The sequence below is a fragment of the Alloiococcus otitis ATCC 51267 genome, from assembly GCF_000315445.1.
GTDB lineage: Bacteria > Bacillota > Bacilli > Lactobacillales > Carnobacteriaceae_A > Alloiococcus > Alloiococcus otitis.
Genome location: NZ_JH992960.1, coordinates 1 through 57,671 on the forward strand (window position 1 = coordinate 1; position 57,671 = coordinate 57,671).

The window sequence follows — 57,671 nt, forward strand, 5'->3', positions numbered from 1 at the left end:
GGCGTAAGCGATGGTCAACAGGTTGATATTCCTGTACTTCTTTCTTTCGTTTGACTGACGGAAGGACGCAGGAGGCAAAGAGTAGCGCGCTGCTGGACTAGCGCGTCCAAGCTAGGAGCTAGGTGAGGAGTGAAAGGCTTCGCACCGACGGTGACTAGTGATGGGGAGGGAAGAAGAGTACCGAAGGATCGGCGTCACACTGCCAAGAAAAATTTCTAGGGAGAAAGAAAGGACCCGTACCGCAAACCGACACAGGTCGTCGAGATGAGTATTCTAAGGTGAGCGAGTGAACTCTCGTTAAGGAACTCGGCAAAATGGCCCCGTAACTTCGGGAGAAGGGGCGCTGACGCAAGTCAGCCGCAGTGAATAGGCCCAGGCGACTGTTTACCAAAAACACAGGTCTCTGCTAATTCGAAAGAAGACGTATAGGGGCTGACACCTGCCCGGTGCTGGAAGGTTAAGTGGACGTGTTAGCCCAAGCGAAGCACTGAAATGAAGCCCCAGTAAACGGCGGCCGTAACTATAACGGTCCTAAGGTAGCGAAATTCCTTGTCGGGTAAGTTCCGACCCGCACGAAAGGTGCAACGATCTGGGCACTGTCTCAACGAGAGACTCGGTGAAATTATAGTACCTGTGAAGATGCAGGTTACCCGCGACAGGACGGAAAGACCCCATGGAGCTTTACTGTAGCTTGATATTGAGTGTTTGTACCGTTTGTACAGGATAGGTAGGAGCCAAGGAACTCTGGACGCTAGTCTAGAGGGAGGCATTGGTGGGATACTACCCTAACGGTATGACCCCTCTAACTCGCCACCCTAACCGGGTGGGAAGACAGTGTCAGGTGGGCAGTTTGACTGGGGCGGTCGCCTCCCAAAGTGTAACGGAGGCGCCCAAAGGTTCCCTCAGAATGGTTGGAAATCATTCGCAGAGTGTAAAGGCAGAAGGGAGCTTGACTGCGAGACAGACAAGTCGAGCAGGGACGAAAGTCGGGCTTAGTGATCCGGTGGTTCCGCATGGAAGGGCCATCGCTCAACGGATAAAAGCTACCCTGGGGATAACAGGCTTATCTCCCCCAAGAGTTCACATCGACGGGGAGGTTTGGCACCTCGATGTCGGCTCATCGCATCCTGGGGCTGAAGTCGGTCCCAAGGGTTGGGCTGTTCGCCCATTAAAGCGGTACGCGAGCTGGGTTCAGAACGTCGTGAGACAGTTCGGTCCCTATCCGTCGCGGGCGTTGGAGATTTGAAGAGAGCTATCCTTAGTACGAGAGGACCGGGATGGACGCACCGCTGGTGCACCAGTTGTCATGCCCATGGCAGAGCTGGGTAGCTATGTGCGGGAAGGATAAGCGCTGAAAGCATCTAAGCGTGAAGCCCCCTTTAAGATGAGATCTCCCATTCCAAGAAGGAAGTAAGACCCCTGAGAGATGATCAGGTCGATAGGCTTGAAGTGGAAGTGTAGCGATACATGGAGCGGACAAGTACTAATCGGTCGAGGACTTAACCACGCAAGTGAGTAAGTGAGATTTCGGTGGCGTTGACGGTTCAACTAGTCAGTTTTGAGAGAACAAGGCCGGATGTGTGGTGATGATGGCCAGAAGGACCCACCTGTTCCCATGCCGAACACAGTCGTTAAGCTTCTGAGCGCCGAGGATAATGCAGGGTTTCCCTGTGTGAAAGCCGGACGTTGCCACGCTTTCCTTTTCTTTTATCATTAACATTTTGATGATTCCGCAATAGCTCAGTGGTAGAGCGCGCGACTGTTAATCGCGTTGTCGTAGGTTCGAATCCTACTTGCGGAGCTTTTTCTTTCCAGGGAATAGTCCTAACAGGTTAAATCGGATAAAAGTAAAGGATTTGTAAAATATATTTATATAAACTTCTTGAATTGACTTTGGAATTTGGTATAATAAATTTTGTTGAACTTTCTAAATATGCCGCTTTAGCTCAGTAGGTAGAGCGCATCCATGGTAAGGATGAGGTCGCCAGTTCAATCCTGGCAAGTGGCTGTCTGACAACCTATAAGAAGTGGTTGTATAACCCACAAGCGTTGGTATAATAGCGTTTGTGGGTTTTCTTTTTCTAAAGAAAGAACTAGAAAGCAGTAGAATGAAATATTTTTTGCAATGATTTTGCAGTAATAAATTACTCCTCCTAAAACCACCAATTATTTATTTTTGTTTGAAATCTACAATTTAGATCAAAGATGTAAAATTATTGTAAATATTCAAAAAAGCAATTGATTTTTTTAGACAATCATCTATAATTTTCTTATCCATAAAATTTTGTTATTTAGAAAATGTGTACTACTCAGTTCTCATTGGTATTTAGTCATATTAAAGAAGGAGAGTATCATGAAAAATAAAGTTAAAAATTTGCAGGTGCTGTTTTAGTCGCTCTATTACTCGGTGGAAATTCGATTACAGTTTTTGCAGCTCCACAGGTGTTTGGTAATAAATATAGTGGAGCATCTACTGAAGAGGTTTTGCAAATTAGATATGATGGGGCTGCATGGAATTACAAACAGTCACCTTATAAGAGTACTTCATTTAGATATACTCGAAATGGTAAAGTATTATTACAAAGAACTGCTTTTAATGGAAAAGTAACTGGTTCAGTGTGGGATGACATTCGGTGGGGTAGCAAATTTACAACAAAATTTTCTTGGTGGCGTGGACCTCGAAAATAATATGGTGGAATGATGTTGCTACTAGGGGAGCCATACAAAATTTAATGTTGGTGACATGAAGAGGTGATTTATGAAAGGCTCTCTTTTTCGCTATGGCGACTTAATAGAAGCTGGCTTAGTCTTTTTTACCTGCCTGATAGTGACGGTCATTTTTGCTTTTCTGGATCAAAATTTTCAAGGTGAAGCAAGCTATCTGGCTGAATTTGTCTTCAGTATTTTAGAACACCAAGAAACAGTTGCCTTAGCCCTAACCCTCTTAGCCCTTATCTTCATTTACCAATTTATTAAACGGCGGCAGCTTGAAGTCCGCCTCCGCTTCTTAGTTGGGGCGAGAATAAATATGATCCGTTTGGGCTATCTTTGCCTCTTGCTGGCTTCCTTATTCACGGCCTTCTTTCTAACTATCTGCCTAGGACTCCTATTAAGTCTTAGCCTTCAGCTTACTATCGAAGTCTTTTTATTCCTATTAGTATACTGCCTTGTCAGCATGATTTGGGTGAGAATCGATTGAAAACTTTAATATTTTTTATCAAGGATGTTTTTTTGAAGCGCTGGCTCCCCCTTCTGGGTTTCCTTATTGTCCTCTTTATGGCCAACTTGCTCTTATTTACAGGAGTCCGGTCACTTATATCCACCTACCAAGGCTTTCGTGAAAATGCATTTTTGCTTCAAGATGGTATTTTTATTAGCAATATAGACCCTGAGAAAAATGCCCAGGTGGATTATGACCAGATTGATCTTGACCAAACTCAAAAGGTCTATGACTACTTAGAAGACCATACCCATTACGGGATTGAAATGTTTGGTTATACCACTGACCTAGCCAACCAGGATGAGATGGATGTCTTGGTCAATTATGTCAACCAGTTAGGCTTTCAATTAAGACCACTTCCAATCGCTGAGGGAGAAAGTTTAAATTTTGAGGATGGAAATCCTAAAGGGGTCTTGGTTGGTGCTGGTCTGGCCCAGGATTACCCGATTGGTTGTCATTTTGACTTTGACAACCCTGTGACTGGTCAGAGGGAAGAAGTATTTACCGTAGGGATCTTAGAGACCAATGCTTACCGGTCAAACCTTTACGCTTTAAATTCTAAAAATTACTTCAACTATACAGTTTTTTATCCCCTAACCCCTAACTTTATCCAGTCATCAACAAAAGACCTTCAGGTGAACGCCCTCAATGACCTCATCCTAACCCAGTCATCCAGAAAAGAGGCTGACCAGGTGAAAGATTTGATAAAGGCAACAACCGGGCTTAGTTATAATTTTTTTAGTCAAGCTCGTAATACCGCCTACTTCCAGGACTATTATAGCCAATCGATTGCCTTTATTTTGGGCTTAACTTTACTCGTGATGATTCTTGCCATCTTTTTGGCCATCTGGATTAATTCGGTTAGTATCCGCCTAGCGATAAGGGATATGACCCTCCATATGCTGGTAGGCTTGACCTACCATAGACTCCGCCTCATCCTCTACCAGTTCTATGGTATCTTGTTAGCCATCGTCATGCTAGTTCTAACCTTATTCACTTCTTACAATCGCTATACGACGATCTTCCGCAAAGATGCTATCTTTGCCAGTTTAGGCTTTCTCCGCCTGGTTGATATAGACTGGGCTGCCTTAGGAATTGTATTGCTGGTTAACCTCCTCTGCCTGCCCGTGATTGTGGAAGTCATGATGGCTAAAATCAAGCGGAAGTCAATCTCTTTGGGGGTGTTCGAATGACACAGTTAATTGAACTTAGCCTAAAGCAAAAGCGTTTTAAGAAAAATAAACGAGTCATTTTAAAGGATTTTCAACTTTCTGTTTCAGCTGGGGACAGTATAGCGGTCATGGGAGAATCTGGTATTGGCAAAACTTCCCTCCTGAATATACTAGGCCTGATCGACCAGGATTATGAAGGGAGTTATAAACTCTTCGGTCGGTCAGCCAAGGCCTATTCTGCCAAAGACCAGGCTCAGATGCGAAACAACCGTATTGGCTTTATCCTCCAAGAAAATGCCCTCATTCCCTCGCTTTCAATCAAGGATAACATCTGTCTGCCTTGGCTTTACTGTCCGAAAGACAAGCAGGACCAGGTATTTTTTGACGAGTTGATCAGGCGTTTGAAGCTTGATGACCTTCTCAGTCAAAAACCTGGCGAATGTTCGGGAGGTCAGCGGGCCCGGGCCGTTATTGGACGAGCGGTCTTGATGAAGCCGGACCTCATCTTGGCAGATGAGCCAACTGCCTCCTTAGATGAGGAAAACAGACAAGAAGTTTTAGCCATCTTAAAGGATTTAAACAGGGACTTTAAGGCAAGCCTCATTACCGTTACCCATGATCACGCAGTCGCACAAAACCACCGTAAAATTTTAAGGATGGTGTAAAATGGGATTTATCGTCATGGTTTTTTCATTTCTTTTTGGAATGGCTTTTGTCGCTTTCAGTATTCATTTTTACAGGGAAAACCAGAATAACTTCTACTTGCTTTTGACCTTGCTGGGAATTTTGCTTATTCTTTTTGCTGTTTACCTAGCTGTCTAAGTCTTTGTCTGCAAATTATTGACCTAGTTTTAAGCATAACATGCCAACCATTCAATCCATCTCATTTGATAGATCCTAGACCTTTTTAGGGAGGTTTAGGGTCTTTCTTTTTGTCATTTTTCCCCAACAGAGCCAGTAGACCAAGCAAATGAGAAATCCTTATCATTTAGCCTGTTAACTTTTTAAAATATATTTTATAGACACTTGTTATAATCAAAAAGGACTTGGGAGGAGCGATTGGAAAAAGTCCCCCAAGAATGGACCTAGGATGTAACCAGGAGCTAAGCTTTAACTATAGCCTAGCCCCTAATTGACTGAAGGCATGTAGAAGTAAAGGAGAATGATGATGTTTCAAGGAAGAAGTTTATTAAAAGAAGTTGACTTTACACCAGCAGAAATTGAATACCTGATTGACTTTGCCATCCACTTGAAAGACTTGAAAAAACGACATATTCCCCATGAATACCTAAAAGGGCAAAATATTGCCTTACTGTTCGAAAAATCTTCAACCCGGACCCGGTCAGCCTTTACGGTTGCTTGTAATGATTTAGGAGCCAATCCAGAATTCTTGGGTGCCAACGATATTCAATTAGGCAAGAAAGAATCCGTTGAAGACTCAGCCAAGGTCTTTGGTTCCATGTTTGATGGGATTGAATTCCGCGGTTTTAAACAAGAAGACGTGGAGAGCTTGGCTAAATACTCTGGTGTGCCCGTTTGGAATGGCTTGACCGATGAATGGCACCCAACCCAGATGATTGCTGACTTTATGACCATTAAAGAAGAGTTTGGTGAATTGAAGGGCAAAAAATTAGTTTACTGTGGTGATGGTCGGAACAACATGGCCAACTCCCTAGTGGTAACTGGGTCTATGCTTGGTGTGGATGTCACCATTGCTTCTCCAGAGGAACTCTTCCCCAAACAATCTGTGATTGATTATGCTGAAAAATTTGCGGCAGAGTCGGGCTCCACAGTGACCGTTACTGCCGACATTAAAGCAGCAGTGAAAGATGCAGATGTCCTCTATACGGATGTTTGGGTCTCAATGGGGGAAGAGGACCAATTTGAAGAACGGATTAACCTGCTCCAACCTTACCAGGTTAACAAAGACCTCACTGATCTGATTGAAGGGGACTACATCTTCATGCACTGCTTGCCAGCTTTCCACGATCAAGATACCCGGATTGGTCGCCAGATAGCTGATCAACATGGGATTAAAGAAATGGAAGTTACCGATGAAGTCTTCCGCGACAGCAAACATGCGAGACAGTTTACAGAAGCGGAAAACCGGATGCACTCTATCAAGGCGATTATGGCAGCTACCAACGGCAACCTGTTTATTCCTAAAGTATAAGTTTAGCTTTCATGAGAACTCGGCTTAGCTTCTTGCAAGCTACAGCAAGTAACTAGACTGAATACTTTATATTAGCGAAGGAGAGATGACTTATGGCAAGGAAAAAAATTGTCGTTGCTCTCGGTGGCAATGCCATCTTGACCGATGACCCCAGTGCACAAGGGCAAAAAGCAGCCCTCCAGTCGACAGCTCAACAGCTCGTTGCTTTAGTCCAAAGAGGGGACGACCTTGTGATTACCCATGGCAATGGTCCCCAGGTTGGCAACCTCCTCTTGCAAAACTTAGCAGCAGATAGTGCCGACAATCCAGCCTTTGAACTGGATAGTTTGGTAGCTATGACCCAAGGCTCAATCGGTTACTGGTTGCAAAATGCCATGCGGAATGAACTCAATCAATTGAGGCTGGACAAAGTGGTCTCCACGCTGGTCACCCAGGTATTGGTGGACAGAGATGACCCGGCCTTTCAAGACCCTAGTAAACCCATTGGCCCTTACTACACTGAAGACCAGGCGCAAGCAAAAATGGCCCAAAGCTCAGCTATCTTTAAAGAAGATGCTGGCCGGGGCTGGCGTAAGGTTGTCGCTTCACCGACTCCCCTAGCCATTAATGAAATTGAAACGATTCGAAAGCTAGTTGACGACCAACACATTGTGATTGCCTCTGGGGGAGGTGGGATTCCAGTTGTCCAAGGTCACGACCGAACCTTCCACGGTGTTGAAGCGGTTGTCGACAAGGATGAGGCCTCCCAAAGTTTGGCTAGCGCCCTTGAAGCTGACCTTTTCCTGGTTTTAACCGGGGTCGACCATGTCTATATTAACTTTAACAAGGAAGACCAGGAAAGATTAGACCAGGTCAGCTATGCTGAACTGGAAAAACACATGGCTGATGGCCAATTTGCTGCAGGTAGCATGCAACCCAAGGTCCAAGCCTGCATGGACTTTGTCAAAGCAAATCCCAATAGTCAGGCAGTGATCACTTCCTTAGACAACTTGGAAAACTTCCTCAATGGTGGAAGTGGGACCCTAATCCAGTATGAAGCCAAAGAGTTTTTAGAAGCCTAATATGAAAACTTGGCATGGTCCATTAATTAGTTTTGGCCAGACCAACTATTGCCTAAAATGAGATTGAAAAGACCGCAAGCTCTCCTGCTTGCGGTCTTTTCTCTTGGTCCAAGCTTGCCTAGAAGTCATAAGGATAAAAAGTGCTTGAATTCCAGTTGAGGTCATGTCATCATAGTAAAGAGTGATAGGAATAAGATTTATTTGGAAAGTGGTGGCATGTTGAAGCATTCAAAGGATAATACTCAAGGTAACCGGTCAAGACTGTATATCCTTGGAGGGTTCTTCGTCCTTGTCATTTTGGCCATTGTCTTTCACTACATTTGGAATGCTAACCAGGATGACCAAAGTCAAGACCAGCTGGCCGAGACAGAAGTAAGCCAAGCAGACCAGGAAGTTAGGGACCAAGAAGCTAGTGACAAAGGAACCACCCCTGAAGCTAGCAACCAAGAGAGAGACCAGGTAAGGGATGAAAAAACAGAGCTTCGAATATCCCTGGTAGGGGATGTCATGGTCCATGGACCGCAGTTAGAGGCGGCCTATGATGAAGTAAGTGGCCAATACGATTTTGACCCGACCTTTGCCCCCGTTGCCCCCCTGATTGAAGAGTCTGACCTAGCCCTGGCCAACTTGGAAACGACCTTGCCGGGAGAAGAATTTGGTTACACAGGCTACCCCCTCTTCGCAAGTCCAGATTCCCTGGTAGATGCCTTGCAAGAGTCCGGTTTTGATGGTTTGTTCACCGTCAATAACCACTGCCTAGATACAGGTGTCCAAGGCCTAGAGCGGACAGCCCAAGTCGTTGAAGACAAGGGGATGGATGCCATTGGGACCTTCCAGGATCCGGACCAAGCCCGGGTCCTCCACAAGGATATTGAAGGCATTAAAGTGGCCATCCTAGCCTATACCGAAATGGTCAACCCTTCCCAATTTACGACGGAATCGCCTGAAGACATGACTCCTTACCTGAATTTGCTAAGTGAAGACCAAATTTTAGCTGACCTAGACGAAGTAGAAGAGGATACGGACTTTACCTTGGCCTATGTCCACTGGGGCGAGGAGTACACTGATCAACCGACTGCTAACCAAGTTCATTATGCCCAGTTTTTAGCCCAAGCTGGAGTTGATGCGGTCATCGGCAGTCACCCCCATGTCATCCAAGAAACAGAGGTCATTGAAGGAGACCAAGAGGAGACCTTTGTCCTCTATTCCATGGGCAACTTTGCTTCCAACCAGAGAGTGGAAGCCCTGGGTCAGGATTATGCAGCTACCGAGGATGGGGTTATTGTTAGCTTAAACTTGGTCAAAGACCCCGAGACAGGGAAAGTAGACTTGGCTAGTGTAGACTACGATCCGACTTGGGTCTGGCGCTATGAGGAGGGTGACCAGTATGCCTACCGGGTCTTGCCGATTGAGTCAACCTTAGAAGAAGACTTACCGCAGGATGTGGTCAGCCGGATGGAAGCTTCCTACCGAAGAAGCTTGGAAAGGTTGGAGCCCAAAGCCGACCAAAACAAGGAATCTGAAAGCCAGGTTAACCCAGATGACCCAGAAGCCGGTCAAGATACAGAAGACCAGTCTAGCCCAGACGATCAAGAAAGTGACCAAGAAATGGACCAAGTTGCCTAAAGCAAACCAGGCCTAGTGGAAAGACTAGGCCTGGTTTTACTTATACTTGCACTATCCTTTAACTGTTTCAGGAAAAGATAACATGCTCCATATTATCTTATTGTTTGACTTCTTGAGCCACAAATTGGTCTAAGACCTGGTTGATGGTTTGGCCACCGACTTCATTTAATTCATAGTGGACCCGGGTGTGGGGTTTATTGATGTTAATGACCCGGCTGAGGTCAATAGGGGTCCCGATGATGACGGTATCACAGTCTGTTTGATTAATGGTTTCTTCTAAGTCTTTGAGTTGCTGGTGGCCATAGCCCATGGCAGGGAGTAGCTGGCCAATGTCTGGGTATTTTTCAAAGGTGTCTTTTAACGACCCTGCCAGGTAGGGGCGGGGGTCGATAATTTGGCTTGCTTCAAAACGCTGGGCTGCCACGGTACCGGCCCCAAATTTCATTTCCCCGTGGGTTAGGGTTGGACCGTCTTCAACGATGAGGACTTTTTTATCCTTGATTAAGTCGGGGTCATCTACACTGATAGTGGACTCGGCCTTAATAATCTGGGCCTGGGGGTTAACTGTTTTAATATTGTCTTCCACCGTTTGGATATCTTCAGACTTGGCAGAATCCACCTTATTAATGACAGCCAGATCAGCCATTTCCAAGCTCACTTGGCCAGGGTAGTAGCTAATCTCATGGCCAGGTCGGTGGGGGTCAGCAATGGTAATGGCCAGGTCAGCATCAATAAAGGAGAAGTCATTGTTACCACCGTCCCACAAGATAAGGTCACAGCCGTCTGGGTCGTTTTCGGCAGCGTCCAGGATAGCTTGGTAATCTACACCGGAGTAGATGATATTCCCCCGGTCAATATGGGGTTCGTATTCTTCCATTTCCTCAATGGTGCAATCATACTTGTCCAAGTCAGCTAGGTCAGCATAACGTTGGACTTTTTGAGCCACCAGGTCACCGTAAGGCATGGGGTGGCGAATAGCGACCACTTTTAAGCCTAAGTCTAGCAAGTGCTCAATGACCTTGCGGGAGCTTTGACTTTTACCAGACCCGGTTCGGACAGCGCAGACAGAAATCACTGGTTTCTTACTTTTAAGGCTGGTGTGCTTAGGTCCCATCAACTTAAAATCGGCTCCTGCACTATTAACCTTTGCAGACAAGGCCATGACATCATGGTAGTTGACGTCACTGTAAGCAAAGACACATTCATCTACATCGAATTCCTTGATTAAGTCAGGCAATTTCTCCTGGGTATAAATGGGAATGCCGTCAGGGTAGAGGTCTCCAGCTAGTTCTTTTGGGTATTTTCGGTCGTCAATGTCGGGGATTTGGCTGGCGGTAAAAGCCACCACCTGGTAGTTGGGATTGTCGCGGTAAAAAACGTTGAAATTATGAAAATCTCGTCCAGCTGCACCAATAATGATAATCTTTTGTTTTTCCATTTTTACACAACCTTTTCTAGTCAAAATAATGCTTTTTACAAGGCCCTAGGGTATAAAAAAATCCCACCCCTAATTGCTTAGAGGTGGGACTAAAGTCTCACGGTACCACTCTAATGGGTCTCCAAGATCCATCAATGCTTTGGCCTTGTTCAACCCACTCTGTCTTTAACCGCTAGATAGCGGGGTTAGTTGCCTAACCAGTCTCCAAAGTACGGTTCAGTTAACTAGACAACTGCAAGCTTCCACTCTGTCTTGCATCGCTGTGAAGTCCGGTAAACCTACTCTCTTTTTCATCGACTATTTTTATTAAAAATTCAGTATGATTTAATTAGCTAGCTTGTCAGTTATCTTAACACCGGTTTAAGATGAAGTCAAGGCCTACACTCAATCTTTTTCTTGCCCTTGACTAGAAAGGAGGACTGCTTTAAGCCTGGTCTTCCAACCAACGTGTTGCAATGTGAGACAGCATAGCGGAAGCTTTTGGCAGGATTTCTTCCCCGAAAACGACTTTTGGGTGGTGGACAGGGTAGAGTTTGCCATCTTCGGCATCCGGGTTAGGTGTCAAGATATTGAAGAAAAAGGCTGGAACTTGGTCAGCATAGTAGGCAAAGTCTTCTGAAGCGTGGACCTGGCCACCCTTGTGGATGTCAAACTCCCCTTGAGAAATTTCTTTGAGGTAAGAGATGGCTGTTCGAGAGAAGTCACCATCATTGACTAGGACTGGGCAGTCGGAGAGGAGTTCAAATTCAGCACTTCCCCGGTAAGCTTCGGCAATTTTTTGGACAATTTCGGGTAGCCGTTTTTTGATATAGTCCTTACTTTCGTTGGAAAAGCCTCGGACAGTCCCTTCTATGACAGCCTCACCCGGAATCACATTAATAGCTCCCTTGGCAATGAATTTCCCCATGGTCAAGGTTGCACTGCGGTCAAAGGGGAGCTCCCGGCTCAATATTTCTTGGGCTCCGTTGACGATTTGAGCCCCAATCATGACTGGGTCCACACCTAGATAAGGGGTTGCACCGTGGGCTCCCTCCCCTTTAATCCGGATGCGGAAGTTGTTGGCAAAGGTCATCCAAGGACCTTCCTCAACAACTAGGATCCCTTGCTCATCAATGTTTGGGGCAACGTGGAGGCCTAGTGCCACATCAACTTTTGGGTTTTCTAAGATACCGGCATCTACCATAGCCTTGCCCCCGATCAAGAGTTCTTCAGCTGGTTGGAAGATGAACTTGACATGTCCCTTCAGCTGGTCTTCGTTTTCCTTCAAGAGACGGGCAGCAGTTAGCAAGACAGTGGTGTGCATGTCGTGACCACAGGCATGCATGTAATCATTTTTGGAGGCAAATTCTACCCCTGACTCTTCTTTGATCGGCAGGGCATCCATATCGGCCCGCAATAGGATGGTCTTACCGGTGTCTGGGCCAATCAAGGCGGTTACCCCATTTTCTCCAATATCTTCTGGCTCCAGTCCATATTCTTTTAATTTTTTCTTGATAAATTTAGCCGTCTCCTGGGTTTCAAAACCGGTCTCTGGGTTCTGGTGGAGGTGACGTCTGGTGGCAAGCATTTCGTCAAAATGGCTTTGGGCTTCTTTTAAGTAATTCATGGCTAATTCCTTTCTATTTTTGGATTTGCATTTTAAAGGGCTTACAATTTCTTGGACGACTTTCAGCCTTCTTTAGCTTGGTCAGTAGTCAATCTTAAGTAGACTCCAATGTCAGTAAACTTTGGCCACTCAAACAAGTATGGCTTAGCTCTCAAGCAATAAGGGAAGGTTAGCAGCCTCTTAGGCTAGAAGACCTCCTTTTCTTGTAGATCCTCGATTTCCTTAATCTCAACCAAGGGGCTAAGGCATCTTTATTTATAGTTTAAAATTATTAGCATTATTTGTCAACGCTTTCATATACAAATTAAAAACCAGCCTAGATTTTGATGGCTAGGCCGGTTTGCTAGTCTGGGTCAATTAGGAGGTTCTCAAAATTCTGTTATCTTTTTGCTTTGGCTTAGCCTGGCTTGTTTTTTCCTGGAAGGGTTTTGAGCAAGCGGAGGCCGTTTAGAATGACCAGGAGGGTAGAGCCTTCATGGACTAGAACACTGAGGGTCATGGTAAGGGGACCCAGTAAGCTGGTGGTAATCAAGATAGCGACTACTGCTAGAGCCAAGTCAATATTTTGCCAGATGACCCTGTCCATTTTTTGGCTGACCTGGTGGGCCAGTCCCAGGGTGGAAAGGTCCTGGTTCATTAGGACCAGGTCAGAAACATCAATGGCTATATCGGTTCCTTGGCCCATTGCAATTCCGACTTCTGCCTGATTGAGGGCTGGGGCATCATTGATCCCGTCTCCAACCATGGCAAGTCGGCCAAATTTTTCTTGTTGTTCCTTGATAAGAGCTGCCTTGTCCCCAGGCATTACCCCAGCATAGTAATTGTCTATCCCCAAGCTTCGGCTAATGGCTTGACTGGTCTCCTGGCTGTCACCACTGATTAAAGTGGTATGGACTCCAGCTTGTTTAAAGTAGTCGATCACTTCCTTGCTGGATGGTCTGATCCTATCCATGAGGGCAAACAAGCCAATGACCTTGTCGTTTAGACTAAGGTAGACCACCGTTTTACCCTCTTGAGACCAGACTTCCTTTAACTGGCTAATTTTGGACTCAGCCATTGGGAAGGAGTCAGGCCGGCCGATTCGGTAGTTGTCTCCCAAATAGTTAGCAGATAGGCCGCGACCGACTTCCTGGTCAACCTGGATATTTAAACTTTCTTGGTCTGGAAAGTAGTTCACAATAGCCTGGGCTAGGGGGTGGTTGCTTTCCTTTTCCATGGCAGTAAAAATTTGGATCAATTTAGCTTGGTTTAAGTCGGGATTCAAATAGTAGTCGGTTAATTCAAGTTCTCCCTGGGTTAAGGTCCCGGTCTTATCGAAAGCGATGGCATCGATGTCAGCAAGTTGGGACAGGTAGTGACTTCCTTTGGATAGGAGGCCTGACTTGGCTAGGTTTGAAGTTGCTGACAGGGAGGCAGATACAGTGGCAGCAGCCAAGGCACAAGGGGAGGCGGCTACCAACAAGACGAGACCTCGATAAAGACTCTCAGGCCAGGTTAAGTTAAACAGGACGGGGCCTAGCAGGGCCAAGAGGAGGGTAATGGCAAGGACAGAGTTGACATAGATTGGTTCAAAATAGTCGATGGTTCGGGCCCGTTTGGTGATATGGTCTTGGTTTTGGCTAACCAGGTCTAGAATTTGGGCGAAGACGCTATCGTCACTAACCTGGCTGACTTCCATGGTAAAAGTGGCCTGATTGTTGATGGTTGAAGCGTAAACCGAATCACCCGGTCCTTTTTCCTGGGCTAGGCTCTCACCATTGATGGCCGATTCATCAATAGCTGTTTGGCCTTTGACGACAAAGCCATCAAGGGGAACCTGGTCTCCCTTTTGGACCTGGACCAAGTCCTTGACCTGGACCTGGTCGACTGGAACCAAGTCGATTTCACCTAGGCCATCTAAACGTCTAGCCAATTTGGGGGTCAGCTCAACTAATTTGCTAATTTCTTTTTTACTTTTGCCTTCAGCATAGTCTTCTAAAAAATGGGCTCCTGCAAAGATCAAGATAAGGAGGGCCGCCTCCAGCTCTTCTCCCAGGAGGATGGCCCCCAAGCCAGCTAACCCCATTAGGATGTGGGAGTTGGGTTTAAATTTTTGGGCTTGGATTGAATCATGGTAGGTTTGACTGATGCCTTCTCCGATAACCTGAAATCCTGCACTTAGGCAAGCCAAGCTATAAAGGAGGGCTTGCAGGCTAGGGTGATTGGTCAGGAATAGGCCGAAAATAGCTAGACCTAAGCCAATAAAATAAAAAATGACGGCTAGGGAGCTGTGTGGGTGGTGATGGTGGGTTGAGTGTGTCTTGCTGGCAGTATGGGTAGCCATGTCTATTCTCCTCATCTAGTAGTAGCGTTTATTTCTTTATATGAACATATTATCATATATAAATATTACCAGCAAGAGGAATAAGAAAATCCCCCCAGCTTTTTAAAATGCTAGAAAAGTGGGGGAAACTATTGGCCTTGTCATGATTTGAAGTTTGGGGTCTGGTGAAATTTAAAGGGCAGTCAAGACAAGAGAATTAGCCTATCAATCGTGTAAGGCATGCTCGATAGCCTTAGACAAGAGGTCCAAGACATGTTGGTCGTCGGGGGAATAATAGAGGCTGGTAGCCTCTCGTCTTTTCTTGACTAGGTTCAGACTCTTTAAATTCCGCAGTTGGTGGGAGACGGTGGATTGCTTAAGGTCAAGGGTGTCTGCTATTTCATTTACCGAGCACTCATGGTGGGCGAGGAGGTAGAGGATTCGAATCCGGGTTGGGTCGCTCAAGGCTTTAAAAGTCTGAGCTACTGTCTCTAAACTTTGGGAGCTTAATTCACTGAAAGCTTGGTCTTGGCTTAAATGGTCAGTCATCAGTTTATCCTTTCCTGTCTAAGTTTATTTACTAATTAGGCTAAATCATAATCATTACTAGTATAGCATATTTCTTTCCTTAGTAATATGTCTAGACTTCAATCCTAGCCAAGAGGGTCCGGCTAAAACCAATAGGATCTCTTATGGGATAGAATTAAACGATAAAGCCTTTTAGTCGTTATTTTAAAACAATTGTTAGCCTATCCTTGTCTTGTTTTCCTAAATAGGCCAAATTATAATAGGGGTACTGGAGGGATTAATATGGAATTAATTAGATTGATAGGGATCCTTATTATTGTAATTGGATTCGTTCTAAAATTAGATACCATTGCTGTAGTCCTCATAGCAGGCCTGGCCACTGCCTTGGTATCTGGCATCACCTTTACTGAGTTCTTAACCTTATTAGGAGAAGCCTTTGTTTCCAACCGCCTGGTGTCCATCTTCTTCTTAACCTTACCCATGATTGGATTGGTTGAACGCTACGGCTTACGCCAGCAGGCAACCAAGCTTATATCGGGTATTAAGGGGCTAACACCGGGTCGCTTCTTGTCGATTTATATGTTTGCTCGGGAACTAGCTGGATTCTTTTCGGTCCGGGTTTATGGCCACCCTCAATTTATTCGGCCCTTGGTAGAACCCATGTCCCAGTCTTCCGTCCGGGCTAAGTACGGGGAGCCGACTCCGAATCTTAAGGAGAAAATTAAGGCTCGGTCAGCTGCCATGGAAAACCTGGGGAACTTTTTTGCCCAAAACACCTTCGTTGCCGGCTCCGGTGTCCTCTTGATTGCAGGGACTATGGAGTCTTTGGGCTACCAAGTCTCAGCCGTCAGTGTGGCCCAAGCTTCAATTCCGGTAGCCTTGATTGCTTTAGTCTTTGTTTTGCTTTCTAACTATTTACTGGACCGCAAAATTGACCGAGCTTACAAGGGGAAAGAGCCACAAGTGCCAAAAGAAAGTGAAAGAGAGGCTTAACCATGGAAGCAGTATCTGAATACTTAATTGAATTTTTCTTTGTTTTAACCGGCTTGCTCATGGCCTATACTGGTGTGCGGGTGGCCATGGACCAAAACCACCCAGCCCGGTTTGGGACTGGCCTCTTTTGGTTAATTCTGGCTGCCACTTTTGCCTTGGGCCAAGTCATCCCCTATGAAGTAACGGGGGTTTTAATCTTGATTATGGGGGGATTGACCCTCTTCAACCAGGTTAAAATTGGTCCAATTACCACTGCTTCCGAGGAAGAGTCAAAGGGCCACAGCGACCGTTTGGGCAACCGGATTTTTATCCCAGTTGTCTCTTTAGCTCTTATAGCTATTTTACTAGCCCAATTTACCCCCTTGGATGGCCAGGCTGGGATTGGGATTGCTTCTATACTAGCTATTTTGATTGGTGTTTTGGTAACCCGGTCCAAGTTTAAGACAAGTCTGGATGAAGGGGACCGGATGAACCGGCAAGTTGGAACAGTGGGTATCCTGCCCCAACTCCTGGCTGCCTTGGGTGTCATTTTTACGACAGCTGGGGTAGGGGAGGTTATTTCTTCCCTGATTTCTGGAATTGTACCAGCGGGTAGCCCCTTGTTGGGAGTTACCGCTTATGTCTTGGGTATGGTGGTTTTTTCCATGATTATGGGCAATACCTTTGCAGCCTTTACCGTTATCACAGCAGGGGTTGGGATCCCCTTTGTCATTGCCCAGGGAGCAGACCCAGTCATTACTGGGGCTTTGGCTATGACAGCTGGCTACTGTGGGACCTTAATGACTCCGATGGCAGCCAATTTCAATGCCTTGCCTGTAGCCCTTTTGGAGATGGACAATCCCAATAGTGTCATCAAGGAGCAAGTTCCTTATGCCTTGGTTATGATTGTGGTCCATATCCTCCTCATGTACTTCTGGGCTTTTTAGTTAGATAATGAATAGGAAAGGAAGGTCTTACCATGAAAATTTTAGTCACAGCCTTTGACCCCTTTGGTGGTGAAGAGATTAACCCAGCCTTGGAAGCCGTCAAAGACTTACCAGATGAGATTTCAGAAGCTCAAGTTATTAAATTAGAAATACCGACAGTTTTCCACAAGTCAGCCGACAAGGTCAAGCAAGCCATCATAGACCACGACCCTGATGTGATTTTAGCCATTGGTCAAGCAGGGGGCCGGTATGGGGTAACCCCAGAGCGGGTAGCTATCAATGTTGATGATGGACGGATTGAAGACAATGAAGGCAACCAGCCCATTGACAGCCCCATCCAAGCTGATGGCCAGCCCGCTTACTTCTCCAGCCTGCCAATCAAGGCGATGGTGGAAGCCATTAAGGCGGAAGGTCTGCCGTCATCTGTTTCCAATTCAGCCGGAACCTTTGTCTGCAACCATATTATGTACCAGATCCTCTACATGATTGACAAGGATTTTCCGGGTAAAATCGGTGGCTTTGTCCATGTTCCTTTTACCAGCCAACAAGTTGTCGACAAGGCCAACCAGCCTGCTATGAGTTTGGCTGATATCAGCCGGGCCTTGCAAGCAGCTATCCGGGCTATTGTAGACCAGGATGGCAAAGGCGATATCAAAAAAGTTGGCGGGGCTATCCACTGATTTAAGTTAAATTAGAATACAAGCAAGACAAAAAGGCAAGCTTCAAACTTGCCTTTTTGTTTGTTCATTTATTGGTAAACATAGTGGTTGGGTTCGATTTCCACCAAGTGACCATCTTCTGGATAGTCCTCCGATTCTTGCAAGTCCATGGCCACTCTTTGTTGGTCTTGGCTCTGATCTTCTGGGTCAGGGATGGGAATGGAGGCCAAGAGTCGCTTGGTGTAAGGCAGGATGGGATTGTCAAAAAGGGTGGTGGTGGGAGCGAGTTCTACAATCCGGCCCTTGTGCATGACAGCAATCCGGTCTGACAGGTACTTAACTGTCGCCAGGTCGTGGGCGATAAAGAGGTAGGTCAAGTCCAATTGCTCTTTTAGGTCATTCAAGAGGTTCATAACATCCATTTGAATGGAGGCATCAAGGGCTGATAGGGGTTCATCAAGAAGGATGAATTCAGGGTCTACCGCCAAGGCCCGGGCGATACCGATCCGCTGTCTTTGACCACCAGAGAATTCATGGGGGTAGCGTTCGGCATAATCAGCTGGCAGGTTAACCATGGATAGGAGGTCAACAACCCGGTCATACCGGTCTTTCTTATTTTGAGCCAGTCCGTGGATATCTAAGGCTTCACCGATAATATCGACAATCTTCATCCTTGGGTTGAGGGAGGCATAGGGGTCTTGGAAGACCATTTGCATGTTTTTGCGGACTGCCTTGAGTTCCTTTTTGGACAAGTTGTTCATGGAAAAGCCAGCAAATTTAACCTGGCCAGCTTCTGGTTGGTGCAAGCGCAAGATGGACCGACCCGTTGTCGACTTACCTGACCCCGACTCGCCCACCAAACCTAAGGTCTCTCCCTTGTAAATATCAAAGGTCAATTGGTTAACGGGCTTGACTTTCTCATAGCGGTTGACGGGAAATTCCTTGTAAAGTTTTTTAACTTCGATTAATTTTTCCTTGTCCCCATTGAGGATTTTTTGGATCCGGGCCAGGTCTTTAGGAGTCTTTTCAGTTTTGAGGTTGGGGACAGCTTCTAAAAGACGTTTGGTATAGCTATCTTTCGGATTTTTAAAGACGTCTAGGGTTTGGCCTCGTTCAACGATATGGCCATCTTTTAAAACCACTACCCGGTCACATATATCCGCAACGACACCAAAGTCGTGAGTAATCAGGAGGATGGCCATGTTCCGGTTCTTTTGCAGTCTTTTAAGTAAGTTGAGCACCTGGGCCTGGATAGTCACGTCCAAGGCAGTTGTGGGTTCATCGGCAATAATTAATTTAGGGTTGCAGGCTAGGGCAATGGCGATCATGACCCGTTGCCGCATACCTCCCGAGAATTCATTGGGGTATTGGTTAAAACGGTAGTCTACCCGGTCAATTCCCACCTCTTCCATAATACTCTTACCCCGTTGGTTGGCTTCTTTAGTGGATAATTTTTCATGGTATTTCAAGGTTTCCGTGATTTGCTTGCCCACGGTCATGGTAGGGTTGAGGGAGGTCATGGGGTCTTGGAAGATCATGGAAATTTCCTTGCCCCGTATCTTTTGCATGTCCTTTTCATTCTTGGAGAGCAAGTTTTGGCCATTGAAGTAAACAATAGACCCATCATTTACTTCCGCATTGGGGGCTAATAGTTGCAATATAGCCTTTGATGTAACGCTTTTCCCGCTTCCAGATTCGCCGACCAGGCCTAGGGTTTGGCCTTCTTCAAGGGCGAAGGAGACCTGGTGGACCACTTCTTGGGTCTGGGTTCCTGTAGTGAAGGAAACGGACAGGTCTTTGACATCTAGTAAAGCTGACATCCAATACTCCTTTCTATTGGGGTCATAATACTGGACTAAAATGATACTAAAAATAATTTTAAAGAAATAAAACTGCTCTGACACATAACTCATTTTGCATGGCCAGATTTTTGTGTTACATTTTTAATAAGCTAAAAATTTCTTATCAATTATTAATTATACATTAAACGAGAGGTGATACAAGTGCAAGGAAGTGCAAAGTCGACCTGGCTAGCTGACTTGGCTTATGATTTCAAGTTGATCTTGCAGGAGAGAACTTGGCTGGTAATCCTTATCATCCTTGGCCCCATTTTTCACTTGTTTGCTTTTATCAAGTACTTAGGAGTCAAAAAAGATGTCAAGCGTCAAGAGATGACCGAAGATTACAGCCAGGAAGAACTAAATAAATTGAGAGCGGAAATAGAAGAAGAGGAGCAAGCAAAGGAAGACTATCTTGCCTTTACTCGAAGCCAAGAGGATCGGCAAAAGCGGGTGGACCAGATTATTCAAAATATGGTCAAAAGACGGTCCAGCCAACAAAGCCGGCAGAGCCTAACCCTCTACGCCGAAGTTTGCCAAGATATTTTATCTAGCCCTTGGGGATTTATCTTTGCCCTGGTCTTGGCCTTGCCTATGACCTTGGTCCTCTTAGTCTTGTCTAGCCCAACCCTAAGCTTTATTGTGCGACGGATTCTCTTGATGCTTTTGGTTATAGTAGGTGTTGTTTTCATCGTCTTCACCCTCTTATACCTGTCACCATCTGACCCGGCCGTCAATATCTTGGGCGAGCAGGCGACAGATGCTGAGATTGCCAATTTTAGACAGGTTTACGGTTTAGAAGATCCTTACTTAGTTCAGTTGTTCCGGGCCATTGCTGGGGTCTTTACATTTGACTTCGGGAATACCCTGCAAGGGAATATCAGCGTCATGGCTGATATTGTGTCGCGCTTTCCAGTGACCTTGACCATGACCTTTTTTGCCCTCCTATTAGCCATTATTATCGCCCTACCAGCTGGAATTTATGCTGGCGTTAACCCCAACACCAAATTCGACTACATTTTTATGTTTTTCGCCTTGATAGGGATTTCCATGCCCACCTTCTGGCTAGGCCTTCTCTTTATTTTGGCCTTTCCAGTTGAGTTGGGCTGGCTGCCGGCGACTTACAACCCCATTGACAATCTCTCATTGATTATGCCCATTATCGTCTTGAGTGTGACTTTGATGGCGGAGGTCTCCCGGATGGCCCGGTCCTCTACCTTAGAATCGATCAATGAGGACTATATCATGACGGCTCAATCCAAGGGTCTGCCGAGACTGCGGGTAATCTTGCGCCACGTGGTGCCCAACGCCCTGATCCCTGTAATCACCATTGTTGGCCTCCAATTCTCCGCCATGTTGGGTGGGTCAGCGGTCACCGAGCAGGTCTTCTCTGTACCAGGTATTGGCTCTTACATCGTAGACAAGCAGTTCCTACCAGATGTGCCAGCTGTCTTGGGTGGTGTAGTCTATATTGCAGTCGCCTTGTCGATTGTGAACCTTCTGGTAGACCTCTTGTATAGTTTTATTGACCCACGTATCCGGACTAAAATTCAAAACGGACAAATCAAATAGGAGGTGGCAAAGAAGATGTCTCATTACCGACAGAAGAAAATTATCAATCAAATGACCTTTAACAACCCCATCTTGATTGTCATGACCCTGATCTTAGCCCTCATGAGTATTTTTGGCTCATTCGGCTTGGGTTTATGGCTTTACACCGGCTTAACCCTGGTCTTAACTGGGGTTCATATCATCCTTTTAAGAAGGTTTGAAAGGGAAAAAGGAGACAGTCCCAAAAGCATGAAAGGATTGGCCTGGGTCTTAATAGCAGGGCTTTTAATAGGGAATTTGTTCACCTTTACCTCTGGGGCCACAGTGGTTAAAGAAAAGATCACCACTTCCTACCAATACAGCATCTATATGGTGGTGGCAGATGTTTTCGTTATCTTAGTAACCTTAAGTAACCTCTTTAAGCCTTTTGTAGCAGACCACTTTGTGACCATGGTCATCCTCTTAAGTCTAGTTTTAGCCTTCCACCTCTTTGTCCTTGTTTGGGGACAGGGCTACAAGGACTTTAGTCAGCCTGGTCAAATCACCTTGCAAGTTCTTTTAATTGCCAGCCTCCTATTGGGGAACTTGTTTGCCCTCTTGGTGGCAATTGGCCTCCACAGGGAGAGTCAAGAATTTGAATACGCCAGACGTCCGAGTTCCGTTTTAGATAAATTGACCAATAATGCTGCAGCCTTGTTGGGACTTGCCTTTATCATCTTTTTAGTGATGATTTCCATAACTTCTTACTGGTCCTTTAGCAGCGAGTTTGCCATTGTTAACGACTATGACAATATCTTACGCAATCCTTCCTTGACCTATCCATTCGGGACCGACAACTTTGGTCGGGACGTTTTCTCAAGAGTGGTTCTTGGGGCTCGGATTTCCTTCTTTGTGGGCTTTTTGTCTACCATCCTTCCCTTCTTTGTGGGGGGACTTTTAGGAGCAGTGTCAGGTTTTTATGGGAACAAGGTAGACAATGTCATTATGCGACTTTTGGACGTTCTCTATGCCATCCCTGGTCTAGTCTTAGCCATTACCATTGTGGCAGCTTTTGGGACCTCCATTCCCAACCTGATCTTGGCCTTAAGTATCGGGGGGATTCCAGCTTACGCCAGAACCATGCGGGGGGATGTCCTCCAGGTGGTCAACTATGAATATGTAGAATCCTCCTATGCCCTTGGTCAATCGGATTGGAATATCATCCGTAAACATATCATTCCCAATGCCATGTCATCCATGATTGTCATTGCCTCAGTGGAAATTGGGACCGCCGTTATCGCAGTCTCCAGCTTGAGTTTCTTGGGCTTGGGCGTTGAACCCCAAGTTCCGGAGTGGGGGAATATTTTACAGACAGGCAGTGAATTCCTAGAAACCGACCCCCACCTGGCCATATTCCCCGGCATTGCAATCATTCTGTTAGTCTTGTCATTTAACTTTTTAGGAGATGGTTTACGTGATGCGACAGATCCAAAAACAAGATAAGTCCCTAATCCAGCGCTTAAAACAATTCAGTCTTTGCCTAACCCCCTTACTCTTAACTGGCTGTGCCAGTTTACAGACTGAATCTGACCTAGCCTCCAACCAGGTGGAAGGGCAGGAAATTAGCCAAAAAGATGAAACCATTGAAATTTTAACCACCAATGACTCCATGACCAGTGCCAATGTCTTGCGGGACCAGCTGGTACGAAATGGTTTTGACGTGGAATTTAATATCCAACCAGATTTTTCCAGTTTATTGGCCCAGCACGATGTGGGGAACTTTGATATTACCATGATGGGTTGGTCAACGGTGACAGGCAGTCCCGATTATGCTGTCCGGTCCATCTACCACTCCCAGGGGGATTCTTCCTTGATTGAAGACCCCTATGTGGATGAATTGATTGACCAAGCGGCAACTGAATTGCCAGAGGACTACCAAGCCACCTACACCGAATTGGAAGATTATGTTGTGGAAGACCAGGCCTATGCGGTAGGGACCGATACCCGGTATGAACCCTTGGCCTTTAACCACGAGGTCTTAGACCCAGACAGCATTGTCAACTACAGTGCCCGAGAGATTCCTTGGAATGAACTGTCCTATTTGGATGAAGGTCAAAATGAAACAAGGCCCTTGGTAACTTCCCAGCAGTATGTGGAAATGACCTCCCTTGACCCTATCCGGGCAAATGATGCCTCTGTTGCTGCGGTCAACTCCAATATGTATAGCCGTTTGGTGAACTTAGACGAAAACGATGAAGTGACAACCGATGATTCTCTCTCCTATAACTATGTCATTGGAGAAGGCAACCAGGACTATTACTTTATCTTAAGAGACAATGTCAACTTTGCTAAAGTAGAAGACGGCCAGGTAGAAGACACCGGTGACTTGGTTGGCGGGGAAGATGTCGTCTACTCCCTCAACCGGGCTGCAAATCCTGACTCCGTGCCGGACCACCTGTCTTATTCCTTATTTACCATGGTGGAGGGGGCAGAATTGGTGACAGACTTGGATGAGCTGGCTAGTAACCAGTCTAGCCAAAGCGACGCCAGCCTCTTAGAAGAATTAGAATCAGGTTTAGACCAGCCGATCCAAGCCTTGGTCGAAAGTGACGATGAGGTGGACAACCAATCAGGCTACTACCAGGTAGTGAAGTTGACCACTGAATTTCCTTTCCCTCAAGTCCTCAACCATTTGGCCCACGTGGCATCGGGCATTGTCTCCAAAGACCAGGTCGAATCAGTCAATGACTTCGAAGTTGAAGATTACAACCCTGCTGAAGACCGGGCCTACGGGGACCAAGCTGCCTTGATGCGGGGGGGCAGTTACGACAACCACCTCTATGCTAGTGGTCCTTATATTATGATCTACCGGGACAATACCCAAGCCATCTTCCAGAAAAACCCAGCCTATAAGCCGGATAGTGACGAGGAGGCTCAGATTGACCAGGTCACCCTCCGATTGATTTCGGATGCCACTAGCTCCCTATCAGCCTTACGGTCAGGAGAGCTGGACCTCTTGCAGGGGAGTGAGGAAATCTTGCCAGTCAAGTATGAAGTGATCGAGGAAGAAAACCACCTCAGCCTGGATACAGTTGTGGGAACAGGGGTCAGCTATATCCAGTTTAACCTCCTTAGTGATGACCGGCCCATCAGCCAGTCTGCCAACCTGCGTCGGGCCGTCCTTTACACCATCAACCAAGATGAGATGATAGCGATTGAGCAAGGCAACAGCCTGCCAGCCCGGTCGACCTTGACCCCTATAATCGATACAGGCAAGCAGGGCATAGAGGCAGACTCAGAAAAAGTAGAGTTCTACTATAATGAATACCTCAATGAATAAGTCCTGAAGGAAAGGCATGACTCCCAAAGCTAGGAGCCATGTCTTTTTCCATGGGTCAGCTAAGACTTAATTCTCAAGGGAAATGAGCTGGGGTCAAAAAAGTTTGACAATCAAAGTATTCAGTGATAGGGTTTAAGGGTATTAGAGGTAGGTGGTAGGATGGACCGTTTAGAAGAAGCGCTCAAGACCTATATTGCCATTAAGCGGACCAACAACCGTATGACGGATGCAGCCAAGGCGGATGTTACCCACCATGGTTTAAATATAAATGAATTTGCGGTTTTGGAAGTTTTGTACCACAAGGGTCCGCAGCGCATCCAACATATTAAAGAGAAGATTTTGATTGCCAGTAGCAGCACGACCTATATTATCGATAAGCTGGCTGACAAAGGCTATATCGACCGGGTTCGGGACCAGGTTGACCGCCGGATTTACTATGCCCAACTGACCCGGTCTGGTGAGCAAGTAATGGATGAGATTTTTCCCGGCCATGAAAAGATGATCCTAAATCTCTTTGACCGGATGGAAGACCAGGAGATTTACTTCCTAAAAGAACTACTTAAAAAAATGAACGGCTATGGTCAGTAAGGGTCTTGGTCGTCTTATTCTGATTTCTAGCAAGCTATAGGTTGGGGCATGAAAGACCATGTCTTAGCCTTCTTTTTACTTGCTTGGACCTCCAACTTAACCGTATACTTACTTGTAAGAGGTGTTTAAGATGAAAGCATTGATTAATATCGACTATACAAACGATTTTGTTGCGGACGATGGGGCTTTGACCAGTGGCAAACCAGGCCAGGACCTCCATGACTATATCTTACAAACTACCAAGGACTTTTATGACCAGGGGGACTTTGTGGCCTTTGCCATTGACCTCCACCAGGCAAACGACCCCTACCACCCTGAAAGTAAACTCTTTCCCGCCCATAATATTGAAGAAGTGAAGGCCGGAACCTTTATGGGGACTTAGAAGACTACTACCAATCCATCAAAGATGCCAGCAATGTTTACTATACGGACAAGACCCGGTACTCAGCCTTTGCGGGGACCGACCTGGCCATTAAGCTAAGAGAGCGGGGGATTACAGAAGTCCATTTACTAGGAGTTGTAACCAATATCTGTATCCTCCACACGGCTATTGATGCCTGCAACTTGGGCTTTGATATTGTCGTCCATCAAAAGGGTGTGGCTTCATTTAGCCAGGAAGGGCATGACTTTGCCATGGACCACTTTAAAAATACCTTAGGAGCTAAGATTGTTTAAAGCTAAAAGACCAGGGAATCATCTTTATTAAGCAGATTATTATTTCAAGGATGTTACAGTTTTACAGACTTTTGTAAAGAATCCATTGATTGTGTCAAAACAAAGTCAATCGGGCTAAGGAGCAATGACAATTGCCCTTTAGCCCTTTTCTTTATAAATATTTGCCTGTAGTATATTGGTTGTCGCTGATGAGACTAGCGAAACGGAAAAAACAAAAAGGAAATATTTATAAAGGAGTTATTATTACATGTCACTTAAGAAAAGATTGATCCAAGCCGGTTCTGGTTTAGCCCTAGCAGGTGCCTTGACTTTCTTCGGTGGTCAACAAGCCCAAGCCGCAACTTGGACCCCAAATACTGTTGCTGATATTCAAAACGTCATCGAAGAACAAGCAGCCAACCAAGACGGTGTCATTAAATACCAATTCCAATGGGGCGACACTCTTTGGGGTGTATCTCAAGCAACTGGTATTAGCTTGGACCAATTGACTCAAATCAATGATATTCAAAATGCTGACTTAATCCACGTTGGCACTACCATTTACTTAAGCAATGACAATTCTGTTGTTTCGGTAGAAGAAGAAAATGAAATTCGCTCCTACGATGTTTCGGAAGAAGTCGTTGTCGAAACTGAAACACCAGAAGATGTTTCAGAACAAACTGAAGCTCAAGAAGTTGAACCTAGCCAAGAAGTTGCTGGTGAAGAAGCAGTAGCGGAAGAAGAGCCAGTAGCAGAAGCTCCCGCTGAAGAAAGTACTGCAAACCAAGAAAGCACAGACCAAGCACAAGGTCAAGACTACGCTGTTGAAAACGTCAGCTACAATGAGCCAGCTCAAGCAGACCAAGCTTCTCAAGCTAACCCTGAGCCAGCTCCAGCACCAGCAAGCGGTGGCGTTTACTCCATTGCAACTAGCCAACTTGGTGCACCTTATGCTTGGGCCGGAACTTCTCCAGCAGGCTTTGACTGCTCCGGTTTCGTACACTGGGTCTATGCCCAAGCAGGCCGTTCCATTCCTCGTTCAACTGGTGGCCTTTACTCAGCTGCTACACCAGTTTCTAACCCACAAGTAGGTGACCTAGTATTCTTCGGTAACGGTGGCGTTTCCCACGTTGGTATTTACGCTGGTAACGGCCAATTCATCGGTGCCCAAACTTCAACCGGTGTTGCCCACGCTAGTGTCCACTCTGGTTACTGGGGCCCTCGTTTCATCGGTTACGGCCGCATCTAATTTCCTTAATAGCCATACTTTTCCCTCTGGGGCTCTGCCTCAGAGGGTTTTTTTATAAAAATAGCCTTCATCCTTATTTGAACTGGCTTTGAACTAGCTTTGTGGTAAGATAGCTTTAAGAAAATTTCGATTTGACTTCCTTTAAAATAACTAACGTTTTATAAATGATCGCTATCGGTCGAAACGGATTAAACCAAAGCAAGGAGATGGGGAAGATGAGAGTCATGTTGATTGAAGACGACCGGGACATGTCAGCTCTTATTCAAATGTATTTGCAGCCTGAAGGTTGGGAAGTAGACGTTTTTCATATGGGCAAGGAAGCAGTCTTGGCCTTTAATCGAGATAGCTACCAGATTCTTTTGTTAGACCTCATGTTGCCAGATATGACTGGCTTTGATATTTGCCAGGCTATACGCAAAGAGACAACCATTCCTATCATCATGTTGACCGCACTGGAGCAGTCTATCCACAAGATTCAAGGCTTAAATATGGGGGCAGATGACTACATTATTAAACCCTTTGATCCAGGTGAATTAATTGCCCGGATTAGGGCTCAATTAAGACGGACCTATGATTACGTCACAAATCCTAGCCTTGAGGAGACTGACCAAAGAAGGGTAAAACATTTAACTTTAAACAAGAAATTCCATCAAGCTTACTATCAAAATCAAGAAATAAAATTAACGCCCAAGGAATTTGCTATTTTATGGTTGCTGATGGAAGATCCTCAGGGTGTATACAGTATGGATGATATCCACACGAGGATTTGGGGGGATGCAGTCCTAGATGGTGAAGTTAATCCTGTCATGGTTCATGTCAGAAGAATTAGAAGTAAGTTTGAAAAGATCGGTGTCGACATCATCCAAACCGTCTGGGGAGTGGGGTATAGGATAAATGCTTAAGAAAAATACTTTTTTTATAGAGACGATCTTACTTCAAATACTTTGGCTAGTAGCAGGTTTGATCTTTTCGTATATTCTCATCAACTTATTGGACAACCTGGTTTTTGCAACAATTGACCATAACCAAGGCTTAAATTTAGCTCAAGGAGTGTATTATGAAGCAAGGCCTTATATTATGCTCCTTATCTTACCAAGTCTGATTGTATTGGGGGCTTTTGCAATCCAGTATAAGCGGTTCAAAAAGTATCAAAGCTATTACGCTTCTGGTATGGCCTACTTGAAAGGAGATGCCCCTAGCGTTGAGACCTTCCATGAATCAATGGCTGATGACCGCTTAACCTTTATTAACTTGCGGCAAAAGCAAGTTGATATGGAAAGAGATTACCAAATTGCCTACCGAGAGAAAACGGATTTACTGACCTACCTAGCTCACGATATTAAGACCCCCTTAGCTAATATGCTGGGGTATACCAAACTCCTTCACGAGGAAGAAGACCTAAGCCCCGACCAACGAGGGAAATTTATCCAGGTTATTTATGACAATGCCAATTATCTGAATAAACTGACGGAAGACTTTTTCGATTATTTAAAATTCAGCCTCAATGATATTCCCTTGCAAATTGTTAAGCTGGATGTGACAGTTTTCTTCTCCCAATGGGCTGAAGAAAGGGAATTAAGCTTAAAGAATAAGACCCTGCAAGTGACTTTTAGCAATTGCCAGGATATAACCCTTCAGACTGACCCCCACCTGCTCTTAAGGGTTATGGATAACCTGATCAACAATGCTCAAAAATATGCCTTGGACCAATCCCAAATCCATGTTTATGTTGCTAGGGACGAAAAGCTACTCTCGGTCCAAGTGATGAATGAGGTGGATCAAGATTTGACTTTTGATTGGTCCAAAGCCAAGTCTCGTTTTTACCAAGGAGATTATTCTAGGAACCGACTAATCAATGAAGGATCTGGACTAGGCTTAACTATTGTTGATGATATCGTCAGACACCTTGGAGGTCACTTTGCCATCGACCAAAATGAGGCTAAAGTGACAGCCAGTCTGACCTTCCCCCTCCCTTAAAAAGCAAGGAAAAAGAAAGAATTAAGACAGTAAAATGTAAACACTTGAGCTAAGAGCTAGCCTATACTATCAATTAGGTTAGCTCTTATTGTTAACCAATAATACAGAAAGGAATAATTGAAAATTTCAACGGAAAGTAGTGAAGATTGTAGATCATTTAAAAGTTACAGTAGTTTGGGATTTATAAGATATAAAGGAGAAAACTAATGAAGAAAATATTAACTACCATTTTATTGTCTGCAACATTGTTGAATACTGGCCTAGTTGTTTCAGCAAAAGATAATCAAATACCGTATGTAGAGGGTCTAGGGTATGAAACTGATATTATTCAGCAAGAAACAAGTACAGTGACTTTATATAAAACCGATAGCGGATGGAAAGATTTTTTAGGCGGAAGATGGAGCCATGGTGTTAACGAAAGATACGTATGGTCTAAATACGACCACAATAGTAAAACACATAAAACTACCGTTCAAGGAGCAGGTGGTAAATTATCTTATTCTGGTTGGACTAAGCCAGGTAAAAGAGCTTCTGCTTCATGGGAGAAAGCCTTATTTGGCAACAAAGCTTGGGCTGATGTAAAGTAGTGAGAAATTAATAGAATGTTTCAAGGCACAATATTGTGCCTTGGAGCTACTATTAAAAAGATAGTATTCAAGACAGCGAGGAATAAAAATGAAAAAAACGACTGGGATACTGACCGTAGTCCTCATGGTGGTTCTAAGTCTGGGATACTTTATCTACCGTGACGATACCGTCATGAAACAAGTATTTAAAGAATTTGATACTACAGTTAATATTGTGAGCAATCCAGAACAGATAAAACAGAACATCGAAACAATCCAGGTCCTAGCTCAAGCAAATGATTTGATCTTTGTAAAACAAGTTTCTCCGCCAAAGGATAGTCCTTATGCCAAGCAAGAGATCTATTTTTATGTTAGTGGTCAAGGCCTTGGACCAAGTGAAAAGTCAAGCCAAGACCAGCCTGGTCTAGGTCAATTTGACGCAGAACATCTATCAACTCTGTTAACTCGAAAAAAACTGCAAGCTAGGCCCTTTGCTGAGATCAATCCGGAAGACTTCAATGGGGACTACCAGGTTAAGGGGAAAGCAGATAGGGTCCAAGATTTTGTAGACCAATTAAACCAAAAGACCAGTCTAGCTATTCAAGCGAATATTGATCCCAACTTTTCCCAAGTTAGTCAATATACTGTCAAACAGGCCTTCATCTATGGTCTTTCAGTCTTTGTTTTGGCTGCAAGTTTGATCTTCTGCTTCATCATGTATAATAGCACTCTATCCAAAGAGATATCTGTAGTGAATTTATTGGGCTACAATAAAGCAGAATTTTCACCCCACAAGTCCGCCTTCCTTTTACTAGGGCCTAGTTTGCTATCCCTTTTCTTATCAACTTTGCTGCTTTATTTCTTCAGCCAAAGCAAGTCCTTGCTCCGTTTTATCCTTGCAGTCAAAGATTTTTACCTCTTCTTTACTATAATAGTGGGCCTTTTGTTCGGCTTAGAATGTATCCTCTTAATGTGGAAAGTGCAAAAAAGCAAGACCCTTTTATGGTTAAAGGGCATGCGCACTTATCATAGCAAGCTATTTTTGTTTGCTAAGACTGCTTCCCTCACTCTAGTCCTCTATCTTTTGACCCTATCGGTTTTTGGTCTAGCAAACTATTTAAGAATGCAACCATACTTGGCAAGCTGGGATAAGGCACAAGCTTACGGTAATATTGCTTGTTCTTGGCCTATGTCTTATGAAGAAAACGACCAAAAATTCCAGAGTCAGATTCTTCCTAACCTAAATGACTTGTGGGACCAATTAGACGACCAAGGGGCTATCTTGTTTGAAAGTCCCAATATGACTGAATTAAACTCACAGCTAAGGGAAGACCAAGACTACTTAAATAGTCTGCCTTTTAATGGGAAATATGCCTATATCAATCAAAATTACTTGGATGTCAGCTCCTTATTGGATGACAAGGGTCAAGTTTTAAAAGATTATGAAATGAAAGATAAGGCTTGGACTATCTTTGTACCTGAGTCTTTGGACGTAACAGAAGAAGACCGAAGAGCAATTAGGCAGGACCATTTTGACCAGGTTTTAGATAAAGAAGCAATTACCGAAGACTACGTTTTTATCCAAGACAAACAAGAAGTGTTTAGCTTTGATAGTCGGCAAAAGATTAGTGAAGGCAATCTAAGGGACTATGTCTTCATCATGGTCCAGGGCAGTGAACTTGACCCGGCTTTTAGCATTAAATTACCATCCCTAGTCAATGCTAGCTTCCATCCTTATCTCACCCAGCCTCAACAGGCCTATCAGAGCTTGAAGGAGACCATCGATCAAACCAAGGCCAGTCCGTATATCCTCTATGTTTCCAATATTTTTAATGATATGACCTACCGTATTGAAGAATATAAAATTGAGAGTTTTATTTATCTCTTTGCCTTCATTTTGGCTCTTTTTATCTTGTTTTCTGTCCTAGCTATCGACCGTGACAACTATTTTTATAGTCAGGGACAAAGGATCGAGGTTTTAAGACTTTTGGGCTACCCGCAAGTGGCCATCCATAAAAGGAAATTAGTTCAAAACTTCCTCCTTTATGGCTTAAGTATTATGGCCCTAAGTGTCTTTTTGCTTGCCAGTGACTACCTGTCTTCCTATGGTCTTTACAGCCCAGAGGGTGGTTGGCTAAACCAATTCTTTCCTATACTGAATCTCTTGGTTACTTTGTGCCTTTACCTATCTTTCTTGTTGGAATACAGGTCTTGGAAGAAGAGGGAGAGCCGGATGGTAGAAGGATTGAAGGAGGGAACTTAAATGAGTTTAAATCCACTGATAAAAATGACTGAGCTTTCCAAACAATATGGCTCGCACACGATTCTAGACCAGGTTAACTTAGAGGTCTATCCGGGTGACTTGATTTGTATATTTGGTGCAAGTGGTGGAGGAAAGTCAACTTTATTGAATATCATGGGAACATTAGAAGACTACCAAGCTGGTCACTTGGAGTGTTTTAATAAACTGGACCCAGTGCAAAGAGAAAAAAACAAGTGAATTGTTAAGACGAACTAAAATAGCTTATCTTTTTCAAAACTTCGCCCTAGTGGATAATATGACAGTTAAAGAAAATATGATGCTAGCAGTGAAATATAGCCAGTTTGAAAGCAAAGGCCAAGCCATAGACCAGGCCCTTTTGAAGGTGGGGCTTGAAGACAAACAAGAATCCAAGCTTTATGAGCTTTCCGGAGGACAACAGCAACGTTTGGCCCTAGCCCGGAACATGGTCAAACCCTTTGACTTGATGTTAGCTGACGAACCCACTGGGTTATTGGATGAAACCAACAAGCAAATGGTCATGCAGACTTTACTGGAACTCAACCATGAAGGAAAAACCATTGTAGTTGTGAGTCATGACAATGATTTCAAAACAATAGCAAGTAAAAATTATCTGATTAAAAATAAAAAAGTAGAAAGGGTCCTATAGATGATTAAAAAAATAATACTAGCTTTAGTCGGCCTTCTTTGTATCGGTGGTTTACTATTAGTGGTGACCCGTAAACAAGATGAAATTGATCCGGGCCTTGTGGTCCAAAATGATACAGGCAAGAATTTTGAGGCAGTGGGCATCATGGTTGAAGACAAGGCAGTTTTAAATAAGAGTAATGGAGAAGATTTTTACATTCCTGAAGAATTGCTTAAGGGTTTGGATGAATTCTCACTGGTGGCTATTAACGATAGTGGACAAGCCTGGACCTCCCCAGCAGTTAACCCTGACGGTAAGAAGGTTACCATTAAAAATATGGACGGTGGCCAGCTGCACACCAACCAAAAAGAAATTGAAAAATTTGACGACCCTTTAGACATACCTAATTTAAACGAATGGCAAATTTATACAGAGGGAGATACGATTCATGGATCATTTGATGCGAAGACAGACCTTGCTTACACCCTTTATATTTTGGGCAAGGGTGGTAAGTTAGGCATATCAGACACTCAAAGTGGTCAAAAGGTGGAAGCTAGCTGGGAAAAACCCGACGATAAACTAGACTCCTGGTTAGTTTTTTCAAAAGCTTAGAGGAATTAATTTCAAACTTTTCCTAAGTTAAGGACTCATTCAATTGAATCCCTATAAGCGCTTGCTATGGCCATACTGCACTCAATTCTAATGTGATTGTGGTATGGCTTTTCATGGTATTCAATCTTCTTGGGTCCAGAATGAAAGTTTGTTAAAATAAACTCTAAAAGATTGAAAACGGTTTATTGATTTCCTATAATAAAGTTGTCAAATAAATAGGGAGGATGGAAAATATGTCACAAATTTTGGAAACGTTTTTAAAATCGAACCTGGAAGAATTAGAAGAAAAAGGACTGCTGACGACCATTGATGTCCTGGAGGACCAGGGGAATGGTCCCATAATTAAAATTGAGGGCCGAGAACTGATTAACTTTGCCTCCAACAACTATCTTGGCTTTGCTACTAGACAGGAACTAATTGATGCTGATATTGCAGCTACCAAGCAATATGGTGTAGGAGCTGGGGCTGTCCGGACCATCAACGGGACCTTAGACATCCACCGCAAGTTAGAAGAGAAGATTGCAGACTTTAAGGGGACAGAAGATGCCATTGCCTTTCAGTCCGGTTTTAATGGCAATATTGGGGCTATCCCAGCCGTTATGAAAAAGGGGGATGCCATCTTGTCTGACGAGCTCAACCATGCTTCTATTATTGATGGCTGTCGTCTGTCAGGAGCGAAGATTATCCGGGTCAACCACCAAGATATGGCAGACCTTGAGGCCAAGGCTAAAGAAGCCAGTGAAAGTGGACAATACGGTAAGATTATGTTCATCACCGATGGGGTTTTCTCTATGGATGGAGATATTGCTCAAATTGACAAAATTGTTGAAATCGCTGACAAGTATGACCTCATTACCTATGTGGATGATGCCCACGGGACTGGTGTTTTAGGTAAAGGTGCCGGGACTGTTAAGGAGTTCGGCCTTCAAGACAAGATTGACATGCAATTAGGAACCTTGTCTAAAGGAGTAGGGGTTGTCGGCGGCTATATTGCGGGTTCCTCCCTCCTGATCAAGTGGCTCAAGTCTCAAGCAAGACCCTTCCTTTTCTCAACCTCACTCACCCCAGGCTCAGCTGGGGCTATTATTAGAGCTATTGACCTCATGCAAGACCAGCCCGAATTGGTCCAAAAGGTTTGGGACAATGCCAACTACTTTAAAGCAGAACTTAAAAAGATTGGCTACGACATAGGACAGTCCCAAACCCCTATTACCCCAGTCATTCTGGGAGATGAGAAACTAGCCCAAGAATTTTCCCATAAGTTAATGGAAAAAGGGGTCTATGCTAAGCCTATCGTATACCCAACCGTACCACTAGGGACAGGCCGGGTACGTAACATGCCTAATGCCGGTCACAGCAAGGACATGATCGACCAAGCCATCAAGATTTACCAAGAAGTTGGCCGGGAATTAAACATTATCAACTAGGAGGCTAAACATGGAAAGAGTATTGATTACGGGGTCTTTAGGCCAGATTGGGTCGGAGTTAGCCGAACGCTTGCGTCAAAAGCTTGGCCCAGACAAGGTGGTTGCTAGTGGTTTAGAGAAAGTGGCCCATAACGCAACCGTTGAAGAGGGGATCTTTGAAGAATTAGATGTGATGGATTATGACCGCTTTTTAGAAGTAGCTAAAAAGTACCAGGTGGATACCATCGTCCACCTGGCTGCCAGCTTGTCAGCGGTAGCTGAGCGAGAACCGCAATTTGCCTGGAACTTGAACATGACTGGACTAAACAATGCCCTGGAAGTAGCCCGGCAAGTGGGGGCCATGGTCTTTGCCCCATCTTCTATTGCCGTCTTCGGGCCCGAAACCCCAGCAGACCAGACCCCACAGGATACGGTGATGCGACCGAACACCATCTATGGGGTCTCCAAAGTAGCAGGGGAGCTCCTGTGTGACTACTACCACACCAAGTACGGCCTGGACACCCGGTCCGTCCGTTTTCCTGGCTTGATTTCCTACAAGGTTGAACCAGGGGGCGGGACAACGGATTATGCAGTGGACATTTATTATGAAGCCTTGAAAAACAAGACCTATGCATCTTATATCGACAAGGGAACTTACATGGACATGATGTTTATGGATGATGCCATCGACTGCATGGTCCAGTTGATGGAGGCTGATCCAAACCGCCTAGTCCACCGCAATGGCTTCAATGTCACAGGCATGTCCTTTGAGCCAGAAGAGATCGCTGCTTCTATCCGCAACTTTATCCCGGACTTTGACTTGACCTATGAAGTGAACCCGGACTTACAGAAGATTGCTGAATCCTGGCCTAACTCCTTGGATGATTCTGCAGCCCGAGAGGAGTGGGACTTCAACCCCCAATATGACCTAGATAAAATGACTGAAACCATGCTGAAAAAACTAACCGAAAAATTTAAAGCTGAAGGGGTAGCGATGGCAGTGGAAATCACCTAATTGCCCACCGCCAGCCAGGTAGGAAGGACTCGATGCCTTCTTGCCTGGCTTTTTTGTGTGAAAAAGCGGAAATGGGCCAAAGTCAAGGATAAAATAATATGCGATATAAAATAGGGTTAACCGAGAGGGACTTTAGTCTTCTTAAATACCAATGGCTTTTAAGAAAACCACTAGAATTATAAAATAATATCTGTTGTTCGAGAAAACCGTCATTAAATTATGGATAACATTAGTAGTTAAAGAAAAATAACTGCGAGCAAGTCAAGTACCATTGCAGCTATCATAAATGCAGAAGTCTATAGTCGTCGTTAACTAACAAGCAAGCTTAAATCTTCTGTTAAGCAATGATCAGACTCAGGTTTAGCTTATGCTCTCTCCTAGGAAAATACCTGTGTTCAGCCCAGTCGCTTGGCTTATTTCTCCCCTCCCCAAGAACAAGTCCTTGCCAAGGGGGTCTGGCAACTTGGACCGGCACGATCAGTCCTAGACTAGGAGAGCTGGTCATTAAAAAGAGGCAACTTCAAACAGTTGCCCCAAAAAAGTAGAGTGTCTCTATTAAGCGGTCTGGGTTAAAAAATGACCATTTTTTTAGTTTAAGCTTATTGTAAGAATCAGGACTGCATATATTCCTCTGATTTTGGCAGGTAGGCTTCTTTTTCACGTTTGAGGGAGTCGACGATTTCTTTTCCATCTGTGTCAAACTGGACCATGGCGTAATAGGGGTCGTGGTAAAAAATAAACTTGCACTGGTTCTTGAAGCCGTAGTTGAGCCACTTTTCCTTGCCGGCGATCGAATCCATCGGGTAGTCATCCAGTCCTGGAACCCAAAGGGGATTGAGGTGGGCCAGGGTAATGAGCAAGTCGGCTAGGTGGAGAATTTCTTGGTCTCCCTGCTTGATAGACAGGATGGAATGCCCTCTTGAGTGGCCTCCCGTGTGGTGGAGGGTCATGGCATCATTGAGGGCATGCTGGTCTGACCAGGTAGTTACTTGGTCTTGGACTGCTTGCCAGTTTTCCTTCTTATAGGTGCCTGCCGTTCTCTTGTTGGGGTGGCGGACTTCCTCCCATTCAATAGCATTGACATAGATAGTGGCATTCGGGAAGACTGGGAACACTTGTCCATCTTTCAGCTCGGTTAGCCCCCCAGCATGGTCATCGTGCATGTGGGTTTGGATGATGACGTCAATGTCTTCTGGGGCAAGACCTTCTTGGGCCAGGCTATCAACCAGGCGCGAATCACTGTCTAAAACGGCAATTTTCTTGTCTTTCTCCCGCATTTTGGAAGTCCCATAAGACGTATCCACCAGGTAGTTTTTAGACTGGTATTGGATGAGGATGGGGTCAATCACTTCCGGAATTTCATTGTTGTCGTTGGCAGGCATTTTCCGGTTCCACAAGGCCTTGGGGACAGGGCCGAAGAGGGTGCCCCCGTCTCTAAAGGACCGGAGTGTGTCTAAGAAGGTTAGGGAGATAGGGCCAAACTGGTAATGGGTATTCATGGTTCTCACTCCTATAGGGTGGCGATTTTAAAATTGTAAGCATTTTCAAAATAAAGGATAATACTGCCAATGTCAAGTGAAAAAACCTGGCCCCTAGCAGGGACCAGGTTAGTATATCGTTACTTTAGGAAAGGCATAGGCTAGACCAATGGTGGCAGACATTAGTTAAGAGAACTAAGACGAAATAGGCCAGGCTCAAACTAGCTGGCGAACTAAGAAAAAATGGTCCAGGCCATAATCAGGCGGGCCATTTGGCAAACTTCATTTCTGCCAGTTGGCCTAGATAAGCAAGGTACAAAACTGCCGGGCCAAGGAAGAGGGGATAATTGGCCTACATCAGCGGAGCGAAAAATTGCAGGAAGCTCCGCATGATTTGTCGGGGAACCGAAATATCTTGGTTTTCTTCCAAGCTAACTTGCCGGCAGATAGGGAAGAGGTTGTCAAAATCATTTTTCATATCGATAATACTTTGGGTATTGTAAAACAAAACGCCACATTCAAAAGAGTGGTGGAGGCTGCGGTAGTCGAAGTTGATGGTCCCGTTAATCGCAAAATCTTGGTCAATAATAATAACTTTTTCGTGGATAAAACCGGGCGCATACTCATAAATCTTGACACCAACTTCTAGCAACTTGTCGTAAAAAGACTGGGTGGTCTCAAAGACAATCTTCTTGTCCGGAATACCTGGGGTCACAATGCGGACATCTACCCCCGACAAGGCAGCATTCTCCAAGGCCGAATAGAGCTTTTGACTGAAGATAAGGTAAGGGGTTTTTAGGTAGATGGACTCCTTGGCATTGTAGATCAATTTCAAATACAAGCTCTCTGAAATTTGGATCCGGTTGGTGGGGTCATCGGCAAAGGGGTGGACATAGCCACCTGGTGTCACAACTTCATTGGCACTTTTATACTCATCAGGGTGGAAGTCCCTGAAATCCTGGGTATCGTCATTCAAATAATCCCACAAAGACAGGAACATGGTGGTAAAGCCCCAAACGCCCTGGCCTTCTAGACGGATACCGCCATCCTTCCAGTGGCCTGCTTTCTCAACCCGGTTGATATAGTTATCTCCTATATTCATGCCACCGGTGTAGCCAATCTTGCCATCAACCACCATAATTTTGCGGTGGTCCCGGTAGTTGTATTGAAAAGTCAGCCGCCAATCCAAGGGGTTAAAAACCGAGGTCTTGATGCCTTTTTCATTTAAGTAGGACACAAAGTTTTCATCGATCCGCAAAATATTCCCCACATCATCATACAAAAGTCGGATGTCAAGCCCTTCTTGGGCCTTGTCAAATAAGATTTCTAGGATTTCGTCCAACATGGTCCCTTTTTCCAATATGTAAAATTCCAAAAAAATATATTTTTTAGCCTGGCGCAGGTCTTCCTTCAAAGCTTCAAAGAGGTCCTCTCCTAGGGGCATATAGGTGGAGTGGGTCTTGTTGGAGGGCAAGACTTTAAAGGTTTTGGTGATAAAATTACTTAAGTGCTTGGCATCTGGGTCCATATCCGGATAGTCTTCCAAGATATTGGGGTAGTCTTTTAAACTCAGGTCAACTTTTTTATTAATTTCAGTTAACTTCTCCTCGTAGCCATTCCATTGGGTTTGCTTCCTAAGAAAGAGATAGAGGATCCCCCCGAAGATGGGGAGGAAGAGGATGATAAAGATCCAAGACATTTTAAATTCCGGTTGGGTATCGTAATTGATAATGATGGTGGCGAAAAACAGGGAAGAGATGGCGACGAGGGCCAGGTAGTTTTGGGCAGAGCTTGCCACCAATATACTAAAGAGGGCTAGTAGCCCAAGCTGCAAGAGGTAAAGCAAGCCAAGCCGGATAATTCGTTTTCGACCTAGTTTTGAAAATTGCAAAGGGTCACGTCCTTTAAGTTTTTAGTATAACTAGTATAGCACTACTTTTAAGAATTCTTAATATTATTTGCTGATTTTAAAATCTTCTTAATATCGCTTGGCCCAAGACCGCTATAATAGTGGTAAGTGATTATTTTAGGAGGTTCAATATGCAAATAGGAATTGACAAGCTGGCTTTTGCGACTCCAACCAGGTACTTGGAAATGGCGAGTCTGGCCCAAGCCCGGTCCCAAGACCCTAATAAATATATCAAGGGGCTAGGCCAAGAAGCCATGGCTGTCCCTGAAGAAAGTGATGATGCCGTCAGCTTGGCGGCTAATGCCGGTAATTTAATCTTAAGTGAAGAAGACAAGGCTGCTATTGACATGGTGATAGTCGGTACCGAATCTGGGGTCGACCAGTCCAAGTCGGTGGCCAGCTGGGTTCATGACCTGCTGGGGATCAACCCCCATGCTAGAAGCCTGGAAATCAAGCAGGCCTGCTATGGGGCTACGGCTGGACTCAAACTGGCTGTGGCCCACCTAGCCTTAAACCCTGACTCCAAGGTTTTAGTAATCGGCTCAGACATAGCTAAGTACGGTTTGGAAACAGGGGGCGAGCCCACTCAAGGAGCTGGGGCGGTCGCCATCTTAGTCAACCGTGACCCTGCTATTGCTGTGGTCAACAATGACAGTGCCATGCTGACCCAAAATATTGCAGACTTTTGGCGGCCCAACTACAGCGATTATGCCCATGTAGATGGTAAGTTTTCCAACCAGGCCTACTTGTCCAACCTGGCAGAAGTCTGGCGCCAGTATAAGATCAAAAACCAGCTGTCTGCTAAGGATTTCAAGGCTATGGTCTTCCACAGCCCCTATACCAAGATGGGGAAAAAGGCTTTACTCAAACTAGGAGATTTTGAAGACCAGGAAGAGATTGACCGTCTGCTAGCCTATTACGAGCCCGGTCGCTACTACAATAAGCGGGTCGGTAATATCTATACTGGCTCTCTTTACTTGAGTCTGATTTCCCTTTTAGACCAGGCAAGTGACCTGGAGGCTGGTGACCGGATTGGCCTCTACTCTTATGGTTCTGGGGCTGTTGGTGAGTTCTTTAGCATCCAGCTCCAGCCAGGCTACAAGGAAAGCTTACAAGAAGTTGACTTCGACCAGGTTGTCAACCAGCGTTCAGCATTAGAGATGGACAGCTACCAGGACTTGCTAACCTTTAGCCTGCCTCAAGATGGCCAAACTTACATGACAGATAAAAGTAACCAGTTTCCAGGCCGTTTTGTTTTAGACCGGGTGGCTGATCACATCCGTTACTACCGGCGCTTGACTTAACATGGCTGGTGAAAGCTAGGAGGGGAGTAACTAGCTAAAAAAGAGGAAACGGTCAAGTCCTATTACTTGGAGCGGTGAAGGGACTGGACGATTTTAGTTTAGTTCTATAATTAAATTGTGATTGTAGAATTTTTGCGCCGAAGTTCTACAATTGGACTGTGATTATAGAATATCTATTCCGAAGTTCTACAATTGGTCTGCGATTATAGAATTTCTGTTCAGAAGTTCTACAATTGGACTGCGATTATAGAATTTCTGTTCAGAAGTTCTACAATTGGACTGCGATTATAGAATTCCCAGTCCATAATTCTACAATTATAAATTTACAACTTTACACATGCATTAACAGAGGCACCAGACCCAGGTCAGACGACCTGGGTCTGGTGCTTTTGCTAGCTAGAAAATTTAGTCTTCTTCCATGCTCTTGAGCAGGGCCCGGGCAGTTGCTAAATTCATTTGGTCTTGGTCAATTAAGCGGTCGGCCAGCTTTTGGATCTTGTCGCCCCGGGCCCCAGCGCTCATGGCCAAAGACCTTGCCTGGAGGGACATGTGTCCTTCTTGGATGCCGGTTGTGACCAAGGCACGGAGGGCCGATAGGTTCTGGGCTAGCCCCACTGTTGCAATCAGCCGGGCTAATTCCCTAGCAGTGGGCTGTCCTAGGATTTGCTGACTGACTTGGGCTCCTGGGTGGGAGGCAATCGCTCCACCAACTGTGGCAATTGGCAAGGGCAGGGTAATGGTCCCATTTAACTGCCCGTCTTGGGTCTTTTCCCACTTGGACAAGGGGCGGTAGTGGCCAGTTATACTGGCGTAAGCATGGGCTCCTGCTTCAATTGCCCGCCAATCATTGCCACTAGCTAGGACCAGGCCGTCCACTCCGTTCATAATCCCCTTGTTGTGGGTGGCTGCTCGGTAGGGATCCAAGCAGGCATACTGGTAGGCCTGGATGATTTGGTCCCGGACTGCCTCTCCAGTCATGTCACCCTTGGCTAAAAATTTGGGCTCTACTTGGCAGGAAAGGCTGACAAGGGACTCAGTGGCCAGGTTAGATAAGATGGATATCAAGACCTGGCCGCTGGTTAGGCGGTCAATTTCAGGAGCCAGGGCTTCCAGCATGGTGTTGATAATGTTAGCCCCCATGGCTTCCTGGCAGTCAACAGTCAAGTAGACTGCCAGATAGCTTCCCATATCCTGGCCCAGGTCTGAGTCAAACTGTTTGACTTGAATGCCTCGGGCCCCACCCCCTCTTTTACCAATAGAGGGATAGCTAGCATTGGCTAGGTCGATTAAGTCTTGCTGGTGGCTCAGGATTTTTCCCCGGTCCTGGCTAGGTTTTGTGCTTCCGGCTATGACCACTTGACCGATCATCAGCCGGTTTTCCTTGACTGTATGGAAACCACCGCTTTGGGCTACCATCTTGGCACCGTTGCTGGCAGCGGCAATGACAGAGGGCTCTTCAATAGCCATGGGAACCAGGTAGTTCTTGCCATCGAGTAGAAAGTGGAGAGCCAGCCCCATAGGGAGGGTATAGGTGCCGATGTAGTTTTCAATCATATGGTCGCCAGCTTCATGGGTCAAACCCAGTTCCCCTGACTGGAGTTTACCCGCCTGGTCAGGGTCAAGGTATTCGGCCTTTTCCAGAGCTTTGAGGCGCTGGCTGAGGCTTTGCTTGTAAAATTGCTTGAATAAGGGTGACATAGACTCCTCCTTGCTTAGTTTAGCCTAGACCCACATTCAATGAGGATGACCAGGCCGTCCGGGTCGGTGACTTTGAAGCTGGTTGAACTGACTTGGTTTACTTCCCTTAAACCAGTTAGCCGGTCCAGTAATTGGTCAAAGGACTCTTTTTCGTCTATGACTAGGCTAAAGGAGCTTAAGCCGGGTTGGCCTGGTTCAAGTGGCTGGCATTTTTCAGTAGTGAAGGCATTGAGGGCTAGCTGGTGGTGGTAAAAGCCAGCAGCGAAAAACAGGACACCATCGCCATCGTATTTCAGGTCAAAACCAAGTTGGTCTTGGTAGAAGTGCCGTGACTGGTCTAAATCAGAAACCATCAAATGGATATGGCCGAGCCGGGTTCCCTCCGGCAAGCCGTCGTAAGCTTCAACATCCTTCTCATCCAAAACCCCATTAACATCCAAGTCCTTGGTTTGGCTGGGGATGGACCCATCTTCTAAAACAGGCCACAGGTCAGGGTCCTTGTCCCGGCTCAGTTCAATGGTATTGCCTTCTGGATCTTCTAGGTAGATGGATTCGCTGAAGCCTTGGTCAGAAGCCCCTTGAATGTCCATATTTTTCTGGGTAATCATGGTAAAGAGGATGTTGGCCAAGTCCCTTCTGCTGGGGAGGAGGATGGCAAAGTGGTAGAGACCAGGATGAGCCTGACTAGTTTTTTCTTTCTTACTTGCCCGAAGTTCTAGCATGGGTCGGTTTTCCTTGGCTAGGCCTAAGACAGCATGGGACCGTGAAGTATCTAGAACATCCAAGCCAATCTTAGTCTGGTAAAAAATCAGCATGGTCCACAAATTTTGGACATTTAAGACCAATTTACCCAAGTGGACCTGGGGGGTCAACTTAAACGACATCAATAATCAAACCTTTATAATAGATTAAGTTCATTATCTAATACCCTCCTGGTAAATGCAATCCTTCTTCTGACTTTAGCTTGGCCAGCTTGTTGAAAAGCTTTGAAAATTCTAGCTTAGAACAAAAATAAGTCCAGTCAATAAGCTTGAACCGACTAGGCAGTTTAGGTAAGATATTACAGTGAATACTAGGAAAAAGCTCATTTTGGGCTTTTTTTCTAGTGACAAGTTCATATGTTAGAGGAGATGAAAGGATCCATGAAGTTCCAACTCAAGACCCAGGATATTATTTTGACCTTGGCCTACACTGCCATCTACTTTTTGATCATTGCGGTGTCGGCTATGCTAACGGTCTTTTTAATTCCAGGTTATTCTTTTATTTTTATTCCCATTTTAATTGCCCTTTTGGCCGGTAGTGTTTACTACCTTTTGGCTTTAAAAGTTCCTAAATTTGGTGGCATTACCCTGATGGCCAGTGTTATTGGAGTCTTTTACTTAATTAGTGGCCGCTACCCCCTAGCAATTTTACTTAGCATTTTATTTGGTTTGTTGGCAGACTGGATTGCCCAGAAAGGAAATTATCGCGATTCCAAGCTTCTCTTTATTTCTTACCTAGTCTTTACTTTTTCAAATATTGGTCCAGTCCTTCCCATCTTCGTCTTCCAATCTTCCTATACCGACCATATCGAAGGGACTGGCCAGAGTGTCAGCCAGGTTCAAAGGGTCTTTTCTTCGATTAACTTTACTAGTGCCCTTATTGTCTTGCTTGCTTTGGTCATCGCGGGTATTATTGGGGCCTGGATCGGGCGAACCTTAATTAACAAACACTTTGTCCAGGATGAAGCCAGTGGTAAGTAAGCAACCGGCCATAGATTTAAGGACCAAGTTAATTTTCCTTTTGGCTACCCCACAACTGATCCTCTTTAACATCCCCTTTTGGATCGAAATAATCCTGGTCCTACTCTATCTTTCTCTCTTCCTGTTCTCAAGGGACTACAAATGGATCATTTTCTTCTTAGTGGTTTATAGCCTGCAAGTCTTGGTCTTTAACCTGCTTGGCCAAGTCAGCTTCCACCCTTTTCTCTTGTTTATCCTCTCTTTCTTGTCTATTGGTTTAAGGCAAATGATTTTAAGTATTATTGCCGGGGCTTTTTTACTGAAAACGACCGCTATCAGTGAATGGACAGCCACCCTGACCAAGCTGAAAGCACCCAAGGGCCTTAAGATTGGGCTAGCAGTCTTGACCCGGTTTATCATCACTGTCATCCATGACTTTAACCGGATCCGGCAAGCCCTTTTGGTGCGGGGGATTGATTTTTCCCCCAAGCGGGTCCTAACCCACCCAGTCAATGCTTTTGAATACCTTATTATTCCTTTATTAATGAATACTTCTTTTACTGCCCGTGACTTGACCATTGCTGCCTTGACTAAGGGCTTGGATAGTAAGGCGCAACAGACCAGCTACCGGACCTATACCTTGTCTGGTATTGACTATAGCTACTGGCTTGCCCTGGCCGTGGTAACGATTGGAGGGATACTAGCATGACCTATTTAAGGATAGAAGCTGGCCGTTTTTCCTACCAGGGGTCAAAAGAGACTCAAATTGAGATAGAGGACCTGAGTCTCAACCAAGGGGAGACCTTGGTGGTTTGTGGCAATTCGGGGTCAGGCAAGTCAACCTTGACCAACCTATTAAACGGGATCAGCCCTGAATATATTGAAGGTCAGGTCCAAGGTAAATTTGAACTGGCCCACCTGCAAGCTGGCAAGAATGGCTTAGATGATTATGTAGGGATTGTGGGCAGTGTTTTTCAAAACCCGAGAACTCAGCACTTTACCCTCAATACCACTGATGAAGTTGTCCTTCCTTGTGAAAATATTGGACTGGACCAGGCCAGTATCCAAAAGCGTCTAGACTGGGTGGTTGACTTAATGGGGATTGACAACTTGCTGGACCGGCCCATCTTTGACTTGTCAGGAGGGGAGAAGCAGTTAATTGCCCTGGCTTCGACCTTGATCTTACACCCCCAAGTCCTAATTTTAGATGAGGTTTCCAGTAACTTAGACCAGGCCGCCATTGACCGAATCAAGGGGATTGTGGGGACCTTGCAGTGCCAAGGGATGACTTTGCTTATCATAGACCACCGACTAGAGTGGACTAGGGGCCTAGCAGACTATTACCTGAAATTAGCCGGTGGAAGAGTCGAAAAAGTCTGGGACCACGAAGCTTTCCAAGCATTGTCTGAAGATGATTTGGCCCAACTCGGCTTGCGGACCAATAAGCCAATCTTAGGGTCTGACCTCCACTTTTCCAAAGATCCTGTATTTAAACCAGTATTGGATTTAAACCAGCTAGCAGTTGGCTATGACTTTCCCTTGTTAGAAGGGATCAACTTGGCTTTTTCTTATGGGGAAGTGACGGCTGTGATCGGCCCCATTGGAATAGGCAAGTCGACTCTGGCTGATGTGATGGTGGGCCTTCGCCAACCCTTAAAAGGCCAGATTAAATGGGAGCAGGTTAGCCAAGACCGGAAAAGTTTACTGGCGAAGAGTTTTATTGTTATGCAGGATGTCAACTACCAGCTCTTCCACCACACCGTTTGGCATGAGTTGGTGGTCGGGACCAAGTGGGAAGAGGCAGATCCGCAAGATGAGCACAACTTACCTAACCGGCTCTTAGACCGTCTGGACATCAAGGACTTGAAGAACCGCCACCCTATGACCTTATCAGGTGGGGAAAAGCAGCGGGTCCTCATTGCTTCGGCCATTGTCTCAGGCAAGGAAATCTTGATCTTTGATGAACCCACCAGTGGCTTTGACTATGAACACATGGTCCGCTTTGGCCAAATCTTACAAAACTTAAAAGAAGAGCAGATAGTCATGCTCGTCTTTACCCATGATTATGAACTGGCCAAGCACTGGTGTGACCGGGTAGTGGACATTGAAGACTACCGCACTAGCAAAAACCTAAAACTTAACTATTAAAAGAAAGAGCCAGCAGAAGGATAGTTCCCTCTGCTGGCTCTTTAGTTAAAGTCTTTTTAAGGCCTTGATCCGGTTTTGGGTGGAAGGGTGGGTGCTCCAAATGGAATCGCCGGTTTTTTTGAAGGGGTTGTAAAAGTACATGGCACTCATAGAAGAGTCGGCCACTTCACTGGGATCCATCTGGGAGATTTTCATCAGGGCACTGGCTAGGGCATCAGGGTTTCGGGTCATTTCAGCTGCACTGGCATCTGCCAGGTATTCCCGGTTACGCGAGACCCACATTTGGATGAGACGGCTGAATAAGTGGCCAAAGATCAAGATCAAAAAACCCAGTAAAAAGCCGATGAAAACGACTAAAATACCCGAGTCATTATCCCGGTCCCTTGACCGGGCTGGTCGCATCATGCCAAATTGGCCTGACCGGAAGAGAAAATGGCCCACTAGGATGAGAAAGCTCCCCAAGGCAAAGGTGGTTACTTTGAGTCTGGAGTCGTAGTTTTGGATATGGGAAATTTCATGGGCGATTACCCCCTCAATTTCCGCCCGGTTTAGCCGGCTCAAAAGTCCAGTAGTGACTGCAACACTGGCATTTTCCGGTTTCATACCGATGGCAAAGGCGTTGGGCTGCTTGTCTTTTACGACATACACCTTAGGCTGGGGCAAGTTTTGCATCATGGCTAACTGGCTAACAATATTGTAGACTTGCTGTTCTTTGATGGAATCATACTTGCCCTGGTGGATTTGCTTGGCCTTGGTCATCTGCAGCATGGAAGAAGGGGCAGAATTTACGGCCAAGGCGATATACAAGCCTCCCACAATCAAGCCAATAACCATTCCGGTTAGGAAGTTGCCAGCAAAAATATAGCCGGCCAGGGCCATAATGAGCATGATCACTAGGATGAAAAAGCCCACAATCAAGAAGGTTTTTCGTTTGTTTGAACGAATTTGCTCGTACATTTAGCCACCTACTTAAAAAGATACATTAGGAACTTCGCGTTTAGAATCTGGAATTTCCAGGTAGGTCATCTCAGTGAAGTTGAAGAGGCCGGCAATAATATTGTGGGGAACTGATTGGATCTTGTTGTTGTAGTTCATCACGGACCGGTTGTAAGCCTGACGAGAGCCAGAGATACGGTTTTCTGTATTGGTTAATTCCTCTTGTAGGGAAAGAAAGTTTTGGTTGGCCTTCAAGTCAGGGTAACTTTCTGAAACGGCCAGCAATCGGCTCAAGGCATTGGACAAGTCATCTGAAGCAGCAAGTTTTTCCTTATTAGTAGCTCCTTGGGGTAGGTTGATTAAGTGCTGTCTAGCCTTGGTCACTTCTTCTAGAACTTCCTTCTCGTGGCTAGCATAGCCCTTAACGGTGTTGACTAGGTTGGGAACTAGGTCATTCCGTCTTTCCAGTTCCACGTCAATCTGGGAGAAAAATTGCCCCGCTGCATTCCGTAAGCGGACCAAACTGTTATACATGCTAAATAAAATTGCCAAAATGACAATTAAGATAATAAGACCAATAATCCATTCCATAACTTTACCTCCTAAGGTCCTTTAAAAACTGAGACTATCTAATGGGCAGTCTAGTTTTTATGGACCGATAAACTATTGTTTGTTGATTCTAACTAATTTTATCATAAATCAGCAATATTTAATAGCCGTTTGAAAGGGCTGTGGTACAATAACAGTAAGTAGAATTTATGAAGATTGAGTGGTTAAAATGAAAGAAAATGTAAAGAAGGCTTGGGTCATTTCCCTTGCCATGCTGGCTTTGGTCTTGATGACCTGGTTAGTTGACCGGACCCAAGCCGAAGAAGAGGAGGAGTCCATTGACCAAGTTTATTTAAATCAATATTTAAAAACGGACGAGACCATCCCCACCCTTGATGAACTGGTTGAAGACTTGGGACAGGATCCGAGTGTGGAAGCAGTAGAGGCTGAGTTCGGTGGCAAAACAGCTGCCTTATTTGACCAAGATCTCTTACCTTTTGAAGCAGCCTTACCAAAGCTTGACCAGGGTGAAGACTTGCAAGCCATTGAACGCTATTATTATGACCAAGTCGTCACCGGTATCTCTCCCGTCAGGCCAAGCTATACGATAGAAGAAGGTTTCCAGCTTGCCCACCATAAGCCCCATGTTTCTTTAGAGAATGAGGCCTTGTTTGTAGACCAAACTGGCTTTAAGCGGGTCAGCGACTGGCTTAAGGCTGGCTATTTCCAAGTTTACCCTAAAGGTCAAGGCATTCTTGTTGTGGAAGGCCTCGTTCAGGTGACCGAAGACAAGAACTTGGCTGATGTGATTAACTTGGTCAATTCCTTACAGGTCGACTTAGCGGGCCAAGAAGTCAAGAGCTTTCCTAGTTTACTGGAAGAGGAAGACTTGCAAGTTGAGGACTGGAGCAATTTAGACCAGGCCGACAACTTCCGCTACCAAGAAGCGGGTTTGTCTAGCCAGGACTATCTTCAAGCCCAAGAGGAATTTACTTTTTTAGAGCCAGACTTGTATGGCTACTTGGATTCTCCTACTTCCAAGCAAGACCTAAAAGTAATGGACAATACCATCTTAACCTTTAAAGGCTTTTTGGCTGATGTAGACATGGACAGCTTGGAAGAAAGTCACTTGTCGATGAACAAGGCGTCATGGGGCCTGGAGGAAACTGAGGAGAGGACCATAGAGGTTAACGGTTAGGGTTTGCCCCCGACCGTTTGAATGAAAAATGTAATGGAGGATGAGTAAATGACTAAGAAGAAATGGATTGTAGTGGCCATCGCCGCCATATTGCTAGTGGTTTCTGGTATGTCCCGCCTAGGCCTTCAAGATGATGGTGCTGGCGAGGGCTTTTTGGACCAATATAACCCCGCCCACTACTTATTTGCTAGCTCGGAAGCTTATATTGAGGTTTTGGAGCCGGGTGACTCCGACTCGGGCATCTTAGTCCTGCCTGTTCACGGAGTGATAGGAGTTGATGGGGAAGGCTACAACCACGAATTGCTGTTAACAGCCATCGAATCAGCCAAGACCGACCCCAGTGTCCAAGCAATTTTACTGGACATCGATAGCCCGGGTGGGTCTGTCTACCACACCCATGAACTCTATACAGCCTTGATGGAGGTTAAAGAGGAAAGAGACCTGCCTGTCTATGCCTCTATGGGGTCTGTGGCAGCCAGTGGGGGCTATTATTTAGCCATGGCAGCCGACCAGGTTTTCGCTAGTCCCGAAAGCCTGACGGGGTCCATCGGGGTCATTATGTCCCAGCTGGACCTGAGTGAACTAATGGATGAATTTGGGGTGAAAGAGAAGGTTATCAAGTCAGGGGAAATGAAAGATATTATGTCGCCTAGCCGGGAGATGACCCAAGCGGAAGAAGACCTGCTACAAAGTTATGTTGATGAGTCCTTTGATGCCTTTGTAGCGGTTGTGGACCAAGGACGGGATAATTTAAATGAGGAGGAAATCCGCGACTTAGCGGACGGTCGGATTTTCAGTGGACGTCAGGCTCAAAGGGAAGGCTTGATCGATGAACTTGGCTTCTTTAAGGATGCCCTAGCCCAGCTGAGACAAGACCAAGGCCTGGAAGAAGCGGAGGTCTACTCTTTTGTCCAAGATGATCCTTTTGACCTGTTCGGGAATTTTCCCTTCTTTAAAAATGACGACCTAGACCTCGTGTCCCAACTAGAAGAACTCGACCAGGCTCAAGGTCTTTCCCTCGACTACCTCTGGAAGGGAGGGCTGTCTAATGGCCAGTAAGTTAAGCCTAGACAGGGTCAGCCAGGCTATCAAAGACTTTCGTTTGCCCAAGCTGTTTTTAGCTGGTTTTTGGATCCGGTTTTTAGCCTTTCTTTTCGATGTCTTAGTTATCAAGGCAATCCAAGCCATCCTTTTGAACCTAACCCTCTACCGGCTTTTTAGTCCGGCCATCCAGGACAGTTTTTGGGTAAGCCTGGTGGAACTCGTGATTTTTGTCCTTTATTTTTTCCTAACCACTTTGTTTTTTAAGGGTCAAACCCCCGGCAAAATCCTCTTTGACCTTCGAGTAATCTCTTTGTCATCAGAAGAAAATGACTTCAAAGTTTACTTATTCCGGGAATTCTTTGGCAAGGTCTTGTTTTACTACTTTCCTTACATTGCAGTTCTTTTAGTTTTTTCAGAGAAGAACCAGCACCTGATTGACTTCTTAGTGGATACGACGGTCATTAGGGAGTCCCGGCTGGAAGAAGTGAACCAGTATTTGTCTCAAGGTGGAAATGACTAGGCAGGCGAAGAATCGACACCTGTAACCGACTAAGTTTGCTAGGTCAAGCTTCTACTCCATCTGGGTTCTTTCAATTGTTTTGACCCGAATATTGGTTTTATAATGGAAAGTAGAGTTTGACTCGTTGACAAGACGAAAGATAAATGGATAGATGAAAGGTGATCATGTGGCTATTTTTACAGGTACGCTCTTTTCGGAATATTTAGATAAAAAGGTGAAATTTCGGGCTATTGTCCCAACACCGGGTCCAAGCAAGGAAGCTGATGTGGAGACCAAGGCTCCTTTAAAGACCCTTTACCTTTTGCACGGTTGGAATGGAAACTATGAAGACTGGACTTACTATTCTGACATCTTGATGCTTGCAGAACAAAATAGCCTAGCGGTCATTATGCCGGACGGGGAGAACAGTTTTTACTCCGACCATATTACTGGGGCCCAGTACGGGAAGTTTTACCAAAAAGAGTTGGTCGAAAAGACCCGCTTCCTCTTTCCCTTGTCAGACAAGAGGGAAGATACCTTTGTTGCCGGTCTTTCCATGGGTGGTTATGGGGCCTTGCGGATCGGTTTAACTTGTCCTGAGACCTTTGGCAAAATTGGGGCCCTGTCGAGTCCCATCTTCTATGAGGGCCTATACAGCCAGGTGGAAACTGAAGAGATTGGCGGCTTGATTGTAGACACCTTACTCAGTTTGTTCAAGAAAAACCCGAATGGCGACTTCCACCCCGACAATGACATCTATAAGCTAGTGGAAAAGGCTAATCCAATGCCAGACTTGTATTTGGCTTGTGGCCAGTCGGATGAATTAATCAAACTCAATGAAGACTTCCACCAATGGTTGACTGCTCGGGGGATTGCCCACCACTATGTAACCGGGCCAGGAGAGCACTTGTGGCCCTACTGGAATGAACAATTACCCTTACTTTTGGATTGGCTTTTAGATAAAAACTAAACATTCAAAGGAGGATTATAATGGATTTTAAAGAAGAACAAGGACAAATTGTAACGGAAGTAGACGGCAAGGTCGTTGGCTCTATTAAGTTCCGTGACCAAGGCGACCAGGTTTTAGAAGCTTATTCCACCTTTGTCGATGATTCACAGCGGGGCCAAGGTCTAGCCCGTCAGCTAGTCGACCAATTAGTAGCAAAAGCAGAAAAAGAAGGCAAAAAAATTAAACCATCTTGTTCCTATGTTGAAAGTCTCTTTCAGAAAGAAAAAGAGACATACGGCCATATTGAAGCAAAATAAGGAATCATTTTCTTGCCTTAGGCCACCAGGTATCTGACTTTATACCTGGTGGCCTTTGCTTTACCTTTGAAAGCTTCCCCCCTATAACTCATGTCAATATGACCATCTGTTCATTATAATATCATTTATTTTAAGTTATGCTTTCTTTTATATGAAAATGTTGATATAATTATAATGAATTTATTATAGTTTTAGGAATGGAGGAGGAAAGGGTGTTTCAAAGGATGAAGAAAAAACAGTTTACCCCTCTTGATCTGATTATCTTACACCTGGCCATTAGCCTGGTATATATCTTTTTTGCCTGGCTATTTACGAAAGTCAGTCTCATGTGGCCCATCTTTGTCCTGGCTTTGGCTAGTCAAAGCTTGGGTAGTTTGGTAGCTTATTACTTTATGAATCAAAAAAGTTATGATGCTGTTGCTTTTGATCGCTTTTTAGCAATCCTTGTAGTCTCTAGCCTGATTGCCCTCGTCGTTGGGGTCGGCTTTTCTTTTTTATTGTTCTAGCAGGGTAGTTTCATATAAGCAAAAAGGACCTCTCCTCAAATGGGAGAGGTCCTTTTTCAGGACTGGGCTACTAGGATTCGAACCTAGGAATGACGGTACCAAAAACCGTTGCCTTACCGCTTGGCTATAGCCCAATAATAAGTGGAGGGAGAAGGATTTGAACCTACGAACCCGAAGGAACGGATTTACAGTCCGCTGCGTTTGGCCACTTCGCTATCCCTCCATGAAAGTGACCCCTACGGGATTCGAACCCGTGATACCGCCGTGAAAGGGCGATGTCTTAACCACTTGACCAAGGGGCCTTATTTTTTCTGAACACAAGTAGCATTGTATAATCTTATTTACAAAAAGTCAACAAGAAATTTATCTTTCCTATAAAAGGACTCCTCGATCAAGCTAGCCCTTATCTTAGCTAGACTTTAACTAAGAGGGTTACTCAATTGCTTTACTTGTCTAGGATAGGCCTTATCCGCAAATTTGTCAAATACAAGCTTAATATTTATCCTAGCTTCAATTAGTGATATAATCAGGTCATATGTTAAATCTAGCTGTAATGGAGGTGCTATATGCCAATCGATATATCCTTGGACTCGATTCTATCTTGGTCGACCCTCTCTAGTATTGTCGACATCATCATTGTTTCTTTTGTTGTCTACCAGTTGATTAAAATTATTCGGGGAACCCGGATTAATGAATTGCTCAACGGTATTTTAATCATTTTAGTAGTTAAAGTGGTGTCTTCCGTCTTAAACTTGGAAACAACTGAATATATTATTGATTTTATTATTCAATGGTCAGCTTTAGCCTTGATTATCATCTTCCAGCCTGAACTCAGAAGGGGCTTGGAGCACCTGGGCCGGGGGTCAGTCTTTGCTAAAAAAAGACGGTCCAATCCAAGTGAAAAAATGATTGATGCCCTTGCTTCTGCCATCTCCTATATGAGTAAGAGACGGATCGGTGCCTTAATTTCCATTGAAGGGGAAACAGCCCTTGATGAATATATTGATACCGGAACAGATGTTAACGGTGATATCTCAAGGGAATTATTAATTAACATCTTTATTCCCAACACCCCTCTCCACGATGGGGCCGTGATTATCAAGGATTTTAAGATAGCTTCAGCAGCTAGTTACCTACCCTTGTCTGAGAGTCCAGCCATCCCTAAAAAATTTGGGACCCGGCACCGGGCAGCTATTGGTTTGTCCGAGCAATCAGATGCCATCACCTTGATTGTTTCTGAAGAGACGGGTGAGATTAGTATTTCACATAATGGTAACATTTTAAATGGTATCAGCAGTGAGGAAATGGTGGATTACTTAAACAAACATTTGGTGAATGAAGAAGATAACCAAGAAGGCTTCTTTAACAACTTACTTGACAGGGTCAAAAAAGGAGTGTCCGGTGAATGAAATTTTCCTTTGATAATCCCTTAGTGATGAAGATTTTATCCGTTATTGTTGCCATTGGAATGTTCCTCTTTGTATCGAGTGAAAACAACCAAATGGACCCCGATGCTCCTGCGTCTACCCATTCCGTAACGGAGGTCCTCACTAATATGACGGTGACCACGGATGTCGATAATGAAGAATACTATGTTTCCGGGGTGCCAGAGTCAGTTTCTATTCGCTTAGACGGCCCTCAACCAATTATCGCCCAAACTGTTATTACCCAAAATTTTACCATTAAAACCCCTAACTTAAACCGGCTAGGACCCGGGGAACACTTGGTTGAGTTAGAAGTAGAGGGTCTGTCTTCTGAAATTAATTATAATATCAGCCCTAGTGAAGCCAGAATCCAAATTCAAGAGCGAGAAACCAAAGATTTTGATGTATCTGTCGATTTTCAGGAAGAAGACTTTATAGCAGAAGGTTATGAAGTGACCAATATTGACCAATCACATGATTATGTCACCATTTCTGGTGCCAAAAATACGATTGACGAAATTGATGAAGTCAAGGCCTTGGTCCAACCAGAATCAGGCGATATTACCAGCGATGTGACCCTACCAGGTAATGTGGTTGTTTTAAATAAGGCTGGCGAACCCCTCAATGTCAGTATTGAACCGTCTCAAATCGAAGTTTCGATCCAGGTAGACAGCCAGGAGGTTGAACTGCCGATTGAATTAGTGGAGACCGGTCAAATGTCCAGTGACTATGAATATGAGCTGGAACTTGCTGAGGACCAGGCTGATACCATAACCGTTAAAGGTGATTATGATAAGGTCAGTGAACTTGATGAATTCCAAGTACCCGTTGACCTATCTGGTGTAACCAAGTCAACCAACAGACAAGTGCCAATTATTTTACCCGACGGCATCTATGAAGCTGACTTGGACCAGGTTACTGTCCAGGTGACCGTAACGGACCTGAATGAAGAAGAAAATGGAGGAGATGAAGGATAATGGGGAAATATTTTGGAACAGATGGTGTAAGAGGCATAGCCAACCAGGAATTGACGCCAGAGTTAGCTTTTAAGTTAGGACGGTTCGGAGCTATTGTCTTGTCCCGCCATGTTGAAGAAGGCCAGCCACAAGTTTTAGTCGGAAGGGATACCAGAATCAGTTGCCGTATGCTAGAATATGCTCTCGTTTCTGGCCTTTTGTCAGCTGGAGCAGAAGTTTTGCGACTAGGAGTGATCACTACGCCTGGTGTGTCATTTTTGACCCGGTCCCAGAATGCTGCAGCTGGTATTATGATCTCGGCTTCCCACAACCCAGTCGAAGACAATGGGATCAAGTTTTTTGGTCCGGACGGCTTTAAATTATCCGACCAACAAGAAGCGGAAATCGAAAGCTTGTTGGATAGCGGAGAAGACGACTTTCCTCGGCCTGCTGCCCAAGGTTTAGGGACTTCTGAAGAGTTTAATGAAGGCAGTCTAAAATATACCCAATTCCTATCCCAAACCATTTCCGGCGACTTGTCTGGCTTAAAAATTGTCTTGGATGGGGCCAATGGGGCTGCTAGTCCCTTGATTAACCGACTCTTTGCTGATTTAGACACGGAATTTGACGTCATTGGGGCTTCACCCGACGGCTTGAATATTAACGATGGCTATGGCTCTACCCACCCAGAAAACCTGGCCCAAGAGGTTGTTGAAAAGGAAGCCCAAGTAGGATTAGCCTTTGATGGCGATGGCGACCGGCTCATTGCGGTGGATGAAAAAGGGAATATTGTCGACGGCGATAAAATTCTCTTTATCTGTGGTCGTTACCTAGCTGACCAAGGCCGGCTGAAGCAAAATACTATTGTGACCACTGTTATGAGTAACCTGGGCTTTTACAAGGCTGCAGAGAAATATGATATCGATTCAGTCCAAACTAAGGTAGGGGACCGCTTTGTAGTTGAAGAAATGAGAGACAAGGGCTACAACCTTGGAGGTGAACAGTCCGGCCATATTATCTTCTTAGACCACCATACAACTGGAGATGGTCTCTTGACGGCTATCCAGCTTCTTGATGTGATGAAACAAACTGGCAAAAAATTATCAGATTTGGCTAGTGATGTGGAAAATTACCCCCAAAAATTAGTCAATGTTTCAGTGACCAACAAGGAAGAAGCCCTAAACAACCAGAAAATTCAAGATGTGATTGCTGAAGTTGAAGCAGAATTAGCCAGTGAAGGCCGAGTTTTAGTCCGACCAAGTGGGACTGAACCCTTGATCCGGGTTATGGTAGAAGGCCCGAGTGATGAAGCGGTGGACCACTATTGCCAGAAAATCGTGGCTGTCGTGAAAGAAGAAGTCGGCTTAGCCTAATAGTGCTAGCTTTTAAGGTCCTAGCTAGAAGAGAGAGTGACCTACCTAGGTTAATTCCCCATCAAGGCCGGCTGGGTTTAGGAGGAAAGACTCATGTTTAAGACGAAAGATTTGCTGTTCACGAGCTCTGACATCAAAAGGGAGGCCAAGGCCCAGTTGAGTGGACGCTGGCCTTCAGTTATAATTATGTTTTTTCTTCCTATGTTTGTCATGCCAGTCCTAACCCTTTGGCTACGGATCTTACTTGAAGAGCCTTTTGCCTACCCCATTTGGGGGACTTACTGGACCTGGTTGCTTGACTTGGTCTTTATCTTCTTAAACCTGTTAAATTACCACCTCCAATACGGACCAGCTCTTAGCTTGGTTCGGGTGATTCGCCGGCCACAAGATAGGATTGAACCTTTGTCTGACTTATTCTATTTATTCCGGGAGGGCAGGTTTGGCCCCTACCTTATTCTGGGAATAGTAAAGAGTATCTTTATCTTCTTGTGGTCCCTCTTGTTTATTATCCCGGGTATCATTAAACAACTGGCCTATTCCCAAGCTGAATATATCAAAAATGACTACCGGGCTCGAGGCTGGCACCTGACCACGACCGAAACTATTACCCTTAGCCGGCAGATGATGGATGGCCACAAGATGGATTTGTTTGTCCTTTATCTTAGTTTTATCGGTTGGTTTATTTTGGTCGTCTTAACCTTTGGACTTCTGTCATTTTATGTCATTCCCTACCTGCAAATGTCATTAGCAGTTTTTTACCAAAATATATCTAAAGATTTTTTTGCTGAAGTAGACGAAAAAATAAAGCAAGAAGAATTAGACTTTTAAACTTAGATGAAGCCATGAAAAAGGTCACTAAAGACTCGGAAGGAATCTTTAGTGACCTTTTTCATGTTAAGCGAAAGGGTACTAGCGACGACGGTTTTGGGTGAGTAAGAAGACCCGGAGTATATTTAAGAAGGTGGTAATGGTTGCAGCAACATAGGTCAAAGCTGCTGCCCGGAGAACTTTTCGAGCTTGGCTGAGTTCTTCTTCATTGAGAAGAGCGGACCCTTCTAGCACCTTCATAGCCCGTCTAGAAGCATTAAATTCAACGGGTAGGGTGACCAATTGGAAGAAGAGAGCCAGGGAGAAGAGCATAATGCCTAGCATGATTAAGAAATTCCCACTTTCTTGGCCGATCAAGAGACCAAAAAGGATAACCGGCCAAGCCAAGGTCGACCCAAAGTTGGTTACAGGCACGAGGAGGTGGCGTAAGCGAAGGGGGAAGTAGCCTTCCTTGTCTTGGATGGCGTGGCCTGTTTCATGGGCTGCGACCCCAATTGCTGCAACCGAGTCTGAATTTTTGGTTGCTTCAGACAAACGGAGGGTTTTCTCATTAGCACTGTAGTGGTCGGTTAATTCCCCCCGGATGCCTTCTAAGCGAATATTGGATAGGCCCTTGGAATCTAGAATTTGCCGGCAGACTTCGGCAGCGGTTTGGCCATTGCTAGCCTTGACATCACTAAATTTGGAATAGGTCGACTGCATGTAAACGGAGGCAGCCCCAGAGATAGCGATCCCAATGATAACTAAATAAAAATAAGGGTCAAAAAATATTGGCAATCCTATCAGCGTTCCTTTCTATGGTCGTCTCTTATAATGAATTCATTATATCAAAGACTGATCAAATAAAAAGGGAGAAAGGGCTAATAAGTTTTGACGATATTATGAATTTTATGCCTGGCTGAATTATGTTAGTATAGGGGTAGTTTGATTTCGGCGAAAATTTGACAAGTTAAGGAGATAGTTTGATGACCATTTCGCAAACCATTATTGATTTTACCCACAAGTGCCTGCAGCAGGGGGACCTTTTAGAACTTGACCTGACCTATGTCCAAAACCAATTGCTGAGAATCTTTCATTTGAAAGAATTGGACCAAGTCGATCCCAGTGCCAACTTGGCCCAGCTAGACCACCTAGACCTCTTGGACCAACTCCTAGACCATGCAGTGGACTTAGACTTGATTGAAGACAATAGTTCAAACAGGGATGTCCTGGGAGCTGAGATTATGGACTTAGTGACCCCCTTGCCTTCTCAAGTCAATGCCAAGTTTTGGGACTTACACCGGCTAAGCCCCAAGCTCGCTACCGATTATTTTTACCAAACAAGCTTGCAAAACAACTACATTAAAAGCCGGGAGATCGCCCAAAATATCTACTTTAGCCACCAGACTGACTTTGGGGATTTGGAGTTGACCATTAATCTGTCCAAGCCAGAAAAGACCAGCAAGG

Annotated in this window: 50 protein-coding genes, 5 tRNA genes, 2 rRNA genes and 2 pseudogenes (1 of these 59 running past the window's edge); 43 read left to right on the plus strand and 16 right to left on the minus strand. The window is 45.0% G+C overall.

Features of this window, described 5'->3' with window-relative positions:
* The 10 genes from HMPREF9698_RS05995 to HMPREF9698_RS06040 form a co-directional block, all read left to right on the plus strand.
* Nucleotides 1–1,507 (plus strand): 23S ribosomal RNA (locus HMPREF9698_RS05995); the annotation flags it as partial.
* 72 nt (nucleotides 1,508–1,579) lie between these two features.
* Nucleotides 1,580–1,695 (plus strand): 5S ribosomal RNA (gene rrf, locus HMPREF9698_RS06000).
* Nucleotides 1,696–1,729: 34 nt separating this feature from the next.
* Nucleotides 1,730–1,801, plus strand: a tRNA-Asn gene (locus HMPREF9698_RS06005).
* A gap of 134 nt (nucleotides 1,802–1,935) precedes the next feature.
* Nucleotides 1,936–2,008: transfer RNA gene (locus HMPREF9698_RS06010), tRNA-Thr, on the plus strand.
* A gap of 750 nt (nucleotides 2,009–2,758) precedes the next feature.
* Nucleotides 2,759–3,199 carry a hypothetical protein gene (locus HMPREF9698_RS06015; protein ID WP_003778329.1) on the plus strand — a complete coding sequence of 147 codons (441 nt, stop codon included), beginning with the start codon at nucleotides 2,759–2,761 and terminating at the stop codon, nucleotides 3,197–3,199.
* On the plus strand, nucleotides 3,196–4,413 hold the full coding sequence (locus HMPREF9698_RS06020) for a hypothetical protein (protein ID WP_040292689.1): 1,218 nt from the start codon (nucleotides 3,196–3,198) through the stop codon (nucleotides 4,411–4,413). Before HMPREF9698_RS06015 ends, HMPREF9698_RS06020 begins: the two co-directional genes overlap by 4 nt.
* Nucleotides 4,410–5,057 (plus strand): ABC transporter ATP-binding protein, encoded by a 648-nt coding sequence (locus HMPREF9698_RS06025; RefSeq protein ID WP_003778332.1) that lies wholly within the window; start codon nucleotides 4,410–4,412, stop codon nucleotides 5,055–5,057. Before HMPREF9698_RS06020 ends, HMPREF9698_RS06025 begins: the two co-directional genes overlap by 4 nt.
* A 503-nt stretch (nucleotides 5,058–5,560) precedes the next feature.
* Entirely contained in the window at nucleotides 5,561–6,565 is a 1,005-nt protein-coding gene (argF, locus tag HMPREF9698_RS06030; protein ID WP_003778339.1) for an ornithine carbamoyltransferase, read from the plus strand.
* 92 nt (nucleotides 6,566–6,657) lie between these two features.
* On the plus strand, nucleotides 6,658–7,626 hold the full coding sequence (arcC, locus tag HMPREF9698_RS06035; RefSeq protein ID WP_003778341.1) for a carbamate kinase: 969 nt from the start codon (nucleotides 6,658–6,660) through the stop codon (nucleotides 7,624–7,626).
* Nucleotides 7,627–7,842: 216 nt separating this feature from the next.
* Nucleotides 7,843–9,252, plus strand: a complete 1,410-nt coding sequence (locus tag HMPREF9698_RS06040; RefSeq protein WP_003778343.1) for a CapA family protein — start codon at nucleotides 7,843–7,845, stop codon at nucleotides 9,250–9,252.
* Nucleotides 9,253–9,349: 97 nt separating this feature from the next.
* On the opposite strand, the gene HMPREF9698_RS06045 is transcribed toward HMPREF9698_RS06040, so the two are convergent.
* From HMPREF9698_RS06045 to HMPREF9698_RS06060, 4 genes are all read right to left on the minus strand, one after another.
* Entirely contained in the window at nucleotides 9,350–10,690 is a 1,341-nt protein-coding gene (locus HMPREF9698_RS06045; RefSeq protein ID WP_003778346.1) for a cyclic 2,3-diphosphoglycerate synthase, read from the minus strand.
* 424 nt (nucleotides 10,691–11,114) lie between these two features.
* Nucleotides 11,115–12,296, minus strand: coding sequence for a M20 metallopeptidase family protein (locus tag HMPREF9698_RS06050; protein WP_003778348.1), 1,182 nt, complete (start codon nucleotides 12,294–12,296; stop codon nucleotides 11,115–11,117).
* Nucleotides 12,297–12,693: 397 nt separating this feature from the next.
* On the minus strand, nucleotides 12,694–14,619 hold the full coding sequence (locus tag HMPREF9698_RS06055; RefSeq protein ID WP_003778350.1) for a heavy metal translocating P-type ATPase: 1,926 nt from the start codon (nucleotides 14,617–14,619) through the stop codon (nucleotides 12,694–12,696).
* Between the two features lie 204 nt (nucleotides 14,620–14,823).
* Nucleotides 14,824–15,147 carry an ArsR/SmtB family transcription factor gene (locus HMPREF9698_RS06060; RefSeq protein WP_003778352.1) on the minus strand — a complete coding sequence of 108 codons (324 nt, stop codon included), beginning with the start codon at nucleotides 15,145–15,147 and terminating at the stop codon, nucleotides 14,824–14,826.
* Between the two features lie 261 nt (nucleotides 15,148–15,408).
* Between HMPREF9698_RS06060 and HMPREF9698_RS06065 the strand changes: the two genes are divergently transcribed.
* From HMPREF9698_RS06065 to pcp, 3 genes are read left to right on the plus strand one after another with little or no spacing between them, the layout of a single operon-like run.
* Nucleotides 15,409–16,119: a DUF969 domain-containing protein gene (locus HMPREF9698_RS06065; protein ID WP_003778354.1), complete on the plus strand. Its 711-nt coding sequence runs from the start codon at nucleotides 15,409–15,411 to the stop codon at nucleotides 16,117–16,119.
* 2 nt (nucleotides 16,120–16,121) lie between these two features.
* Complete coding sequence (locus HMPREF9698_RS06070; RefSeq protein ID WP_003778356.1) at nucleotides 16,122–17,045, plus strand: DUF979 domain-containing protein; 924 nt, start codon at nucleotides 16,122–16,124, stop codon at nucleotides 17,043–17,045.
* Between the two features lie 32 nt (nucleotides 17,046–17,077).
* Nucleotides 17,078–17,725 carry a pyroglutamyl-peptidase I gene (gene pcp / locus HMPREF9698_RS06075; RefSeq protein WP_003778357.1) on the plus strand — a complete coding sequence of 216 codons (648 nt, stop codon included), beginning with the start codon at nucleotides 17,078–17,080 and terminating at the stop codon, nucleotides 17,723–17,725.
* A gap of 68 nt (nucleotides 17,726–17,793) precedes the next feature.
* On the opposite strand, the gene HMPREF9698_RS09300 is transcribed toward pcp, so the two are convergent.
* Both HMPREF9698_RS09300 and HMPREF9698_RS09305 read right to left on the minus strand, forming a co-directional pair.
* Complete coding sequence (locus HMPREF9698_RS09300) at nucleotides 17,794–18,696, minus strand: ABC transporter ATP-binding protein (protein ID WP_425386752.1); 903 nt, start codon at nucleotides 18,694–18,696, stop codon at nucleotides 17,794–17,796.
* A 30-nt stretch (nucleotides 18,697–18,726) separates the two neighbouring features.
* Nucleotides 18,727–19,617 (minus strand): annotated as a pseudogene (locus HMPREF9698_RS09305) (ABC transporter ATP-binding protein); the annotation flags it as partial.
* A gap of 90 nt (nucleotides 19,618–19,707) precedes the next feature.
* Here HMPREF9698_RS09305 and HMPREF9698_RS06085 point away from each other — a divergent pair.
* From HMPREF9698_RS06085 to HMPREF9698_RS06150, 15 genes and pseudogenes are all read left to right on the plus strand, one after another.
* The gene (locus tag HMPREF9698_RS06085) at nucleotides 19,708–21,114 is read left to right on the plus strand and encodes an ABC transporter permease (protein ID WP_003778361.1); all 1,407 of its coding nucleotides are present in this window, start codon (nucleotides 19,708–19,710) and stop codon (nucleotides 21,112–21,114) included.
* Between the two features lie 15 nt (nucleotides 21,115–21,129).
* Nucleotides 21,130–22,575 carry an ABC transporter permease gene (locus tag HMPREF9698_RS06090; protein ID WP_003778363.1) on the plus strand — a complete coding sequence of 482 codons (1,446 nt, stop codon included), beginning with the start codon at nucleotides 21,130–21,132 and terminating at the stop codon, nucleotides 22,573–22,575.
* The gene (locus HMPREF9698_RS06095; protein ID WP_003778365.1) at nucleotides 22,550–24,412 is read left to right on the plus strand and encodes an ABC transporter substrate-binding protein; all 1,863 of its coding nucleotides are present in this window, start codon (nucleotides 22,550–22,552) and stop codon (nucleotides 24,410–24,412) included. The genes HMPREF9698_RS06090 and HMPREF9698_RS06095 overlap by 26 nt, the downstream gene beginning before the upstream one ends.
* A gap of 159 nt (nucleotides 24,413–24,571) precedes the next feature.
* Nucleotides 24,572–25,000, plus strand: a complete 429-nt coding sequence (locus HMPREF9698_RS06100; protein WP_003778367.1) for a MarR family winged helix-turn-helix transcriptional regulator — start codon at nucleotides 24,572–24,574, stop codon at nucleotides 24,998–25,000.
* A gap of 130 nt (nucleotides 25,001–25,130) precedes the next feature.
* Nucleotides 25,131–25,675: pseudogene (locus tag HMPREF9698_RS06105) on the plus strand (cysteine hydrolase family protein).
* A 247-nt stretch (nucleotides 25,676–25,922) separates the two neighbouring features.
* A complete protein-coding gene (locus tag HMPREF9698_RS09075; RefSeq protein ID WP_003778370.1) occupies nucleotides 25,923–26,903 on the plus strand; it encodes a C40 family peptidase in 981 nt (326 codons plus the stop codon).
* Between the two features lie 215 nt (nucleotides 26,904–27,118).
* A complete protein-coding gene (locus HMPREF9698_RS06115; RefSeq protein WP_003778372.1) occupies nucleotides 27,119–27,805 on the plus strand; it encodes a response regulator transcription factor in 687 nt (228 codons plus the stop codon).
* A 58-nt stretch (nucleotides 27,806–27,863) separates the two neighbouring features.
* Nucleotides 27,864–28,880: a sensor histidine kinase gene (locus tag HMPREF9698_RS06120; RefSeq protein WP_169315225.1), complete on the plus strand. Its 1,017-nt coding sequence runs from the start codon at nucleotides 27,864–27,866 to the stop codon at nucleotides 28,878–28,880.
* 206 nt (nucleotides 28,881–29,086) lie between these two features.
* Complete coding sequence (locus tag HMPREF9698_RS06125) at nucleotides 29,087–29,467, plus strand: lactococcin 972 family bacteriocin (protein WP_003778377.1); 381 nt, start codon at nucleotides 29,087–29,089, stop codon at nucleotides 29,465–29,467.
* Nucleotides 29,468–29,555: 88 nt separating this feature from the next.
* On the plus strand, nucleotides 29,556–31,709 hold the full coding sequence (locus HMPREF9698_RS06130) for a hypothetical protein (protein ID WP_003778379.1): 2,154 nt from the start codon (nucleotides 29,556–29,558) through the stop codon (nucleotides 31,707–31,709).
* The gene (locus tag HMPREF9698_RS09195; RefSeq protein WP_003778381.1) at nucleotides 31,710–31,946 is read left to right on the plus strand and encodes an ATP-binding cassette domain-containing protein; all 237 of its coding nucleotides are present in this window, start codon (nucleotides 31,710–31,712) and stop codon (nucleotides 31,944–31,946) included.
* Nucleotide 31,947: 1 nt separating this feature from the next.
* On the plus strand, nucleotides 31,948–32,376 hold the full coding sequence (locus HMPREF9698_RS06135; RefSeq protein ID WP_258865645.1) for an ATP-binding cassette domain-containing protein: 429 nt from the start codon (nucleotides 31,948–31,950) through the stop codon (nucleotides 32,374–32,376).
* Nucleotides 32,377–32,967: a hypothetical protein gene (locus HMPREF9698_RS06140; RefSeq protein ID WP_003778385.1), complete on the plus strand. Its 591-nt coding sequence runs from the start codon at nucleotides 32,377–32,379 to the stop codon at nucleotides 32,965–32,967. It abuts the gene before it with no gap.
* Nucleotides 32,968–33,200: 233 nt separating this feature from the next.
* The gene (locus tag HMPREF9698_RS06145) at nucleotides 33,201–34,394 is read left to right on the plus strand and encodes a glycine C-acetyltransferase (protein WP_003778387.1); all 1,194 of its coding nucleotides are present in this window, start codon (nucleotides 33,201–33,203) and stop codon (nucleotides 34,392–34,394) included.
* Between the two features lie 10 nt (nucleotides 34,395–34,404).
* Nucleotides 34,405–35,388 carry an NAD-dependent epimerase/dehydratase family protein gene (locus HMPREF9698_RS06150; RefSeq protein ID WP_003778389.1) on the plus strand — a complete coding sequence of 328 codons (984 nt, stop codon included), beginning with the start codon at nucleotides 34,405–34,407 and terminating at the stop codon, nucleotides 35,386–35,388.
* A gap of 611 nt (nucleotides 35,389–35,999) precedes the next feature.
* Here HMPREF9698_RS06150 and HMPREF9698_RS06155 read toward each other — a convergent pair.
* Complete coding sequence (locus tag HMPREF9698_RS06155; protein WP_003778392.1) at nucleotides 36,000–36,887, minus strand: MBL fold metallo-hydrolase; 888 nt, start codon at nucleotides 36,885–36,887, stop codon at nucleotides 36,000–36,002.
* Nucleotides 36,888–37,218: 331 nt separating this feature from the next.
* Nucleotides 37,219–38,757 carry a cardiolipin synthase gene (cls, locus tag HMPREF9698_RS06160; protein WP_003778394.1) on the minus strand — a complete coding sequence of 513 codons (1,539 nt, stop codon included), beginning with the start codon at nucleotides 38,755–38,757 and terminating at the stop codon, nucleotides 37,219–37,221.
* A gap of 149 nt (nucleotides 38,758–38,906) precedes the next feature.
* Between cls and HMPREF9698_RS06165 the strand changes: the two genes are divergently transcribed.
* Nucleotides 38,907–40,079 carry a hydroxymethylglutaryl-CoA synthase gene (locus HMPREF9698_RS06165; RefSeq protein WP_003778396.1) on the plus strand — a complete coding sequence of 391 codons (1,173 nt, stop codon included), beginning with the start codon at nucleotides 38,907–38,909 and terminating at the stop codon, nucleotides 40,077–40,079.
* 405 nt (nucleotides 40,080–40,484) lie between these two features.
* On the opposite strand, the gene HMPREF9698_RS06170 is transcribed toward HMPREF9698_RS06165, so the two are convergent.
* Together HMPREF9698_RS06170 and HMPREF9698_RS06175 are read right to left on the minus strand one after the other, a co-directional pair.
* Nucleotides 40,485–41,777: a hydroxymethylglutaryl-CoA reductase, degradative gene (locus HMPREF9698_RS06170; RefSeq protein WP_003778398.1), complete on the minus strand. Its 1,293-nt coding sequence runs from the start codon at nucleotides 41,775–41,777 to the stop codon at nucleotides 40,485–40,487.
* A gap of 14 nt (nucleotides 41,778–41,791) precedes the next feature.
* Complete coding sequence (locus HMPREF9698_RS06175; RefSeq protein WP_003778400.1) at nucleotides 41,792–42,661, minus strand: VOC family protein; 870 nt, start codon at nucleotides 42,659–42,661, stop codon at nucleotides 41,792–41,794.
* A 258-nt stretch (nucleotides 42,662–42,919) separates the two neighbouring features.
* Here HMPREF9698_RS06175 and HMPREF9698_RS06180 point away from each other — a divergent pair, with 258 nt between their 5' ends.
* From HMPREF9698_RS06180 to HMPREF9698_RS06190, 3 genes are read left to right on the plus strand one after another with little or no spacing between them, the layout of a single operon-like run.
* Nucleotides 42,920–43,519, plus strand: coding sequence for an MptD family putative ECF transporter S component (locus HMPREF9698_RS06180; protein WP_003778402.1), 600 nt, complete (start codon nucleotides 42,920–42,922; stop codon nucleotides 43,517–43,519).
* A complete protein-coding gene (locus HMPREF9698_RS06185; RefSeq protein ID WP_003778404.1) occupies nucleotides 43,509–44,207 on the plus strand; it encodes an energy-coupling factor transporter transmembrane component T in 699 nt (232 codons plus the stop codon). Before HMPREF9698_RS06180 ends, HMPREF9698_RS06185 begins: the two co-directional genes overlap by 11 nt.
* Nucleotides 44,204–45,646, plus strand: a complete 1,443-nt coding sequence (locus tag HMPREF9698_RS06190; RefSeq protein ID WP_003778406.1) for an ABC transporter ATP-binding protein — start codon at nucleotides 44,204–44,206, stop codon at nucleotides 45,644–45,646. Before HMPREF9698_RS06185 ends, HMPREF9698_RS06190 begins: the two co-directional genes overlap by 4 nt.
* Nucleotides 45,647–45,691: 45 nt before the next feature.
* On the opposite strand, the gene HMPREF9698_RS06195 is transcribed toward HMPREF9698_RS06190, so the two are convergent.
* Nucleotides 45,692–46,603 carry a M48 family metalloprotease gene (locus tag HMPREF9698_RS06195; protein ID WP_003778407.1) on the minus strand — a complete coding sequence of 304 codons (912 nt, stop codon included), beginning with the start codon at nucleotides 46,601–46,603 and terminating at the stop codon, nucleotides 45,692–45,694.
* A 12-nt stretch (nucleotides 46,604–46,615) separates the two neighbouring features.
* Nucleotides 46,616–47,173, minus strand: a complete 558-nt coding sequence (locus HMPREF9698_RS06200; protein ID WP_003778409.1) for a LemA family protein — start codon at nucleotides 47,171–47,173, stop codon at nucleotides 46,616–46,618.
* A gap of 187 nt (nucleotides 47,174–47,360) precedes the next feature.
* Between HMPREF9698_RS06200 and HMPREF9698_RS06205 the strand changes: the two genes are divergently transcribed.
* The 6 genes from HMPREF9698_RS06205 to HMPREF9698_RS06230 all read left to right on the plus strand — a co-directional run bounded on the left by HMPREF9698_RS06205 (nucleotide 47,361) and on the right by HMPREF9698_RS06230 (nucleotide 51,644).
* Nucleotides 47,361–48,329 carry a hypothetical protein gene (locus HMPREF9698_RS06205; protein ID WP_003778411.1) on the plus strand — a complete coding sequence of 323 codons (969 nt, stop codon included), beginning with the start codon at nucleotides 47,361–47,363 and terminating at the stop codon, nucleotides 48,327–48,329.
* Nucleotides 48,330–48,377: 48 nt separating this feature from the next.
* Nucleotides 48,378–49,388: a signal peptide peptidase SppA gene (gene sppA, locus HMPREF9698_RS06210; protein ID WP_003778413.1), complete on the plus strand. Its 1,011-nt coding sequence runs from the start codon at nucleotides 48,378–48,380 to the stop codon at nucleotides 49,386–49,388.
* Nucleotides 49,378–49,893: an RDD family protein gene (locus tag HMPREF9698_RS06215; RefSeq protein WP_003778415.1), complete on the plus strand. Its 516-nt coding sequence runs from the start codon at nucleotides 49,378–49,380 to the stop codon at nucleotides 49,891–49,893. Before sppA ends, HMPREF9698_RS06215 begins: the two co-directional genes overlap by 11 nt.
* A 151-nt stretch (nucleotides 49,894–50,044) precedes the next feature.
* Nucleotides 50,045–50,842, plus strand: a complete 798-nt coding sequence (locus HMPREF9698_RS06220; protein WP_051011804.1) for an alpha/beta hydrolase — start codon at nucleotides 50,045–50,047, stop codon at nucleotides 50,840–50,842.
* A gap of 20 nt (nucleotides 50,843–50,862) precedes the next feature.
* Nucleotides 50,863–51,138, plus strand: coding sequence for a GNAT family N-acetyltransferase (locus HMPREF9698_RS06225; protein WP_003778419.1), 276 nt, complete (start codon nucleotides 50,863–50,865; stop codon nucleotides 51,136–51,138).
* A gap of 212 nt (nucleotides 51,139–51,350) precedes the next feature.
* A complete protein-coding gene (locus HMPREF9698_RS06230) occupies nucleotides 51,351–51,644 on the plus strand; it encodes a hypothetical protein (RefSeq protein ID WP_003778421.1) in 294 nt (97 codons plus the stop codon).
* A gap of 62 nt (nucleotides 51,645–51,706) precedes the next feature.
* Here the strand turns inward: HMPREF9698_RS06230 and HMPREF9698_RS06235 are convergent.
* The 3 genes from HMPREF9698_RS06235 to HMPREF9698_RS06245 form a co-directional block, all read right to left on the minus strand.
* A tRNA-Gln gene (locus HMPREF9698_RS06235) sits at nucleotides 51,707–51,778 on the minus strand.
* 8 nt (nucleotides 51,779–51,786) lie between these two features.
* Nucleotides 51,787–51,867, minus strand: a tRNA-Tyr gene (locus HMPREF9698_RS06240).
* A 7-nt stretch (nucleotides 51,868–51,874) separates the two neighbouring features.
* A tRNA-Glu gene (locus HMPREF9698_RS06245) sits at nucleotides 51,875–51,946 on the minus strand.
* A gap of 264 nt (nucleotides 51,947–52,210) precedes the next feature.
* Here HMPREF9698_RS06245 and cdaA point away from each other — a divergent pair.
* The 4 genes from cdaA to HMPREF9698_RS08510 all read left to right on the plus strand — a co-directional run bounded on the left by cdaA (nucleotide 52,211) and on the right by HMPREF9698_RS08510 (nucleotide 56,225).
* On the plus strand, nucleotides 52,211–53,053 hold the full coding sequence (cdaA, locus tag HMPREF9698_RS06250; RefSeq protein ID WP_003778423.1) for a diadenylate cyclase CdaA: 843 nt from the start codon (nucleotides 52,211–52,213) through the stop codon (nucleotides 53,051–53,053).
* Nucleotides 53,050–54,045: a CdaR family protein gene (locus HMPREF9698_RS06255; RefSeq protein ID WP_003778424.1), complete on the plus strand. Its 996-nt coding sequence runs from the start codon at nucleotides 53,050–53,052 to the stop codon at nucleotides 54,043–54,045. The genes cdaA and HMPREF9698_RS06255 overlap by 4 nt, the downstream gene beginning before the upstream one ends.
* Complete coding sequence (glmM, locus tag HMPREF9698_RS06260; protein ID WP_003778426.1) at nucleotides 54,045–55,397, plus strand: phosphoglucosamine mutase; 1,353 nt, start codon at nucleotides 54,045–54,047, stop codon at nucleotides 55,395–55,397. The genes HMPREF9698_RS06255 and glmM overlap by 1 nt, the downstream gene beginning before the upstream one ends.
* Nucleotides 55,398–55,490: 93 nt before the next feature.
* Nucleotides 55,491–56,225, plus strand: a complete 735-nt coding sequence (locus HMPREF9698_RS08510; protein ID WP_003778429.1) for a DUF975 family protein — start codon at nucleotides 55,491–55,493, stop codon at nucleotides 56,223–56,225.
* A gap of 81 nt (nucleotides 56,226–56,306) precedes the next feature.
* Here the strand turns inward: HMPREF9698_RS08510 and HMPREF9698_RS06270 are convergent, their stop codons facing one another.
* A complete protein-coding gene (locus tag HMPREF9698_RS06270; RefSeq protein ID WP_003778432.1) occupies nucleotides 56,307–57,002 on the minus strand; it encodes a zinc metallopeptidase in 696 nt (231 codons plus the stop codon).
* Between the two features lie 188 nt (nucleotides 57,003–57,190).
* Between HMPREF9698_RS06270 and HMPREF9698_RS06275 the strand changes: the two genes are divergently transcribed.
* On the plus strand, nucleotides 57,191–57,671 hold the beginning of the coding sequence (locus HMPREF9698_RS06275) for a UDP-glucose--hexose-1-phosphate uridylyltransferase (protein ID WP_003778434.1). 1,010 nt of this gene lie beyond the right edge of the window; only the first 481 of its 1,491 coding nucleotides appear in the window; its start codon is at nucleotides 57,191–57,193; its stop codon lies beyond the right edge, outside the window.

Coding starts and splice junctions, on each gene's coding strand:
- HMPREF9698_RS06015 (WP_003778329.1), top strand. CDS start 2,759: ATGAAAGGCTCTCTTTTTCGCTATGGCGACTTAATAGAAGCTGGCTTA.
- HMPREF9698_RS06090 (WP_003778363.1), top strand. CDS start 21,130: ATGTCTCATTACCGACAGAAGAAAATTATCAATCAAATGACCTTTAAC.
- HMPREF9698_RS06180 (WP_003778402.1), top strand. CDS start 42,920: ATGAAGTTCCAACTCAAGACCCAGGATATTATTTTGACCTTGGCCTAC.
- HMPREF9698_RS06200 (WP_003778409.1), bottom strand. CDS start 47,173: ATGGAATGGATTATTGGTCTTATTATCTTAATTGTCATTTTGGCAATT.
- HMPREF9698_RS06055 (WP_003778350.1), bottom strand. CDS start 14,619: ATGGCTACCCATACTGCCAGCAAGACACACTCAACCCACCATCACCAC.
- cdaA (WP_003778423.1), top strand. CDS start 52,211: ATGCCAATCGATATATCCTTGGACTCGATTCTATCTTGGTCGACCCTC.
- HMPREF9698_RS06225 (WP_003778419.1), top strand. CDS start 50,863: ATGGATTTTAAAGAAGAACAAGGACAAATTGTAACGGAAGTAGACGGC.
- HMPREF9698_RS08510 (WP_003778429.1), top strand. CDS start 55,491: ATGTTTAAGACGAAAGATTTGCTGTTCACGAGCTCTGACATCAAAAGG.
- HMPREF9698_RS06115 (WP_003778372.1), top strand. CDS start 27,119: ATGAGAGTCATGTTGATTGAAGACGACCGGGACATGTCAGCTCTTATT.
- HMPREF9698_RS06040 (WP_003778343.1), top strand. CDS start 7,843: ATGTTGAAGCATTCAAAGGATAATACTCAAGGTAACCGGTCAAGACTG.
- HMPREF9698_RS06065 (WP_003778354.1), top strand. CDS start 15,409: ATGGAATTAATTAGATTGATAGGGATCCTTATTATTGTAATTGGATTC.
- HMPREF9698_RS06140 (WP_003778385.1), top strand. CDS start 32,377: ATGATTAAAAAAATAATACTAGCTTTAGTCGGCCTTCTTTGTATCGGT.
- sppA (WP_003778413.1), top strand. CDS start 48,378: ATGACTAAGAAGAAATGGATTGTAGTGGCCATCGCCGCCATATTGCTA.
- HMPREF9698_RS09195 (WP_003778381.1), top strand. CDS start 31,710: ATGAGTTTAAATCCACTGATAAAAATGACTGAGCTTTCCAAACAATAT.
- HMPREF9698_RS06170 (WP_003778398.1), bottom strand. CDS start 41,777: ATGTCACCCTTATTCAAGCAATTTTACAAGCAAAGCCTCAGCCAGCGC.
- HMPREF9698_RS06095 (WP_003778365.1), top strand. CDS start 22,550: ATGCGACAGATCCAAAAACAAGATAAGTCCCTAATCCAGCGCTTAAAA.
- glmM (WP_003778426.1), top strand. CDS start 54,045: ATGGGGAAATATTTTGGAACAGATGGTGTAAGAGGCATAGCCAACCAG.
- HMPREF9698_RS06255 (WP_003778424.1), top strand. CDS start 53,050: ATGAAATTTTCCTTTGATAATCCCTTAGTGATGAAGATTTTATCCGTT.
- HMPREF9698_RS06060 (WP_003778352.1), bottom strand. CDS start 15,147: ATGACTGACCATTTAAGCCAAGACCAAGCTTTCAGTGAATTAAGCTCC.
- HMPREF9698_RS06175 (WP_003778400.1), bottom strand. CDS start 42,661: ATGTCGTTTAAGTTGACCCCCCAGGTCCACTTGGGTAAATTGGTCTTA.
- HMPREF9698_RS06205 (WP_003778411.1), top strand. CDS start 47,361: ATGAAAGAAAATGTAAAGAAGGCTTGGGTCATTTCCCTTGCCATGCTG.
- HMPREF9698_RS06070 (WP_003778356.1), top strand. CDS start 16,122: ATGGAAGCAGTATCTGAATACTTAATTGAATTTTTCTTTGTTTTAACC.
- HMPREF9698_RS09075 (WP_003778370.1), top strand. CDS start 25,923: ATGTCACTTAAGAAAAGATTGATCCAAGCCGGTTCTGGTTTAGCCCTA.
- HMPREF9698_RS06220 (WP_051011804.1), top strand. CDS start 50,045: ATGAAAGGTGATCATGTGGCTATTTTTACAGGTACGCTCTTTTCGGAA.
- HMPREF9698_RS06190 (WP_003778406.1), top strand. CDS start 44,204: ATGACCTATTTAAGGATAGAAGCTGGCCGTTTTTCCTACCAGGGGTCA.
- HMPREF9698_RS06155 (WP_003778392.1), bottom strand. CDS start 36,887: ATGAATACCCATTACCAGTTTGGCCCTATCTCCCTAACCTTCTTAGAC.
- HMPREF9698_RS06050 (WP_003778348.1), bottom strand. CDS start 12,296: ATGAATTACTTAAAAGAAGCCCAAAGCCATTTTGACGAAATGCTTGCC.
- HMPREF9698_RS06150 (WP_003778389.1), top strand. CDS start 34,405: ATGGAAAGAGTATTGATTACGGGGTCTTTAGGCCAGATTGGGTCGGAG.
- HMPREF9698_RS06130 (WP_003778379.1), top strand. CDS start 29,556: ATGAAAAAAACGACTGGGATACTGACCGTAGTCCTCATGGTGGTTCTA.
- pcp (WP_003778357.1), top strand. CDS start 17,078: ATGAAAATTTTAGTCACAGCCTTTGACCCCTTTGGTGGTGAAGAGATT.
- HMPREF9698_RS06165 (WP_003778396.1), top strand. CDS start 38,907: ATGCAAATAGGAATTGACAAGCTGGCTTTTGCGACTCCAACCAGGTAC.
- argF (WP_003778339.1), top strand. CDS start 5,561: ATGTTTCAAGGAAGAAGTTTATTAAAAGAAGTTGACTTTACACCAGCA.
- arcC (WP_003778341.1), top strand. CDS start 6,658: ATGGCAAGGAAAAAAATTGTCGTTGCTCTCGGTGGCAATGCCATCTTG.
- HMPREF9698_RS06195 (WP_003778407.1), bottom strand. CDS start 46,603: ATGTACGAGCAAATTCGTTCAAACAAACGAAAAACCTTCTTGATTGTG.
- HMPREF9698_RS06215 (WP_003778415.1), top strand. CDS start 49,378: ATGGCCAGTAAGTTAAGCCTAGACAGGGTCAGCCAGGCTATCAAAGAC.
- HMPREF9698_RS06145 (WP_003778387.1), top strand. CDS start 33,201: ATGTCACAAATTTTGGAAACGTTTTTAAAATCGAACCTGGAAGAATTA.
- HMPREF9698_RS06025 (WP_003778332.1), top strand. CDS start 4,410: ATGACACAGTTAATTGAACTTAGCCTAAAGCAAAAGCGTTTTAAGAAA.
- HMPREF9698_RS06045 (WP_003778346.1), bottom strand. CDS start 10,690: ATGGAAAAACAAAAGATTATCATTATTGGTGCAGCTGGACGAGATTTT.
- HMPREF9698_RS06125 (WP_003778377.1), top strand. CDS start 29,087: ATGAAGAAAATATTAACTACCATTTTATTGTCTGCAACATTGTTGAAT.
- HMPREF9698_RS06100 (WP_003778367.1), top strand. CDS start 24,572: ATGGACCGTTTAGAAGAAGCGCTCAAGACCTATATTGCCATTAAGCGG.